This is a genomic window from Rickettsiales endosymbiont of Peranema trichophorum (genome assembly GCF_004210275.1).
Taxonomy (GTDB): domain Bacteria; phylum Pseudomonadota; class Alphaproteobacteria; order Rickettsiales; family Midichloriaceae; genus RICK02.
Genome location: NZ_SCFA01000053.1, coordinates 1 through 53,289, shown reverse-complemented (window position 1 = coordinate 53,289; position 53,289 = coordinate 1). Strand labels below are relative to the sequence as shown.

The window sequence follows — 53,289 nt, the reverse complement described above, 5'->3', positions numbered from 1 at the left end:
AATGAACTTGGAGTAGATTGAAAATGACAAAGAGGACAGTAATCGTTGTTGGCGCTGGAATTGCAGGCTGTACCATTGCATATGAGCTTGCTTCGCGTGGATTTGATGTTACGGTGCTTGAAGCGTCTGCTGAAGTGGCTAGTGGTGCTTCTGGAAATGATGTAGGTATCATTTACCCAAGGCTTGAGGCGGCTTGGACAAAGGCGATGGACTTTTACATTCAGGGACTAGAGGCAACCTTAGCATTATTGAAGAGATTGAGCAGTGCGCACTGTATTTTTGAAAGGACTGGCATCATAAGATTTGCAAAAGACGACGAAGATGTGAGAAGGCTTCAAAAGATTATTGAGCTTTTGTCTCAAAAAGTACCAAATCTTGTAGAATTTTTGGACACTAATGTCATAAAAGATGTGGGCATCACATGTAGTACAAAAGGTGCTATTTTTATAAATCAGGTTGGTTATGTTAGACCTAAAATACTTTGCAGCACCTTAATACGGGATGTTTCAACGTTATATAACCACAAGGTTTACAAGGTTGAATATAGAGGTGGAGTGTGGGTGGTCCACTGTGACTTTTTAGGCTCACTAAGACAATTAGAATGTACTATCCTAGTATTTGCAAACGCCTATTACGCATCCCATATAGAGCAATTACAGTTTTTAGAGCCTATGTTGAGACGAGTGCGTGGGCAAATAAGTTTAATTCAAGCCACGGAGTGTAGTGCTGGATTAAAGACTGTATTATGTGGTTTAAATGGATACATCACGCCATCTGTGGAGGGCTGGCATTATGTGGGTGCAAACTACGACTATCACAATCTATCGACAGAGCCTGACATAGCGGGAGAGAATCATAACAGGCAGATATGGTGCAACTATTTTGGCAAGGAATCGTGCTTGAAACTGGCAGTGCTTCCTGGGAGAGCATCTATAAGATGTGTTAGCAAGAACCGCATGCCTATTATAGGTCCTCTGGAGCAATTTTCAAACCTTTACGTCAGCATTGGTCATGGTTCAAGAGGGATGATATCTGGTCCAATAGCAGCAAAGATGATAGCGGAGTATATTAGACCTCTTGCATAACTCATAAATGAGTGAGGAATTTTTAGGAAAAATGCAGATGAGCACCCCAGCATATCCTATATATGTGAGGAGCGCAGACAAATTTTGACGACAAAATAACCACTCAGAATGAGTTAGGCAAGAGGTCTATTGGAGATGTCTACAATATGTGATGGAGTTGGACGACGCTTATAAGTTTAGGGAGCATACATTATTATTCCGATGACGACCAGTAAAGCACCGCTACATGCGAAAGCATTTGCAACAATGAGTGGAATATCTTTAAGTATGATACCGTATATTAACCAGCTAGTGACTGAGATTAAACCGACGACAAACCCCAACAGTGATAGATCTTGAGCGGATTGTGATGCAAAGATCTTATATGCTTGAATGAAGTACAGGAGCTGACCAGCAATGGCTATAAAAAGCATGTAAATGGCGTAATATCTTCTAAAATTTGAGGGATGGTTGCAGGGTGTCATTGTTTGTTTTAGATAACGTTGGTATTGGGGCTATAGTACAGAATGCGTAGGAAGTGTCAATAATGAGGCTGGTGATTGAAGTCATAGTGGCGACACAAGAATTCACTTCGGAAGATCTTCGACTTCAGCTTCTGATAGCCCGGTTGCCTGACCTACCTTACTGACCTCGATGCCTAGGCTCAGCAAATTCCTAGCTATCGCAATCTTCCGTTTTGCTTTTTTGCCTTATTTTGTTACCGCTCCGTGTTGGTACGTAATGACATTATACATCATACCTCACTCCTTGCAATGGCTGTGGTTGAGCTTGTATTGAAATACTTAACAAGTAATTTGCCTATCCAGCATCTTCAGTTATACTAAGTAGAGGAACACGTCGCAAAATATCTGGGGGAATTTTCGTGCATTCTAGCATACACAAAAGCCTTTACTGCATTCTGTCATTGTCACTACTAATAGTCTCTTGGTTTGCCTATACGCACCTCAGAGCTGAGCCCCAAAACGTCATCACAGTATACGGAAACGTTGATACAAAAGACGTTGTAGTCGGCTTCAGAGTACCCGGTAGAGTTGCAAAAATGATGTATACAGAAGGAGAACAGGTCAGTGTTGGACAGATCATGGCAGAACTCGATAAAGATCGTTTTGAAGCAGAGTATGTCGCCGCAGAAGCACTACTAGCTTCTGCACATGTCGAGTACTCAAATGCACTCGTGAAATATAATAGAGCTAAAAAGCTTCTAGAAACACGTAACATATCACAAGAAGAATATGACAACGCATCAACCCAAAAAGATGCTAAAGAAACCGGCATTAAAACAGCTGAGGCCGCTCTAAAACTTGCTCAGATTAACCTAGATGATACAGCCCTCAAAGCTCCAGTCAATGGCATCATCACCTCCCGAATACACGAACCTGGCACAATAGTGTCATCAGGCCTCCCAATATACACGATTATGCCTATCATTCCCGTCTCGATACGCACATACGTAGATGAAGCTAACCTAAGCCGTATCCATGTAGGTCAAACAGTCAAGATATCAACTGATGGCGGATATACTTGCAGTGGTGTAATCGGCTTTATCTCACCACAAGCAGAATTTACTCCCAAAAGCGTCGAGACACTCCAATTGCGTACAGACCTGGTCTACAGAATCAAAGTAATAGTTGAACAACCAGCTACACACTTACATCAAGGCATGCCTGTAACTTTACAAATTGGCCTCGAGGAATTTGATGGAACAAACAAATAAGAAGCCAATCCTTGTGATAGAGGAGGTTACTAAGCAGTTCCCCAAAATGCAAAAACCAGCATTAAACTCAGTTTCAGCATGCGTATATCCCGGAGAAATTACAGGGTTAATCGGTCCAGATGGCGCTGGTAAAACAACACTAATACGCGTGATTATAGGATTACTAACACAGGACCGGGGTAAAGTAATCGTATACCCAGGCCTTCGTGATACCCAGTACGACAGTCTCCAAGACACCATCGCAATCCAAAAAATTACAGGATATATGCCTCAAAAATTTGGATTATATGAAAATCTGACTGTAATTGAAAATTTGCATCTCTACGGAGAACTACGCGACCTAAAGGAGAACGAGCGCCTTGAAAAATTTGACCATCTTCTGTCTCTAACAGAGTTGAAACAATTTGAAACTCGTATGGTCAAAAACCTATCAGGTGGCATGAAGCAAAAACTTGCAATAGCCTGCGCTACAATTGGTAATCCAAAGTTGGTTCTGTTAGACGAACCAGGTGTTGGAGTAGATCCAATATCCCGTAACGCTATATGGCGACTCGCAGAGTCGCTGGTATCTAAAGGAGCTGCAGTTCTCTGGTCCACATCTTACCTGGATGAAGCAGAACGCTGTGCAAACGTCATTCTTTTAAACGAGGGCGTCAAAGTATACGCCGGCCCTCCAGCAGCCTTGTTTGAGCGAGTTACCGATAGAGTATTTGATATACGCGGTCTTGAGACCATTAATAAACGATCGCTACTCATCAATACCTTAAAAAAAGAATGCGTTATAGACAGCGTTGTCCAGAACGACGGTGTTCATCTAGTCTTATCAAAAGATGCAACCTCTGACAGTATCAACATCGGTACACTGCAAAAAAGCAAGCCTCGTTTTGAAGATGCCTTCATGGATATCCTTGGTGGAGTACAGTGCAGATCATCAAGACTAGCAGAGCAGCTGTACAAAAAATCGCTTGATCACAAGCCGATCATAGAAGCGAAAGGCCTGATGAAGCGATTCGGTGATTTCATCGCCGTACGTGATAATACCTTTACCGTACATCAAGGCCAAATTTTCGGCCTCCTAGGACCAAACGGCGCCGGGAAATCTACGACATTTAAAATGATGTGTGGCCTTCTTCAGCCATCTCAAGGTGAAGCGTATATTAAAGGAATTAGTCTCAAAAATTTCACCTCAGAAGCAAGAGGCCAAATCGGCTACATGGCGCAAAACTTCTCTTTATACGGGAACTTGAGCGTAATGCAAAACTTGAAGTTGTTCTCAGGCTTATACGGCCTTCAAGGTAAAAAGCAAAAAGCTCAAATTGAAATGATGGTTGAAATATTTGGCCTATCCCCTTATCTCGATCATAACGCTTGTGAAATTCCATTGGGATTTAAACAAAGGTTGGCCCTATCCTGTGCATTGATGCACGAGCCAGATGCACTGTTTTTAGATGAACCAACCTCAGGCGTAGATCCAATCGCACGCCGTGAGTTTTGGCTTCATATAAACGCTATGGTTGAAAAGGGATTGACAATAATGGTTACAACTCATTTCATTGAAGAAGCGGAATATTGTGACCGTGTATCACTTATCTATGGCGGCAAAAGCATTGCCACCGGTACTCCAGAAGAGCTGAAAAAATTAGCATCCCACAAAAAAGATTCCCTCTGTACTCTTGAAGACGCTTTCATCCAGCTGATTACAGACAGTCAGCGAGAGGCAATGTGACCTGTGTAATCAGCAGATACGTAAAGGCACTGATCATCAAAGAATTCATTCAAGTAATACGTGATCCTAGCTCAATTATTATCGCCTTCGTCCTACCAATCCTTTTGTTGTTTATTTTTGGTTATGGAGTCAATCTAGACAACAATAACATCAAGATCGGAATAGTAGCGGAAAGGCAAGACGAAGAAATTATCGATCTAGTACAGGCGTTCAAAGGCTCCAGGTCTTTTGATGTCGTCGTTGCCAGTACCAGAGCAAAGTTAAAACATGAGCTTGTACTAGGCAATATACGCGGAATAATCATCATTCCAGAGTACTTTGGTCGTTTATCAAGAAATATACAGCTGATTACAGACGGCACCGAACCCAACGTAGCAAATTTCCTGAGATATTATGTTTATACCGTAGTATCCGCTCAAAATATGAAAAGTAATGGAGGGATCGCTCCAAACATAGCGGTACTCTCCCGTGTTTGGTATAACGAGGAATTGAAAAGCCGTAATTTTCTTGTCCCAGGTTCTATCGCTATTATAATGTCCCTGATCAGTACATTGCTTACTGCACTGGTGATAGCCCGCGAGTGGGAGCAAGGTACTATGGAATCCATTATAGCCACTCCAATATCAATAACACAAGTCCTACTTGGCAAGTTGTTGCCATATTTCCTTCTCGGTATCGGTTCTATGGTAATTTGCCTGATCGTTGCAATATTTTTATATAACGTCCCATTCCGTGGTTCAATAGCGATATTGGTATGTGCCTCTGGAATCTTTTTGATAGCAGGGTTGGGCCAGGGCCTCTTTATATCGTCCATTGCCAAAGATCAGTTTGTCGCTTCACAAATCGCATTAATGTCCTCATTTTTACCATCACTCATGTTGTCGGGATTTCTTTTTGAAATCTCTGCAATGCCTCCAGTACTTCAAGTGCTCACCCATATTTTTGCAGTCAAATATTTTGTAACTATTTTACAAACTATTTTTCTGACTGGTAATGTACTGCCATTAATCATCAAATGCATATTACCAATGGGACTCATTGCACTTTTATTCCTAGTGGGCACTTTTTACAAAACTAAAAGAAGTTTGGACGTATGAACCTAATATGTAGAAGAACAGGATGGTTGATATATAAGGAACTACTGATTTTGCTACGCGACCCAAAAGCACGCATAGTTCTAATAGTACCACCACTTCTACAGCTCATTCTTTTTGCTTTTGCTGCCACCTTGGAAGTAAAGAACGCTAGCATTTTGATATATAATCAAGATGTAGGAGCTCATAGCCGAGAAATTATTAATAGGTTAAGCGCTACACCAGTGTTCACTCATCTAAAATTTGCAGACAGCAGCACGGAGTTTAAAGCTGCAATAGACCTGCAGGAGGTGATAGCAGCAATACATATTCCACAAGACTTTTCCCGCAAAATAGAATTTGACTTGACCACAAATGTTCAAGTTATTCTAGACGGTAGAAGATCAAATGCATCACAGATAGTAAACGGATATATCAATCAAATTATATCTCGTTATGCAAATGAGCTTTCTACTAACTTTAACAACAAGGAAAGTCAGATCTCTATTGTTGAGCGACACTTTTTTAATAATAACTTAATATACATGTGGTTTACAGTACCCTCACTAATAGGGGTGTTATCAATGTTGGTAGCATTGATGGTAACGGCCCTATCTGTCGCAAGAGAAAAAGAACTGGGTACTTTTGATCAGCTTTTAGTTTCTCCGCTAATGCCTTATGAAGTTATTATAGGCAAAACCGTACCTGCAGTATTAGTAGGCCTTGCAGAAGGTATAGCGATACTACTAGCGGCAATACACATATTTCATATACCTTTCCAAGGGTCTATTGTACTGCTGATTGTTGCACTACTGATATTTGTGATTTCGATAGTTGGCATAGGTTTACTAATATCATCGGTGTCGCAAACGCAACAACAAGCAGTTGTCTTGGCTTTTGTTTTTATGGTGCCAGCTGTCTCCCTGTCTGGTTACGCTACTCCTATCGAAAATATGCCGCATTGGCTACAAGTTGTAATGTCCATCAACCCCTTAAAGTATTTTTTAATTACGGTCAAAGGCATCTTTTTAAAGGGGATGACATTTGCTGACGTCATACACACCACATGGCCTCTCCTGTTAATAGGATTTGCAACACTTGGGCTCTCCACCCGTCTGTTCATTAAAAGACTGGAGCTGTAATACCAGATTTCAGATTAAATCAGGCAAATGGATGCCAGTTTTTGCGGAAATGACAAAAAAGGGGAGCGACAAATGGAGATACCGGAATGACACAGGAGAGGTGAGGAAAGGACAAAAGATTCTTAAACTTTAAGGATGTTTGGTAGTCGGCTTATTCCACGCATCAAGCTCCATATCCGATACTACATATCCTGCAGCCCCCAACATATATAATGCTAAAGCCCCTAATCCTTGCTCTAAGTTCTCGGTGTCTTGAAGCTCACAACCCACCACCTGGTATTTAATACTGCTGCCTTCAAAAGCATGATCAAAAGTCCTCCTGTGGTATGTGACATAAGGTTGGCTTGATACAAAAATTATACTTTGTATCTCATCATTATGTTTCAACCATTTAGCGAAATCTTCAAGAGTATAAATCGTTGCTCTTGGTATGTGATCATTGCTATATAGCAGAGACCTATTGTAAAGTTCAGTAACCAACTCGCGTTCTTTCAGTGCGGTCCAATCTCTTAAATTGAACCTGTGAGCTATTTGTGTCAGCTCCTCTTCCGATCCATCAAGACCTACTTTAACCCGACGCTCACTTGCTAGTACAATGATCTTTTTTGTCTTTAATCCTGATTCAATTAGAGCATTTGCATACTTCATTACATTAACAACACGTGGAGCTTCTCCCAATATGCAAAGTACGTCTATGCTCTCTTCCGTCGGTTTAACTTGGTCAACAAAACCCAAATCTCTTAAGTCTGACAAATTTAAATCATGATCCCGATTCATCCACTCTAATGATTCGGCATTTGAAGGGCTCGATATAGGATCATCAACTAAAAAATTTTTTGCCATTTTATTTATCATCTTTGAAATATCGGCTGATAGCTCCCGCTTTGTAGCCCGAGGAGGGAAAGCTTGCTCTAATGTCTTATCCGCAGGAATAACAGATGACCGCTGCAACAAATTTTGTATAGCATTCTTTTGCCTGTTGGAACCAAATCCATAATAATTTAATGCGTTACTGACCGAATATTGGTAATGCGTCGCAGGGTTATAGCAATGGTCCACCAGTATGCTCATCGCAACTGTCACAAATGTTATGAGGCCAATTCTGGAGTGACGTCTTATCATCTAGACAATGCACTAAATCTTAGATGGCTAGGTCTATACATCCATCACCACAAGATATCAAACTGATTCTTTTATGTGCCTTATATACTCGATATGATCACATAGTTCAAAGCGTGATAATTCATGGTTGTCATAATATGTATCGCATCCCCATTCCTTCTAGCCGTACCAAGTACTATCCCAGGTTCAAATATTCCACCAACCCCAGAGCTCACCGCTTCCTCAAATTCTATTACCTTCGATGAGTCCCGAGTATATAATGTATCTAATTTACCATCTATGTGACCAGTACCAGATGCAATAGAGATCTCCCCAGACCTTTTAAACACTATCGGAATTCTCGATTTTGGATCAGCAATCGTCATAATCCTTGCAGAGTTCTCAAAAACATCTGTAACCTTTCCTATCAAGCCATCCTCAGAAAATACAAGCATGTTCTCCTCTATACCATTCATCGCACCAACATTTACAACCAAACTCACATCGTATGCGTTAAAAATTTTGAGGACTACCTTCGCCGTGTAAAATTTTTGCTTCTGAGATTTGACAACGTTCAGTAGCTTCTCTAATGAAGATGCATGAGAAGCTTGCAAATCAGAAATACGAAGCTGCTGTCTCAACACTAAGTTCTCTTGCTCAAGTCGATTATTGTCCTCAATCAGCTGTACATACTTGTTCATCACATTGATTCCATTGTGTATAGATTCAATCGGTTGATGAACTGCACTATAAAAACTCCAAGCCAGATTTCTAACTCTAGGATTAACAGTGGTGGCAATGATATTATCAGTGTTTAACACAATTAGCGCAAATAATACCACAACAACGAAACAAAAATTCTGCAATTCATTAAAAATTGATAGAAATGCACCAAATCTAGTTTGGCTGTCAAATCCAGGTTTCGTCATACCCTTGCAGCGGCCTCTTTAAGCTTCAGGAAATCATCACCAGCATGGTACGAAGAACGAGTTAAAGGACTTGCAGATACCATCAAAAAGCCTTTGATCCTCGCAATCTTTTCATAGTACTGAAATGCCTCTGGAGTAATAAACTCATGTAATGGATAGTGAGAAGGTGTAGGCTGTAGATACTGACCTATCGTTATAAAATCAACCTCTGCAGCTCTCAAATCATCCATAACTTGAAGCACCTCTTCCCTAGTCTCACCCAATCCCACCATCAGTCCAGACTTCGTGAAAATCTTTGAATTAAGCTTTTTGACGTTGTGCAACAAACTTAAAGAATGATAATACCTCGCACCCGGCCTTACTTTAGCATACAAAGATGGCACAGTCTCTAAGTTATGGTTGTACACGTCCGGCATAGCATTCACAACCACCTCTAAGGCCCCTGCTTTTCTTAAAAAATCTGGAGTTAGCACCTCTATTGTCGTACCTGGTGAAGATATGCGTATTTTGTTGATACAACTTGCAAAATGCCCAGCTCCTCCATCTGGTAAGTCGTCTCTGTCAACAGATGTAATCACAATATGCGTCAGACCCAGTGCCCCAACAGCAGAGGCTATTCTTTCAGGCTCATGTGGATCCAACTTGTCTGGAATACCGGTAGCCACGTTGCAAAACTTACACGCTCTAGTGCAGACACTCCCCAGTATCATAACTGTCACGTGCTTCTTATTCCAACATTCCCCGATATTTGGACAACTAGCTTCTTCACAAACAGTGTTTAATTTTAGCGCTCTTATTAGCTCTTCCGTCTCCTTGTACTCTTTTGAGCCAGGCCCCCTAACCTTCAACCAAGAGGGCTTAGAGTATTGTACTGCTTCGTTTGTGGTATCCTTGTCCTCCTTCTGTAGCATCCTACCCTCCTTATTCAATTTATAATAAAAGTTATACTCATTCACTCTTGCTCTATCATGATCAATGTGTCCCCAGCAGACACTATGTCACCTTCAGCACACTTCAGCTCTTGGACCTTCCCATCTACATTACTAACCAAAATGTTTTCCATCTTCATGGCTTCTATCACTACAATAGGCTGTCCCTTCACAATCTTGTCGTTCACCTCCACCTTGATGTCTCTTACTAATCCAGAAATGTTTGCTAAAATGTGCGGCTCCTTTTCCTTGGTGGAAGGTGGCGGCATGTACTTGACCAATTCAGCAGCTCTTGGAGTATATAACCTCGCCTTGACAGTGGAACCCATGTATGTGATGTAAAACAAACCGCTGACGTGCTCTACCTGCACATTGTAATACTCTCCATTGATTTTACATGACAGCAACTTACTTCCAAGCACCCACTTGCTGGTAATATAAAATCTTCTATTTTCAAAAGATATCTTGTACCCATCTTCAATAGGTCTGACGGTAATTGTATAATTCTTTTCGTCCAAACTGGCAACCCACCTGGTACCTACCGCCCTAGACCTCCCCCGTAGCTGCCCTGAAATAGAGGTCGCCCTCGTAATGTGGGTTAGCGCTACAAAAACAGACGTACAAAGTATAATGGCGCTCTGCTCGTCATTTAAGACAGCTCCCGTGAACCCTCCCTTATACTCTTGCTCTATAAAGTTGGTCGAGATATCACCAAGCATGAACCTGTCTGAGTTGTATATAGACTGCAAAAAACTGATATTGTGGGATATACCACGAATTACAAACTGACCAAGGGCATCCTTCATTTTTGCTATCGCTTCACTCCTTGTTGGTGCGTGAACACACAGCTTTGCGATCATCGCGTCATAAAACATGCTTACTTCACCACCTTCATATATTCCAGTGTCTATTCTCATGCCTTCTATCATGCGTGGTTCTTTGTACACATGTACACGGCCCGTAGATGGTAAAAAGCCACAAGTTGGATCCTCAGCGTATATTCTGGATTCCATCGCCCATCCATTTAATACAATATCCTGCTGCTTGATTTGTAGCTTTTCTCCTGCAGCTACCTTAATCATTTCAGACACAATATCAACACCAGAAATAAGTTCAGTCACCGGGTGCTCAACCTGAAGCCTCGTATTCATCTCTAAAAAGTAAAAGTTCTTCTTGCTATCCACGATGTACTCAATTGTACCTGCAGAGCAATATTTTACCTCCTTTGCAAGAGATATGGCTTGTTTGTACATCTTCTTTCTGGTTTTATCGTCAATAAAGATGCTAGGAGCCTCTTCTATCACTTTCTGGTGGTGACGTTGTATTGAGCACTCCCTTTCACCTATGCATATGTAATTGCCGTATTTATCACCAATAAGCTGTATCTCAATATGTCGGGGGTCTTCTATAAATTTCTCAATAAAAGTTCTACCATCCGCAAAGTTGTTTTTTGCTTCGTTCGTTGTAGAACGAAACGCCTGTTTCATTTCTTCTGGACCCCTTACAACACGTATACCCTTACCTCCACCACCTGCAGCAGCCTTTAACATTATCGGGTATCCAATCTTGTAAGCTATCTTTAAGGCCTCTTTCTCGCTTTTAATTGCACCTATATATCCTGGTACAATGCTTACTCCAGCATTTTTGGCAATTTTCTTAGCTTCAATTTTATCCCCCATCATTTTAATGGAATATGCGGATGGTCCTATAAAATGAATCTTCAGTTTTTCAAGACGCTCAACAAATTCGGAGTTCTCTGAGAGAAAACCATATCCAGGATGGACACAATCCGCCCCCGATATCTTGATGGCATCTAAAATGTGGTGCTGGTTGAGATAGCTTTGAGGAGAAGGCGAGGACCCAATGTACACAGCAGTATCCGCCAGCTTGACATGTAATGCGTTGGTATCAGCTTCTGAATAAACAGCCACAGTTTCTATAGACATCTCTTTTGCTGTTCTAATGATTCTACATGCGATCTCTCCACGATTTGCAATCAGCATACGTTTGAACATTACTACAACATTACCCGCGATATTTGTTCATGTTATAATGGTATACATGAAGTGGATTGCATTTACAACGCAAGAGAGCTACAACTTCTTTCTAATTAACATTTGTATATCGTCCTCTTTATGTCACGTCTGGAAACGTATCAGTATGGAAAGTTGGGAGAGGAAATAGCATCTACATACCTAGAAAACAATGGGTATTCAGTGTTGCAAAACAGGTATAGAAGCATTTATGGCGAAATCGATCTCATTGCACTTGAGCTGTCAAAAACAGACGATCTGATACCGATATGCATAGTGTTCATAGAGGTCAAAAGTACGAGACTTCAGACGAATGAGTGTCGAATATCCCACAAGCAATTTCAAAGAATATCAAACTCCGCCCTGCATTTTCTAACGTCATATCCACAATTTCGAGGTTTAGATGCAAGGTTCGACCACCTCATCGTCCAGAACGAGGAGGTGATTGACCATATTAAAAATGCATGGGAGTATACCTTGTTTTAAGACATAGCTCGTACCCAATCAACATTAGTACTAAAAACTTGTGGTTTCAATTTTAATGCACTATATGTTGACTATGGTCAAGCCAATGGAGCAAAAATGTAGACTCTACTTGTAAATTGGCCAAACTCTAATTTTAGTTCAACATCAAAGCATTAGTAGGTTTTAGTTTTATGGCAGTATTAGTAGGAAAACCTGTACCAAATTTCAAAGCACAAGCAGTACTCCCTGGAAACGAGATACAAACAATACACTCCCAAGAATATCTGAAGAACAAATACGGCATCATATTTTTCTATCCACTCAACTTTACCTTCGTCTGTCCTTCTGAAATTCTTGCATTTAACGATGCAATTCCCGAGTTCAAAAAGAAAGAAGCAGAGGTAATTGGAATCAGCGTCGATTCGCCATACTCACACATTGCATATAAAGCAATGGCGGTCAACGAAGGAGGTATAGGTAACGTAGCCTTTCCTTTGATCTCAGATTTGGGTGGTAAGATTGCAGAGTCATTTGATGTGTTAAGTGAGGAGTCTGTGGCGTTTAGAGCTACCTTCCTTGTAGATAAACAAGGTATAATAAGACATCAGGTCGTCAATGACCTACCACTAGGAAGAAGTATCTCCGAAACCATCAGAATGTTAGACGCACTACAACACACAGAGATGCACGGTGAAGTATGCCCTGCAAACTGGTCGCATGGTAAAGAAGCTATGAAGCCAACACAAGAAGGAGTAGTAGCATATCTTAAAAAACACCCTAATATTTCATAACCTATACGACGAGGTTGATATGCCTGCTTCCATACATTCTTCCACAACACACACCGATGTTTTAATAATGGGGGCGGGCCCTGCTGGTTATACTGCAGCCATATATGCTGCCAGAGCTTCCTTGAACCCTATTCTTATCACAGGTATGCAGCCAGGAGGGCAGTTGATGATTACCACTGACGTTGAAAACTATCCTGGGTTTGCAACAGCTATACAGGGACCTTGGTTAATGGAACAAATGGAGTCACAGGCTAAACATGTCGGAACTAAGGTTATCAAGGATCATATTACCAGCGTCGATTTTTCAAATAGACCGTTTAAATCGTTTGGAGCATCTGGTAACGTCTATACTTCTTCTACCGTTATAATATGTACGGGAGCTCAAGCGAAATGGCTTCATATCAAGGGCGAAGAGAAATTTAGAGGCGCAGGAGTTTCAGGTTGCGCAACCTGCGATGGCTTTTTTTATAAAGACAGGGAAGTACTAGTAGTTGGCGGAGGCAACGCAGCCGTAGAAGAAGCAATCTACTTGTCCAAAATCGCGTCAAAAGTTTTGTTGGTCCATAGACGGGACAAGTTGAGAGCTGAAAAAGTACTTCAAGATCGGCTTTTTAAAAATAGCAAAATATCCTGCATTTGGAATACAGTTGTGGATGAAATCGTAGGTCAGGAAACGCCACTAGGAGTCACGGGCGTTGTGATCAGGGATCTGCTTACAAATAACACTCAAACTCTTAATGTCGATGGAGTATTTGTAGCGATCGGACACACCCCTAATACCGCACTATTTAAAGATGCTCTAGACTTAGACAGTGAAGGCTATATCATCACTAGACCCGGCAGAACCCTGACCAATATCGATGGAATATTTGCAGCAGGAGATGTACAAGACAAGAGATATAGACAGGCTGTTACTGCAGCAGGGACTGGGTGTATGGCTGCACTAGAAGCAACCGCTTACATTGACACAATGGGAGAATAGTAATGAGTAGACCAGAAGGTTCCAGATCTTTTGACTCTATAGAAGGAAAACTTTTGATAGCTACCAAGAGTCTACGTGGCACATGCTTTGAGAAGGCTGTGGTATACGTATGTACTCACGATGTAAAAGGTGCTATCGGAGTGATAGTGAACTCTAAAATCGCCACTTTAAGTTTAAAAGACTACATTGACGAAAAAACAATCAAAAAATCTCTCAGCAAGCTTCAAATACCAATACTGTTTGGAGGTCCTGTAGAACCTGATAGATTTTTGGTATTGGTAATATCCAATGAACAAATTAAAAATTTTACGGGCCCACAGTGCATCACTTTCTATACAGAAATTAATAAATTTCTGAAGGACTGTGCTGCAGGAAAAATCAACGGCAAATTTATTGTAGCCAGAGGTCTATCAGTATGGAACACACAGCAGCTTGACAAAGAGATTATGGATAACTCATGGCTTGTAGCACCAGCAACCTTAGACATGATCTTCTCACAAACAATCAAAGATAAGTGGAAAAAAATCACAAGTACTATAGGCCTCAAAGATATCTCGAATCTCGTCAGTTATACGGGTAGTGCCTAATCAACTTTTATCATCTTTGAATTTCAATGCAAATTACAGAAAAAGTTTATACAGCACTTTGCGTCTTGTTTTCCTCCTTGATAGTGTTTGGAAATCTCACGTATCAAAAGATTGTGATCATAGAAGTCTTCTCTTTATTTCAATTTCAACTGTCTGTCGGAGCCATTCTCTACCCATGGACATTTCTCATTACAGACTTGATCACAGAATTTTACTCCAAAGATAAAGCAATGTTTTGCGTACGTAGCGCAATCGCTACAAGTTTCATTGTTGCAATATTGCTTGCTGTGATGGATGCATTACCCGCCACATCATGGTCTAAACTTGATGATGCACTGTTTCATAAAGTTTTTGGAGGATATGTTCCTTGTTTTATAAGCTCTGTAATCGCATGTTATACCTCACAAGCAATAGACATACGTCTCTACCTCTTGATACGTCAAATAACAGGTGGAAAGTACCTATGGCTTCGCAACAATTGTAGCACCTGTATTTCTTTGTTTATTGACACCTCTGTCATCATTGTTTTATTAGGTGCGTTTGGCATAGTACCATTTGAACAAGTGCCTGTACTGATTTACAACAGCTATTCCTGGAAGTTGTTTTTCACAATATCAAGCACGCCAATCTTCTATGTTGGTGTGTATGCTATAAGATATATGTTTAACAAACGCTCTGAACAACAGACAATCTCGTAGCGCGCATATTTCTCAAGAAGTGCCGCACAAGTTTTCGTCCAGTTACTCCCCTTTTGTCATGCCCGTACTTTTTTCTGTGTCATGCCAATCCCTTCTTTGTCATGCCCGTGAAAACGGGCATCCATCTGCCTGATTTAATCTGAAATTTGGTATAACTCATTCTGAGTGGTTATTTTGTCGTCAAAATTTGTCTGCGCTCCTCACGTATATAGAATATGCTGCGGTGCTCACCTGCATTTTTCCTAAAAATTCCTCACTCATTTATGAGTTATGCAAGAGGTCTAATCTGAAATTTGGTGTTACACTTTAGCCGTTGTCGCTTTTTGCTCAAGATATACACCAAATCTTTGACAGTGCTCCAAAAACTCATCTACGTTAAACGGTTTATACATGACGGCGTTGAAGATAGTCGCCACCATCCCAGTATGAGTAATATCTATGTCAGACGTCAAGAGTATCATGGGTATATCAGCATTGTATTTTCTACGCAATATCGAACAAAATTCTATGCCGTCCATATACACATTTCTATAATCAGTTACCACCAGGTCAATACTGGACTGATTCTCCTCAAAACTGTCAATTCCGGCCATAGTATCGTTTGCCGCAATAACCTCAAAACCCATACTTCTCATTATGTAAGAAGCGGATGCTATACATATAGGCTCATTATCCACCAATAATACTGTACACTTCATTTGAAAAATAACCAATTAAGTCTAAATTGAAAAATTACCAAGGCCGGAGGCTATAAGCAAAATTTTTGAGTGTCAACACATTTTCAAAGCCCTACAGAGCCAGCTTTAGAGCCACTTTGTCTCTCTGCATCCCTAAATAAATTTTTTGCTTCTCTCTGCTACCACCTACTCCTCATTATGACTCTTTTCAAAGCGCTCATGTTGCTCTTGTGCTTCAATCGACAAAGTAGCAACAGGCCTGGCTTCCAGCCTTTTTAATCCTATCGGTTCACCTGTCTCATCACAGTACCCATAACTTTTCTTCTCGATACGCATTAAAGCAGCGTCAATTTTATCAATTAATTTACGATATCTATCTCGTGTACGTAACTCAAGGTGAGTTTCTGTCTCTGTACTCGCCCTATCGTTCAAATCCGGTTCATTCCAATTTTCTTCTTGAAGGTGCTTAACCGTCTCCATAGACTCACTCAACAAGTCTTTCTTCCAATTTAGCAGCTTCCTTTTGAAATATTCAAGCTGCTTATCGTTCATGTACTCTTCTTGATCTGACGGCATGTACCCCGCCTCTAGATGTGTATTTTGCATGTGTATATTAATTTTGATCAATTGGCATAAGAATTATTCTATATCCTAATTAGTACCGGGATCAATATTATTTTATCTGCGAAGGCAGTAAGGACATAAAGGCCCAGTGAAGCATGATATATGGTGATAACCTTGTACCACCCTTAAAAGCCTTTTCAAGTTCCAGCAGTTCCTTGATATAACAATCCAGCTCATACACAGTAAGTTTTTTTGCTCCAGCACTTATATTGTCTCTTGCTTTAAAAAATGGAGGAGGAGTTAAGCCGCTTATCGCTTTTTCTAAACTTGCGCCATTTTGCACAGAATCCTGAACCTTTAGTACCCGTACAAAAAAATTGTATAGAGATCTAACAATTAACATAAAGTTAATGTCATTGCTCTCCAAAATATTTAAGCATTTTTGTGTCATCTGCTTATTCTTCTCAACTAAAGCTTGGCATAAGTCGTCCAATGAGAGTTCAGGCGAATTTGATAAAATCTCAAGAACATCTTGTCTTGTAACAAATGTTCGCGGAGCTATGTAAAGGAGCAGTTTCTCCAACTCCCTACTAACCAACAAACGATTGGCAGGTAGTAGTTCAACGAGGAGGTTTATACAATCTTCCTCACATTTGATACCAATCTTGCTGAAGAAACTTTTGACCAGCTCTTTAATTTGCAACTGAGGAGGCTTATAACACGCTATCGCCATCCAATCTTTTGACTCCTCAAAAAACTTACGCACCGCAGATGCTTTAGAAATGTCATGGCATACTAATACCACTCTGGTCTTCATCTTCACAGCTTGAAGTGTATCTAAAATATTTTTGGTGGGAGTAGCTTGCATGTGATGCAATACCACCATCTTCTCATCGTTAAACATAGAAAGAGATGTCAAGTTCTCCCTTAAAATCTCTGGTCTGTCCTTTAACATCTCATAATCGATACGTATCAGGTCAACATTCACACTTCCATCACATGTCTTATTTAGTATGTCCTGTAAGGTGGCCATGATCTCAGCCTCATCTTGCCCAAAAAGCAGTACGACCGATGGAAAAGTATCGACATTCTTCAATAGCACAGCAATTTTAGAAGAATAAACTTTCATTGCGAAACTATAAGCCCTTGACGTTGTTAAGTTGGTTATTTACAAAAAGCCTTTAAACGACTAAATTTACAGTATTTCCATCCGTATAACAATACAATATTTTGTTAGTAATTGATGTTGAAAATCCTAAAAAATGCGCTATCATAAATGACGTTATCCGTGTTATTATAACTAATAATAATTTGTGTCTTTTGTGAGGTAACAAATATGGACTATACCAAATTTACACCACGTTACGATTACTACTCCGACACCACCTCTTATGATGTTGGATTGCGAAATTACATGATAGCCGTATACAGATATATGGGGATTGCCCTCTCTGTAACCGGTCTTGTTGCTTATCTTATTTCTACGTCCGCTGGGCTTTTGAACTTCCTTTTCAACTCTCCGTTTCTTTGGATTGTGATGTTCTCGCCATTTATTCTTGTAATGTTCATGAGCTCAAGGTTTAACTCTATGAGCCTCCAAACCGCGCAGACATACTTTTGGCTCTATGCTGTTTTGGTTGGAGTGTCTTTTTCCACGATCTTTGCGTACTACACTATCGAAAGCATTACGAGGGTCTTCTTTATTACATCCTCTTTGTTTGCTGCAATGAGTTTGTACGGTTATACGACTAAAAGAGATCTCACAGGAGTTGGTGCCTTTCTAATGATGGGACTCATCGGTATGATACTGCTGTCTCTCGTTAACATGTTCTTGGGTAGCAGCATGTTGTACTTCGTATATTCAACTATCGCGTTGTTTATATTCATAGGCCTTACAGCTTATGATGTACAGCGGATCAAGCAGTCCTACTATCATGTATCTTCATCAAATACTGGAGAGCTTGTTTCAAAGATAGCTGTATTTGGAGCCTTGAGCCTGTACATGGATTTTATTAACATGTTCATATACATGCTACAGTTCCTGGGGAATAGAAGGTAACTGGAGGCCAAAGGCCAAAAGATAAAAAAAGAGAAAAGGGAAGAAAAAGAATGCATAAAAAACTATTGCCAGGTTTATCCCACTGCTGCCATCTGTTTCGTCATTCTGTGAGTTGAAGATGAGCATATATCAGAAGATTTTGGGAGATGGTACCAGAACTTTGCGTATCAGGAGGGTTTTGCATTTAGAGTATTGGCTCAACTTTCTGAAGTCTGTACTTTATGCGGTAGTACTTGCAGTCATTTTTCGTTCCTTCTGCTATGAGCCCTATCAGATACCTACCGGTTCCATGAAACCTACTTTACTGGTAGGCGATTATCTTTTCCTTGCAAAATACAGTTACGGCTACAGCAGGTATTCCTTACCCTTTGGCTTACCTGTTATAAATCAACGCGTATTCTTTAAGCAGCCAAAACGTGGTGACGTAGTGGTATTTGCTCTTCCGACAGATACAAGTCAAAAGTACATCAAACGCCTCATAGGTTTGCCTGGTGACTCTGTTCAGATAATACGAGGTGTTCTCCACATCAATGGAGTTCCAGTTGAGCGTACTATCATCGGCTCATTCAAAGATGTGGACACCGGAGCTGTCTCAAATGTATATCAAGAAAAGCTTGATAACGGAGTCGCGTATAGAACACTTTGGACTGGAATCAATCTTGATGCCTTCCCTGCTACTACACCAGTTTATAAAGTCCCTAAACGCCATTATCTCTGCCTAGGGGATAATAGAGGTGACTCGGTCGATAGTCGTTTTAGCGACAAGGTAGGTTTCATTCCCGAGGAAAATCTTGTTGGTAGAGTCGTGTTCATGTTTATGACAAAAGACTTTTCCTTAATAGACTTTATCAAAAATCTGGACGCTGGTAGAGCGCTTCGAAGGTTCCAATATTCATCTCAGCCAGATTAGAAATGCTTTTGGAGTATAACTTTCGTGACCCAAGCTTGCTCAAGCAGGCATTGTCTCATCCTAGTTTAGCAAGCAGAGGCTTACACCGTTCTGAAACTTATGAAAGACTGGAGTTTCTAGGTAACAGTATTTTAGGACTTGTAATCGCCGATCTTCTTTTTAAGACACATCAAAATGTCAATGAAGGCATGCTGTCCATCATGCATTCTAATCTTGTATCTACCAAGATAGTGGCTCAAGTGGCAATGGACATCAAGCTTGATGAATCTCTGCTGCTAGACATCGGTGAAGAGAAAAATGGCGGGCGCACTAATTTACGTAACCTAGAAAACGCCATGGAAGCTTTGGTGGCTGCTATTTATCTAGACAGCTCTTTTGACACAGCAAAGGGGCTCATCACACAGTTGTGGTCCAAATATCTCTCCTTATCTGCGGAAATTAGCAAAAAAAATTACAAAAGTCTGCTACAGGAACATGTACAAAAAAGGTTTGGCATTTTACCACAGTATAATATCGTTGAAACCAAAGGTGCGGATCATGCACCAATCTTTAAGGTAATGGTTACTGTAGCAAACATAGGCAGTGTAATAGGAGAAGGCAAATCAAAAAAGGAAGCAGAAATCAATGCCGCACAAACTATATTATCGGAGTATTTCCAAGGGGTTTAAACTGAACAAATAATGGAAAAAGTAAACAGTAGATGCGGAGTTATCGCACTGGTTGGTGAACCAAATGTAGGTAAATCGACTTTGTTAAATCAGGTGGTTGGAAAAAAGATTTCGATAGTCACACCAAAAGTACAAACCACGAGAGATGTGATCAGAGGAATTACGCACTTTGATAGTACTCAGCTCATCTTCGTGGACACACCCGGTATCTCAGAATCTTTACGTACTTCAAAGAATGACATATTACGAAATGCTCAACGAGGTATATCGGAGTGCGACGTTGTGGTTTTGCTGATCAGTGCAAACCGCCCGATCACAAAACAACTTGAGTATGTCATTTCGTGTGTCACAAAGAGGCAATGCGTTCTCGTGATCAACAAGGTCGATCTTGTTCAAAAGGAGAAATTGCTAATTTTGATAGAGCAACTCCATAAAACATATCATTTTAATGAAATATTTATGATTTCAGCCTTAAAAAATGATGGCATTACTACTCTGATTGATTATTTGTGCAAGTTAGCTCCTACCAGAGACTGGTTATACTCCAACGACATTTATACAGATACACCATGTAAAACGATCGCGGAGGAAATGACGAGAGAAGAGCTTATGATGCAATTGCAACAAGAGATACCATACAGCTTACAAGTTGAGACTATATCTTGGAATGAGAATGAGCGCAGTGTGGTATTACATCAGTCTATACTTTTGGCAAAACAGTCTCATAAAGCTATCGTTCTTGGACAAAATGGTCAAAAAATTAAGGAAATCGGCACAAGAGCAAGAGAAAAAATACAAAGATTCATGGAAAAAAGAGTACACTTATTTTTGCACGTCAAGGTTCAAGAGACGTGTAGTCGCTCTTAATACCACCCGCATCTTCCCCTATCATACCCGCTCCCTTTTTTTTGTCATGCGCGTGAAAACGGGCATCCATCTCCCTTTGCTAACAATTTTGCGCACATCCTTTTCATTCCAATTAATTTGTGGACAGTCTCTTAGTACGTTGATCCCACGAAAATTGGTATCATTTCACAAAACAACGAGCTTTGAGCTCATGCAACAACAAATCAACCTCAAGGTCCTTTGGTGCATCCTCGCTTCTCTTTTTTAACTGACATACATTCTGTTGGGCCCTTGTACTACCCACTATAATTTGCCACGGTAGTCCCAATAAATCAAATTTGGCAAATTTCGCACCAGGAGAATCCTTTGTATCATCGTACAAAACAGAATATCCAGATGAAATCAACATGTCATATATCTGTGTGCACACCCGATCACAATCAGAATCACCAACCTTCAAGTTTAATAACCCAAACCCAAACGGCGCAACACTCTCCGGCCATATTATACCATTCTCATCGTGCGAAGCTTCAATAATAGCCGCAACAACCCTAGAAACACCTATACCATACGTCCCCATATAAGGGTTGATGAACTTGTTGCTTTGATCTTGTACTCGAATGTTCATGCTAAGACTATACTTCTGGCCTAAGTAAAATGTATGCCCCACCTCTATGCCTTTCTTGACCTGTAGTTGAGATACAGGAATAGGACAGGTCTCATTTGAGTGCCTTTCTTTTTCAACAGCGTAAAACTTGGAAAATGCATTGATGTCAAGGCGATCTTGACGCAAATACTCTTCCAACCCTTTATCGTAAAAAATATCACTCTCCCCAGTGTCAGCCAATACGTGAAATTCATGGTTGTAATCCCCACCAATCGCACCACTGTCGGCTGCAACTGGTATAGCACTCAGTCCCAATCGTCTGAAAATCCTGTGATATACGTTCAACATCATACAGTATGTCTCCATAGCATGCTCGTGATCAGCATCAAAGGAATAACTATCCTTCATCAGAAACTCCCTGCCCCTCATCACACCAAACCTTGGACGTATCTCATCACGAAATTTTGTTCCTATCTGATACAAGTGACAAGGCAAATCCTTATAAGAAAAGAAATTCTGAGCAGCGATGTCACACACAACCTCTTCAGCAGTAGGTGCAACAATCAAGAGATTTTCATGTTTATCCTGAAACTTCAGCAGCTCAACGCTTAAGGCATTCCCCTCCAATCTACCAGACTTCCTCCACAACTCAGCAGGTTGTACATAAGGCATTGCGATCTCCAATGCTCCAGCAGCATTCATTTCATCTCTTATGATGTTGCTGACGTTCTGAAGCACCTTATAGCCAATAGGTAGCCAGTTATAAATGCCTCCAGCAACCTGTCTGATCATCCCAGTACGTAACATAAGTCTGTGTGATATAGACAGTACATCAGAAGTTGTGTCTTTCAAAAAAGGAATAAAGTATCGACTTAGACGCATAACAAACCCTCTAGCTCATAGGAAGTTTTGGAAGTAATGACGTCAAAAAGCCGGACTCTGTAGCAATATCTCAGCACTTCAACCTAGTTATTTCCGAAGTACACTATAACAATGTTGCTGAAGACTTTCAAGCTTCTCCATCGGCTTCTCACTTATAAGACTAGATTGCCGCAATAATGACGTGAAAACTTCATCGCACTATCAGGACGATTTGTTCGTCGCCTGAGATCTTCTGAAGATCATAAGCTTCAGTCTCTCCGCCATCCCGTGCTCTCGTACTGCACTCCAACCATTTTGAGTAGCGCTGTCCTTAACGTCTTGAACGCTATACTTGAACTTTTTGAGAACCGGCGAAAAGTTGCTTTCCATATCCTCAACAAAGGTCACAGCCAATACAGCGTCATCTTCTGCAATACCACTACAACCTTTAAAGAAGTGCTGAAGATCCAGTGTGGTTCCAAGAAAGTTAAAAGCTATCAGCATGTTAAATTTGTGTAAACTTGAAAACTCTTGAAAGTACTGATATACGTCCATCACCCTAGCTTGATCGTATACCGCTACTTTTCCGTGGCCCGCAACATACAAGGATAACCCTGCAGCTATCGCAATCATTCCTTCCGATAAATCAACACCAGTCACTGTATTTGCTATGTCATAAGTTCTACACAACTCCCCAACAGTACCTATACCACACCCTATGTCTAATACCTCATGCCCCTGAGGTTGGTCTATTTCTTTCAAGTATTGGCGTAAAAGCATAAACGATTCTACGCATTTCACTATTTCAAATTCCGGCCCCTTCTCCTCACCATCACCTACCCTCTTTGTATAAATAGCAGCTAGCCGTCTTCCGCTAATCTTGATAAAAGTGTGAGGTATAGCCGTAATCTGGCCCACCGCTCCTGTAATAACAGCTAGCATAAACTGAGCCTCAGTGACAAATACACCATGTGAGCTTTCCAGATATCTATCTAAATAAACCTTGGCTTTTGTATATTTGGAAGACTCATAATAACATCTGCCCAAGTAATAATTGATCTCTGGATACTGAGTGGGCTCAAAAAACATCACCATTTTCAGGCGACAAATCGCATCCCAAATGTTGTTGTTAAGATAGTGATATTTTGCTAAATCCAAATTAGTTTGTGGCAGATTCATCGCTTTTGACGCTAGTAGACGGAGTGAGGCTACAGACTCGTTCCATCCTTTAACAAGGATACCCTTCACACCTACCGTAGCGATCATCTCCATACAGTAAAGACGAGCATTCCTAATCATCTCCAAAAGCTTCATGCTGAACTCTTCGTACCCTTTTTAACACCTTCAAAAATCGTCAGCGCCTGCGTAATCAAACCGCTAACATCGTTGGTGTTAGCAGGAATAATGATTGCGTTACCTTGCTCACCCAAACGTTGAAACGCTTGCACATACTGTTCAGCAACTCTTAAAATAACAGCATTGTGCCCGTGTCCCTGCTCAATCGCTTTGCCTATCTCTTCTATGCTTTTCGCTGTTGCATCTGCTGACAATAAGGCCGCTTCCGCTTCCCCCTTCGCGCTATTCAGCTGTCGAGCAAGCTCTCCCTCAGATGCCAGTATTACAGATGCTTTTTCGGCTTCCGCAATGTTTATAATAGACTGCTTTTTGCCCTCAGATTCAAGTATATCAGCACGCTTTTGTCTTTCCGCAGCTACTTGCATCTCCATTGCCTTTAAAACGGTTGCTGGAGGTTTTATATCTTTGATCTCATAACGCATGCACTGTATTCCCCAAGTAGCAGCGGCTTCATTAATAGCCTGTACAATATGGGCGTTTAGACTCTCCCGTTCCTCAAATGCCCTGTCCATCTGCATTTTACCTATAGCAGACCGCATCGATGTTTGAGCTAGCTGTATCACTGCGTAGTAGGGATTGTCGACACCGTAAGAAGCATCTACAGGATTCAAAATTCTCAAGTAGATAACTCCATCAAGGGTTATCGTTACGTTGTCCTGAGTAATCGCGGTTTGCTCATGTACATCAAATGCTCTTTCTTTTAAGGAGTGCTTGTAAGCTACTCTGTCTATAAAAGGTACTATAAATGTCAATCCAGGCTCCAATGTCTGCTGAAACTTACCAAGTCGTTCCACTATCCATGCCTGCTGTTGCGGTACTATCTTAACACCCACAAGTATACTGAGCACAGGAACAAAAAGCAGCGCTAATACAACAAACTCCATACACGATCTTGCAGTTGATATTTATATTCCTCTTACAATAAGTACATTTTGCCTGAGTGCAACTATTTTTACATCAGAATTTACAGGAATCTCGTGCAAGTATGAGTCCTCAACAATCTCAGCTCTAAATATGCTGCCAGACCACCTCACATACCCACACTTACCGTATTTCAAGTTACTTTCATGAACTTGAGCTATCGATCCCACAATGTTTCTATAGCCAGGCGCATCCTGATTTTGATATAACCACCTTTGTAACGGCTTGTAAAAAAGCAGTGAACTACAAACGGTCAGTCCAAAAAAACAACACAACTGTGCTATAAAAGCATCCTGCGGGAGTATGTGTAAAGCAAGCAGCATACCGACCATAATACTGCCAGCACCTGCAAAAAGGAAAAATATGTTGTAGCCAACCAATACCTTCAGAGATAGAAGACTTATGCCAGATAACAACCATAAATTTTGTGCTGTGTAGTAGCTTATCATACTATTGTTGGGAACCGTACTTTAGTATTTTTTCACCGTGCAAAACAGAACCCTGACCCATCACTATAACTTTCTCCTCTTCTAACAGATCAGTCACAAATACGCAATCGTTGGTTTCTTTAATAATGGTGGTTGGTTTAACCACAACTGTGTTATCTGCATCTATTGTTTTTACAGCCAATTCACCTGTATTACTCAATACCAACACCGATCTTGGAATACAATGGGCTAAAACAGTACCTGCCGATATGCTAACGTCAACAGTTTGACCGCTTAAAACCTGACCTTTGTTATTTATTTTAATTTCCATCATAAAAGACCGCACTTTCTCATCAGCTATGCTGCTTAGAAATTCTATGTTACCCTCAATCACATCGCCATTTGACAGTGTAACAGTTGCAGTTTTTATGCCTCTCACTTTCTGGACTGCATGCTCTGGCACTTCTACCACCACCTTCATGGGATCAAGAACTAATATTGATGATACGATACTAGAAGAACTAGGATTGAAAGTGCTAACGTAATCTCCTTCCTCTACTTCAATCGCATCAATAATTCCGTCAAAAGGTGCTTTTACAAAATACTTGTCATACTCCAACCTCCTATGTTTCAATTCCGCTTCAGCATCTTTAAGGGCAGTCTTTGCAGAGATCATGGCCAATTTGGAGGACAAACCACGATTGTATAACGCAAGTGCAGCGTCATATTTAACCTTAGTTTGCTCCAAAGCACTAGCGGCTTTTTGTAGCAGGACTCCACTGTTACCAGACTCTATATTCACTATAACGTCTCCTGCTTTCACTGATGCTCCTTGCCGTGCTAGTATCTTTGAGATCTTTCCATCGACCTCCGCTTGAATTTTCACAATCTTGGAAGCTTCCGTAACTCCGGTGTACAAGAGCTCGTCTTCGATCTTTTGACCTCTAGAGTCCTTCACCTGTATATTATACTCAACAGGAGGCTTGGTAGAATTGTTTGAGGTGTGAGTACCAGTAACACCTGAGTCACTGTATAAGCTCCACAATACAATTAGTGCAACAGTCGTCGTGGTAATAACGAGAATACGTCGATAACTTAACAACTCAAAAAATTGGGACATACAGGATTCGTAACTATTTGACACCAGGGCAATATATACCAGCTTTGGTAAAATTCAAAGTTTGATTTGACCACCAGGACTGGAACCAACCGCAATCAGCGTAGCGATACAGCAGACATCTATCAGAAAGTTCACTTTCTACGATTTTTAAGGTTTTTATCATCAAGTTGACGTAATTGACTATCTGGTACACTCTTTTTCCTTCCTGTATTACTTGACATCCCTTTATCCTTCTGAATCCCATACACGATCAACGGGGCAGTTTTGGATCTTATAGACTCAGCAGTGATGACAACCTCTTGTACTGCTTTATCCCCAGGCAAGTCATACATGACATCAAGAAGCACTTCCTCCATGATCGCTCTGAGACCACGTGCTCCGGTCTTTCTTTTGATTGCCTTTTTTGCAACTTCAACAAGAGCTTCATTCTCAAATTTCAAATCGATACCTTCCATTTTGAAAAGCCTTGTATATTGCTTCACAATAGCGTTTTTTGGTTCTGAAAGGATTTGAGTAAGTGTAGCTTCATCAAGATCGTCAATGATCGCAATTACAGGCAATCTACCAACAAACTCTGGAATCAAACCGTATTTCACCAGATCTTGTGGCTCGATCTTAGATAGCACCTCATCGATTTTCAGCTCATTCTTTTTTTTAACATTTGCTTCAAATCCTATGCTAGAACCCTTACCACGGGCTTCAATAATTCTTTCAAGACCATCAAACGCACCACTACAAATAAACAAAATGTTGGTCGTGTCTATTTGTAGAAACTCCTGCTGTGGATGCTTTCTACCACCTTGAGGAGGTATAGCTGCGATTGTACCTTCCAAAAGCTTCAAAAGTGCTTGCTGTACTCCTTCACCAGAAACATCCCGAGTGATAGATGGGCTTTCAGATTTTCTTGATATCTTGTCCACTTCGTCTATAAATATGATCCCCTTTTGAGCCTTTTCCAGATTAAAGTCAGCTGCTTGTAGTAAACGCAAAACTATGTTTTCAACATCCTCACCTACATACCCAGCTTCTGTTAACGTCGTCGCATCTGCAACAGCAAACGGAACATCAAGTATTCTAGCTAATGTTTGTGCTAAAAGGGTCTTGCCACAGCCAGTGGGACCGATCAACAGTATATTTGACTTATACAACTCAACATCCTTCGTAAGACCCAAATTTGCAAGTCTCTTATAGTGGTTGTATACTGCCACAGACAGAACCTTTTTTGCCTTATCTTGGCTGATGACATACTGATCTAAAATAGCTTTAATCTCCTTAGGTTTAGGTAAGGCATCGACTCCGGTCGCTTCCATATCCTTTTGCTCTTCACGCACTATGTCTACGCATACATCAATACATTCGTTACATATAAAAACAGTTGGTCCGGCTATCAACTTGCTTACTTCGTATTGACTCTTGCCACAGAAAGAACAATGTAACGCACTGTGCTTTTCAGAACTCATTTTTCCCCCCATCGCTTTTGTGTAGTCCTATCTCCTGACGCTTTGTAATAACTTCATCTATTATTCCGAATGACTTTGCAACTTCTGCAGACATGAAATTATCCCGCTCCATACTCTTAGCAATTTTTGCCAGAGATTGTCCAGTATGTTTTGCATATATTGCATGCATCTTACTTTTTACAGACATAATCTCCTTTGCATGAATTTCAAAGTCCGTAGCCTGCCCCTGAAAACCACCAAGCGGTTGGTGTATCATGATCCTGGAATTTGGTAAAGCACGCCTCATACCAGGTTCCCCAGCTGCCAACAGGACAGAACCCATGGAACACGCTTGACCCAGACAAAATGTGCCAACTTTAGGACGTACATACTGCATAGTATCATATATGGCAAGACCCGCGGATACCACACCACCTGGGGAATTGATGTATAAATGTATGTCCTGCTCTGGATTTTCAGACTCTAGGAATAACAGCTGTGCAACCACAAGAGATGCCATATGATCTTCTATCTGGCCTTGTATGAATATAATTCTCTCCTTTAATAGCCTAGAATATATATCATAAGCCCTTTCTCCTCTTGAAGTTTGTTCCACCACCATTGGTATCAAACTCAACGATTCTTTAAGAACGCTGCCACTCATTTAACAAACCTACATCAACACGTTAGCATTAAATCGCGTTGGACATCTCTCCACCAACAACCTTCATAAATTCTTCGCTTGTTAGTTTCTTCTGAACCAACTCAATTTTTGTAAAGATTAGATCCACTACCTTCTCCTCCAAAATTGGCCCCCTCAACCTTTCTATGTTCTCTTGGCGACTATAAAAATTTAAAATTTCTTTTTCGTACCAAGGCTTTTGCATCAACTCCTGACGTATTGCATTTTGCATATCTTCTACGCTTACAATAATGTTGTTTTGTTTGCCCAACTCAGCCACCAATATACCCAATTTCACCCTTCTTCGAGCTATACCTTTGTATTCGGACTCTAATTCCTCCAATGTTTTCTTAAAAGCTTGTGGATTTGATTCATACTGTTGTTTTACTTCCCTCCACATCGCCTCAAAATCTCCATTGACCATGCTTTCAGGCACATCAAATGAATATTTGGAATCTATAATGTCAAACAGCTCCCTTTTCGCTCTTAATCTGGCTACACCCTGAAAATCAATCGATATCTTCATCTTAATTAACTCATCTAGCTTTTCTAGATTTTCTACACCAAGACTCTTTGCAAAATCATCGTCTATATTTGTAGCAGTTTGAATGTTTAACACCTCTTTAACATTGACGTCAAATATGGCCACTTTACCTGCAAGCTCTTTAACAGCATAATCAGATGGAAAAGTGACCGTAACAATTTTTGCATCACCACTTTTAGCTCCTACTAATTGCTCCTCAAAACCAGGTATAAAAGTGTTTGAGCCCAGTTCCACTCTTACATCATTCCCTTTGTTGCCATTGAAATCTTTGTCATCTACCTTACCAACAAAATCAATGACAATGGCGTCACCCGTCACTGCTTCATACCCAGCTTGAGTTTTGGTATAGTTCTTGAAGTTCTTGATAATATCAGCATGAGCCTTCTCTATGTCGCTTTGATCAAGTTCTACTTCCAACATCTCAATCTTAATATCGCTCCATTTAATGTCTGGCAGTTCTGGCATCAACTCGACTTTTGCTTCAAAGATTAATCTTGAAGTCTCATCAAAAGACTGAATCTCCAAAATCGGAGAAGCGACGCTTTTCAGATTATGCTTACCTAGATACTCGGATAACGCTTTGTTAGCAGCCTCTTGTATAGTGCTTGTCAAAACTTGTGCCCCTATACGCTTCTTGACCATTGCCAAAGGCACTTTACCGTCACGAAATCCGGCCATTTTAAAAGTTTTAGCCTCTTCCGCAATTTGATGCTCAGCCTTTTCCATTATAGAACTCGCAGGGAGAGAAAAGTGATATTTTCTACTTAAACCGTTACTTTCTAAAGTTTCAACTTTCATGACTTGAGCCTCATAAAATTATTATCATAACTATTTATTTTTTTGTGTCGACTGTATTAACCTATCCGTTAAATACAACCCTCGCAGAAATCCAGAAACGTATATACTATTCTTTATATAACACACAAAACTCTCATGTCATGCACCGTTTACTTCATAGTATCAACAAATGCTTAATACAAAGTTAATACACACGTTTTTCAATCCCACGTCACGTTATAGCAGAGCTACACTTATACTACAATAGCCTATTTTGGGGCGGCTTTATTGACTGCACTGTTGTCCTTGAGGTGAAACACTGACCCACCTCCTTCTACCAAATTTAAGGAGGCATGCAACCTTCCTCACATAACATTCTGACGTTCTGCTTTCAACAAATTGTCCAATCAGATGGGAAGTATGTCCCCCTACTTTACAGGACGTGGATGGGCAGCATCTCCAGGGGGTGCTATGCGACGCGGATCTGTCACAAAGATAACATGGCTTACCACTTTCTTTACACCCTTTGTTCTACGTGCGATCTCCAACACAGTATCTAACTCACTGTTACTTTGTGCAATACCCAACAAGTAGACAACACCATTGTTAACGTCAACTGTATAGTTAAGTGAGCGAACGTCTTTTTGCATCAGTAGCTTCGACTTGATCGAGGTCATGATGAAGGAGTCTAGAGCTTTTGCTTTAAAGTCTTTCTGTCCAACTTCTATTTCGTTTATCACTTCCTTGACACCGCGTATAGACCATACGATCTTGGCGGCTTCCAAAGAGTCATGCTTTGTCAGTACGTTACCCGTCAACAAAACCCTACCTTCGTATACATGTACACTCACCTTAGTAAACAAATCACCAAAGTGCTTTTGTGCAAATGCATTTTTTATCTTCAATAATATTCCTTTGTCATCCATTATGTTTCCGAAACTCCGCTCTTCAGCAAGGGAGGTTCCGATCTCTCCAGTAGTAACTATTGCAAGAGGCAGACAGCCCGATACAAGGTAGGAAAGCAAGATAACGATGGGTAAGACGCGCTTTATCATTTTAACAACAAAGTATAAGGACGTGTTAAAAACAACTGGTTGCGGGGGCTGGATTTGAACCAACGACCTTCAGGTTATGAGCCTGACGAGCTACCAGACTGCTCCACCCCGCGTCATAGTGTAGATGTATATAACATTACACAAGATATAGCAACAAAATAAATGTTTTTACTAACATCATCACTCTAAAGCTTCAAACCATGGTAATTTTAGCTTATATTTTATTTTTACCTTTTGTTAACGTTTAAGATGTATAAATAAAAGATAAGATGTTAAAATTGCTCCGAATTTGAAATAGGAGACTGTCTTTGTTCGTCAACATAATGGAGGAAATGATGGATAGTGAATTCATTAACTATGGAAGACTAGTAGATGCATCGATGCATAGTATAGTCTTTAAAGTATTGAAACTTGTAGAGCTTGAAGGATTGAGGGGTGAGCACCACTTCTTGATTTCATTTATGACACAGTATGAAGGTGTCATAGTACCTGAGGTAGTCATCGAAAAATACCCTGAGGAAATTACAGTAGTAATACAGCACCAATATCAAAATCTCAGGGTTGGCTCTCAAGGCTTCGGAGTCACATTGAGCTTTGCTGGAAAGAAAGGAGATATCTATGTACCATATGCGGCCATTACATCATTTGCTGACCCTAGCGTCCAATTTGGCCTACAATTTAGGGGCTCTCAATATCATCCTGGGTTCACATCTATTGTTGCAGAACATAATGGCAACAACAACACGGGGCACAAAAAAGTTCGCAGCTCTATCGGCCAAACGATCAGTAAAACGCACAAAAGATCAGAATGTGCAGAGGACCATAACGTTGTTCCATTTACACGATTTCAAAAAAAGCTGAGATAGACAAAGGTATTGGTACACACTACTCAGTCTACAACTAGAGCCTTCACATCAGACTCTGATAACCCGGTGGCCTCACTGACCTTCCTGTGGTCCAATCCAATACTTAGCAGATGTTTTGCTATCGACAATGCCTTCTCCCGCTCGCCTTCAGCCCTTCCCTCCTCTTTACCTACGGCTTTACCCATTGCTATCCCTTCTTCCTTGCCTATTGCTAACCCTTCTTCCTTCCCTTGTGCTATGCCTTCTGCTTTGCCTTCTGCTTTGCCTATCGCTATTCCCTGCTCCATACCTTCCGCTATGCCTTCCTCTCTTCCCTGTTCCATAGCATCCTGACGCTTCTTTTCAAATGCTGAGTCCTCAAATCTCCAAAATGCTAAGTGCGACTCATATATCTCCCTCTCTACATTCGTCATCTGCAGTTCCTTCATCACTTGTAACGCTTTCTTCATCTCCGGTAGCGATAGCGCCTTCGGTAACCTCTTGGGATCCAGTAACGCATATTTCGTCAATATCGCCACCCATTTGTCCAGCATCTCCTTCGCCTTCCCTACTACCTCGTATATGTCTTCTACATCCCTCTCTGCGTACTTGCTTAGCTCTATCGTATGTATTTCTATATCCTTAAATCCTCCTACATGCGTATCCTTATCCAGCAACACAAATCTATGATGATATTTGTTCGGTGCATGCACACTCCACCCCTTCTCCTTCTCATAGTCTATTGCCGTAAAGTTCAATATATGTATCGCTATCGTTCTCTTCAGATCTCTATACTTCCCTCTTGCTCCTATCTGATTAGAGTACACTCTTGCCCAACCATACAACCCTCTCTTGTGATAGTCCAGCTCATCTGCCAGCTGCATCTCTACCAAAAAGTACGTCCCAGTATGCTTGTTCCTTGCCTTAACATCTAAAATAGATAGCTTGTCTTTCTTAAAGTTTCTTTCGTTGTACGGATTCAATATCTCTATTTCGCTTATCTGATCTTCCTCAGATACTATAGAGTTTAGCAATGATATCAGTATGTCAGAATTGGCCTCAACCCCAAAAATCTTCTTAAAGGCGACGTCAATGAGAGGATTGATCATGTACACGTCGTCGTACTTGATCCGCTTTGTTTTGCTTGCTTTTTGCTTCATCTTGTCATCACTGTGTGTTTCTATGTAATGACATTATACATCATACATCACTCCTTGCAATGGCTGTGCTTGTGTTGAATCCAAATTCTCTTTTCTCGACTCTTATACCAAGTTTCAGATTAAATCAGGCGAATGGATTTGAGGATGAGGCTGCGTAAGCGTATTGAAATACGTGCGCAGAGCCGAGTTTCACAAAATCCGTTTTGAATCATTTAAAAATGAGATTTGGTATTATTCCGATAGTGACACGCAATATAAACCAGATACTACTACAGCGAGTCTCTGCAGTACCTTGCTACACATGGTGACTTTAAACGCTCTACAAACACAGCTTTCTTACAATTCAAACACCGTGAAAGGCTGCTTGAAATAGCTAAGGACATTTAAGACAATTACATGACAAAGAGAGGTGCCAAGGCTTGCTTCTAAACGGACGACAAGTACACGAGAAGATGACAAGAGAACCAAGAGCTTTGCAAAAAAAAGCGAAAGTAACGAATCAACGTTTGGAGAACTGGAAGCTCTTACGTGACTTCTTATGCCCGTATATCTTACGTTCTACTTTTCTCATATCTCGCGTTAAAAGCTTATGGTGCTTCAAAACCTGATGCATCTCAGGAACGGAAAGATTGAGTGCTTTGCTAATACCTAACCTTATAGCACCAGCCTGACCTGAAAGACCACTACCACGAACTGTACAAGAGACGTCATACTGGCTTACAGTATCTGTAATTACAAAAGGTTGGCTGATAGCCATTCTCAAAGCAGCTCTTGCGAAATAACGTACAACATCAACACCATTCACAGTAATTTTGCCAGTACCTCTAGATATCCAAACCCTAGCAACAGCTTCTTTTCTCCTACCGGTAGCGTAGACCCTAGAATCAAGCTTGCTAGAGGAAACTTCTCCTACCATACCATGCCTCTCATTCATATTCCTTAACCTTTTATTGCATTTTTCCGATTACGGACTTTCAAATTCCACTCAACAGGATTTTGACCGCTATGAGGATGCTCACCTCCTGAGTAAAGGTGGAGGGCCTTCATTTGCTTGTCTGCTAGTGGGCTATCTTTTGGCATCATCCTCTCTATAGCCTTCAACAAGAGCCTGTGTGGATACCTGCCTTTTAAAATTTGACCTTTTGTCCTTTCTTTGATACCGCCAGGATAATTTGTATGCCAATAGAACTTGTCTTGCTCAAGCTTTTTTCCGGTAAGCCTGATTTTATCAGCATTTATAACAACGACGTGATCCCCATTATCTATATGTGGAGTGTAAGCAGCTTTGTGCTTACCACGTAAAACCTTGGCAATCTCAGCAGCGACACGGCCTAAAACCAAACCAGAAGCATCAACGAGATGCCAGTTCTTAGAAACTTGAGGTAGTGTAGTACGGCTACTAGCTAACAAATTCATAATGTATATACCAAAAATAAAGTAAAGAGCACTATATCTACTGTATTCAATAGATAAGCCATTATGTTATCACTGTAAAAGCATGTCAACATAAAACTAATATGCTTAAGATATTATTTGTCATCATCTTCATCCTGCATGAACATGTCGTCCATGTCTTGCTTTGATACCGTGTAATTGCTTAGCTCCTCCAAAATTTCTGCATCTCCTGCACTATCTTCAGCGTCTAATTCCGTAATATCCTCGCTTCTTCCACTGTTTCTATAGCTTTCAATTACAGATTTACGCAGCTTTGGTACTTCAATGCGAAGAGTAGCTATCTCCTTGAGCGCTTTCACTGTCTCCTTATCCTTTGTATCGCTCAGCTCTGATTGCGCTCCTGACAACATTTCTTTGGCTCTGTGCGCAGCTAATACAACAAGTTCGAACCTATTGGATACAAGTTTTATACAATCTTCAATAGTTAGACGTGCCATAAGATCCCATTAAATTTGATAAGCAATTTATAACATTTAGGCAGCATATTACTTTTTTCTGAAACTTGCAACTCCAGAAAAATCTGTATATATAGGTATTTGTAGACCCACGTGCACGTAATTCGCTATACCTTGCTAACTTGCGAACAGCGAACTGATATGTGCTTTTTGACCGTGCTTGTAATAACTCTTCTTAATCGAAACCATGGACACTCAACTTTCCCATCAATACAGAACTCATCATTGCGGACAACTTCGAATCTCGGACGTAGGACGTACAGTCAAATTATCCGGTTGGGTACATAGAAAGCGAGATCATGGAGGTGTACACTTTATAGATCTCAGGGATCACTATGGAATCACACAGATAGTTTCGTCATACCAGGATTTGGATATAGCAAAGCTCTCTGGTGAGCAATATGAGGTTCTAAGAACTTTAAGCTATGAAAGCGTCATAACAGTAGTTGGTCAAGTTGTACAAAGATCAAAAGATACAGTAAACGCAGATATACCAACAGGTGAGATTGAGGTAGTCATATCAAATTTCACAGTAGAGTCTGAGGCTGAACAGTTGCCGCTTAGCGTTAACAGCAATCACCCATTTCCAGAAGACATTAGGCTAAGGTATAGGTTCTTGGATTTGCGTAGGGAAAGGCTACATAATAACATCATGTTACGCAGCCAAGTGATTTCATTTATTCGTCAGCAAATGAATGCCCTGGGGTTTATGGAATTTCAGACACCGATACTTACTGCCAGTTCTCCGGAAGGAGCGAGGGATTTCTTGGTCCCAAGCAGGCTACATCCCGGCAAATTCTACGCATTACCTCAGGCTCCACAACAATTTAAGCAGCTGATCATAGCGTCCGGCTTTGACAAATACTTTCAAATTGCACCATGTTTTAGAGATGAGGATGCCAGAGCGGATCGTGCTCCAGGTGAGTTTTATCAATTGGATCTCGAGATGTCATTTGTCACTCAGGAGGATGTCTTCGTTACCGTTGAACATATGCTTTGTAATCTGTTCAAAACATTTTCAAATCTTCCCATTGTCGAGCCGTTTCCAAGAATAGCATATCATGAGGCTTTGCTGAGGTATGGAACCGATAAACCTGATCTGCGCAACCCTATAGAGATCGTGGATGTCACGTCTATTTTTGCTCAGTCTAACTTTGCTCTGTTCAAAGGCAATATCCTTGAAGGAATGGTCGTCAGAGGAATACCAGCACCATCTACAGCAAGTAAATCTAGAAGCTTTTTTGACAAAATCGTGGATTTTGCTCAGACCGAATTAGGTGCACAAGGTCTTGGATACATAACATTTACAGAAGATGACGTCGCTAAGGGCCCTATAGCAAAGTTTCTATCTACCGAGGAATTGAAAATGCTCAAAAACACAGCTGAAATATCCAGTGGAGATTCGATATTTTTTGTGTGTAATCACAAAAACATCGCAGCTAAAATCGCGGGTCAGGTAAGAACAAAACTTGCAGAAGAGCTAAATATCATACAGTCAAATGTCTACAGATTTTGTTGGATTACAGATTTTCCTTTTTATGAGTGGAATGAATCTGAAAATAAAGTGGATTTTTGCCATAATCCATTTTCAATGCCACAGGGAGGATTGGAGGCACTGACAAACGCCAAAACTATTGAGGATAAACTCAACATTAAAGCCTTTCAATACGACATCGTATGCAATGGAATAGAATTATCGAGTGGCGCAATTAGAAATCATAAACTGGAGATTATGTATAAAGCATTTGAAATTGCAGGCTACGATAAAGAATCTGTAGATAGCAAATTTGGAGGTTTGCTGAAGGCTTTTCAATTTGGCGTACCTCCACATGGGGGTATAGCTCCAGGAATAGATAGAATAGTGATGCTGCTCGCTAACGAAGCAAATATCAGAGAAGTGATCTGCTTTCCCCTTAACCAAAATGGAAAAGATCTGCTGATGGATGCGCCTAACGTCGTTTCCGCAAAACAACTCCAAGATCTCCACATTACACTGACACCGAGTGCAAAACTTTGCTTAAAAACGGACAAGTAAGCTTCAAGTCATGATAAAAGGTATAGGATGCGATATAATTGCCATATCCCGTGTTGATAAAGTCCTTCGGAGATTCCAAGACAAGTTTCTCACTAGAGTCTTTACTAAGGAAGAAATAGCGCTGGGCTCTGCTTTACCGATGCCGAAACGTATCGCACACTTTGCAAAGCGCTTTGCAGCTAAAGAAGCTATTGCAAAAGCATTAGGCTATGGTATTGGCAGTTCATTTGGTTTTAAAGATTGTATGATTCTCAACGCTCAATCCGGAGCGCCGTACGTAGTGTTCGATCCTATCCGTGATTTATACCAAGTGCATTTGTCAATCTCCGATGAGAAAGATTACGCCATCGCTTATGTAGTCATTGAAGAATAACATAAATTGATGTTATATGAAGCTTGAAACTGGCAGAATACTAATCTCTCTTGGTGTCGCACTTCCTCCAAATTGCTTCAATCAAATCGATAGAGGTAGAGGTGCTGTCGCATGTAAAATGTGAAACAAAAACCTATGACAGCTCCACTGTGAAGGGGATATGCTACGGCTCTACATAAGAAGAAACTATTGCCTTGTCGATTTATTTGTTCAATTATTAAAATATTTGTGATTAGATATAACCATATGGAGTAGAAATAAGCCGTTGTTATTCACTATATAAGATATAGATATACAAAACTGCATTTTATTTACGGACAAATCTTTATGAAGCAATTGAACAATAACAGTATTTGGAAAAACTTTTTTTGGTGGATTACAATCGTTACGCTGGTACTATTTTTGTATGGTATGCTTGGCAGTTTCAATGTTATGACAACAAAAATCACATTTTCTGATTTTTTAGATAATATACAAACCAATAACATTAAAGAAGTAACGATTAAGGGCGACACTGTAGAGGGAGTTTTAGAAGACGGTAAAGGGTTTCACACATTGGTGCCAGCAAACTACCCAGAACTTATTACTGAGCTAAGAAGTAAAAACGTCAAAATTAACGTGGTGCCCCTAGAAACATCTATGTCTCTCCTATTTGGAGTATTGATCAGCTGGTTGCCTATAGTATTATCGATAGCGCTCTGGGCTTATTTTATGCGCAATCTATATGGCGGTGGAAATAAAGCAATGGGTTTCGGTAAATCTAAAGCGAAGCTGATCCTCGACGACAAAAATAAGATTACATTTCTCAATGTGGCAGGTGTTGATGAGGCAAAGGAGGAGTTATGCGAGATAGTGGAATTTCTAAAGGCGCCCTCAAAATTTCAAAAGCTTGGTGGTAAAATTCCAAAAGGATGCCTTCTAATAGGAGCCCCTGGTACTGGAAAAACTCTTCTTGCTAAAGCTATTGCAGGAGAAGCTAGCGTCCCATTTTTCACGATATCAGGTTCTGATTTCGTTGAAATGTTTGTAGGAGTAGGTGCAAGCCGAGTTAGGGACATGTTTAATCAGGCCAAGAAAAGCTCTCCATGCATTGTGTTTATCGACGAAATAGACAGCGTCGGTCGTCGTCGCGGTGCTGGGGGCAACTTTGGAGGTGGTCATGACGAACGAGAGCAAACCTTGAACCAACTTCTAGTTGAAATGGATGGATTTAACGATAATGACGGAGTTATCATTATCGCTGCTACTAACCGTCCCGATGTTTTGGATCCTGCTTTGTTAAGACCAGGACGTTTTGATAGACAAATTCATGTACCAATACCAGACATCAATGGTCGCGAACAGATTTTGAAAGTTCATGTTACGGGCGTACCAGTTGCTCCAAACGTGACCTTGCGGACTATTGCTAGAGGAACTCCAGGATTTGCAGGCGCAGATCTCAAGAACGTGATCAACGAAGCAGCATTACTTGCGGCTCGCAGAAACATGAAGGTGGTCACAATGCGGGAATTGGAGGAAGCTAGAGATAAAGTGATGATGGGTATGGAACGCAGATCCTTGATTATGAGCGAAGAGGAAAAGAAACTCACGGCATATCACGAAGGAGGTCACGCCATAGTAAGTATTTACACAACAGGCTCAGATCCAATTCATAAAGTCACTATCATACCAAGAGGTAGAGCCCTAGGAATGGTGATGCACTTACCGGAAGATGATAGGTTCTCATGGACTAAAGAAAGGATGTTAGCATCTATCACGGTAAATATGGGGGGAAGGATTGCGGAAGAATTGATCTTTGGTTTAGATAAAGTGACAAGTGGCGCAACCAGTGACATAAAAAACGCCACCGCATTAGCTCGTAAAATGGTAACGGAATGGGGGTTAAGTGAAAAAATAGGGCCAATTTTGATTCATAACGAAAAAGATGAAGGCAACATGTTTGCTCAAAACCACATATCAGAAGATTTGGCATGTACAATAGATGCCGAGATCAAAGAAATAGTCATGAATTGCTATGAAAGAGCTCATCAAATATTGACTACTCACATGAAAGATCTGCATCTGCTTGCAGGCAAATTGCTAGAATATGAAACTTTGACTGGTGAGGAGATTAAAGATTTATTATCTGGTAAAGAGATAATAAGAGTCACTGACGACAGTACGAACTCAACCCAATCTAGATCGACTAGGTCCTCTTCTGTCCCTATCACTAGTACGGATGCAGTACTTAGCACAATTGTAGAGACTAAAACGTCACACTAGTTGCTAAAACTAGAAGAAATCAGTCTCTACTAAGTACTTACTGGTTGTCTCCTCCTGCTTTCCTCATACATCAAACCCTTTTTTGTCTTAGTATCGTGTATTGTTGACTTTCCAGTTCAGCTAGTGTAGCCTTGGCTCATATGCTGAGGGATACCAACTTCAAAAAGTACATTCGTTAAAAGATATGCATCACCCTCTCCTATTCCTAGACTTCTCCGTGTTTGTTTCTTGCACAAGTAAGTATGGATCCGTAGGAGCGTCGGAGCAATTCAACACAATTGTCTCGGAATTTTGGTATAAATCAAATATAACTTAATACTGGATATATGAGACATGAATAAGAGATTTTATTATTTGATCCTTGCGGTTGTCGTTGTTGCGTCGATGTTTGCCGCATATCACAATCACCCAAGTCATAAGCTTCCTACTATAGCTATCGCCAATTATGGGCCACATGCTTCTCTGGACGCGGTAATTGTTGGTTTGAAAGAGCAAATGCGGGCGGATGGTTTCATCGAGAATCAAAACGTGCGCTACGAGATGGCGGACGTAGGGTTTGATCATGCCCTTATACCTCAAACAGTGGCAACGCTTAAAGCACATAATCCAAAAGCGATGGTGGTGATGTCCACGCCTATTGCTCAATTTGCAAAAGGTAAAATTAAAAATATACCCCTGATCTATGCGGCGGTTACAGATCCAGTAGATGTTGGCTTACTTCAAAATCCTCAACAAGCAGATGGTAACATGACTGGAAGTTCTGATATGCAAGATCTTGAAAGTCTACTTAAATTTGCGAAATCTCTGTTACCTAACGCCAAAAGGGTCGGATTATTGTATGCCACATCTGATAGCAACGATACATCCTTGGTTAAGATGATGAAGTTAGCGGCATCTAAGCTTGATATGTCCGTTGTTGCTATACCTGTTGAACAAGCAAGGGATGTGCCTGTCAGAGCACAGGGGTTTAAAAATGAAGTGGATTTAATATACGTTGGAACAAGCGGTCCAATTCAACCTACCTTACCAGCAATCTCAGCAGAAGCGCGTAAAATGCGGATACCTGTGTTTAATGTACAGTCTGCTGCAGTTCGGGATGGATTGGCACTGGCAAGCTTTGGAGTGGATTATATAGCTGTTGGTAGAAATGCTGGAAAGCTTGCATCCGCAGTATTGAAAGGAGACGATATTAGTAACCTTACTCCGCTATATCCAACTGCTGCAGATCATAGTGGCCTGATCAACGAAAAGCTTGCAATCGAGTTTGGTATAGAGATTCCTCCAGGGTTTGAGATTGTCAAGTAACTGATATGATTGACATCGTAAGTGTTACAAAATCCTTTCCTGGGCTTTCAAAGCCTGTACTGGATGGTCTCACCCTTTCATTAGCGGAAGGTGACTTTTGTATTTTAATTGGCGCCAATGGTTGTGGTAAATCAACATTGGCAAAGCTAATCAACGGTGAATACAAACCAGATCTAGGTGAAATCAAACGTAGCGGCAACGTTGCTCAGGTTGTACAGGACGTAAATCTTGGAACTATACCTGATATGTCCCTACTTGAAAACATTGCTTTGAGTGAGATGAAAACGCCAAAGCTTCTTTTTTACAGGAGATACAAACAATCAGTAGTTCAAAAATTATCTGCATTAGGAGCTGGACTAGAAGAGTATGTCGATCAACCTCTTAATAGGCTGTCGGGAGGTCAGAGGCAAATGGTTGCAACACTGATGGCGATCAATTCTGGTAGTCCAATCTTGGTGTTAGATGAGCACACTTCGGCACTTGACCCAAAATCACAATCTTCTTTGATGCAATATGCGGCTCAAGAGATTGCTACAAAAAAGCTGACAACTATAATGATTACACACAAGATGGATGATGCGATCAAGTATGGCAATCGTTTAATCATGCTGCATCAAGGTAGGATAGTTGTAGATATGGGGACATCACAGAAACGAAGTATATCTGTCCAAGATTTGCTTGGGATGTTTCATAAATATGAGGATCAGCTTTTAGTATCAGGGGAAGGCAATGACAATTGATGTATTGTACATGGGCTTATTGCATGGCTTGGTGCTTTCCATTATTGCTTTTGGTATTATGATTCCATTTCGCTTTTTAAATTTTCCAGATTTAACAGCAGAAGGTGCTTATCCACTTGGTGGTGCAATATGCGCAAGTTTGTTGATTGCAGGTGTACCGCAAGTGTTAGCAATAATGTGCTCGATGATTACATGTGGTGTTATGGGCATATGTACGTCACAGATTAGTCTCCGTCTTAAGGTTAATAGTCTACTTGCCGGTATCATATTAAGTACAATGGCATACAGTATAAATCTGAGGATCATGGGCAAACCTAATATTGCCTTATTTGGAATGGACGGCATCAGTTTTGAGGTCATACCTCTAATAGTACTAATCCTATTATGTGTCATACCTTTTGGTATGTTTTTACATACCGATTTCGGTCTGAGATTTCGCACGATAGGCAACAACCCGAAATTTGCAGTTTATCATGGCATCAATATCAACCAATATACAAGCTTAGGCTTATTTACAGGTGGATGTGCATTTGGTCTTGCTGGGAGTTTGACAGTACAAATTCAGCAATTCATGGATGTTGGTATGGGTGTGGGGATCGTCATCCATGGTTTAGCTAGCCTCATGATAGGAGAATCAATCGTTGGAAATAGCACAATACGAAAACAACTTGTAGCTCCGATTGTTGGGGCACTTGTCTATCAACAGATTCAGGGGTTGGCACTGTCATTCGGCCTTGCACCATCAGATCTAAAGTTTTTTACGGGCAGTGTAGTATTGATTGTATTAGCAATACAACAGCCTACTAAAAGCACTAAGGATGCTTAGCTTTCTTGAAGGCATCACTGATATTTAATGTTTCTGTTATAATAATCAGGTTAGAAGCTATAGTGGATGATCGAATATCTGTCTTTTGACACAGAGTTGACCTATGTTACCCGATTTTCATCTGAAGTGTAGAACGCAGTATGATTTTAACAATGGCGAAATTGCAAAATGCTTTATTGTAGTGGTGATCCCGACGCGATTCGAACGCGTGACCTACTGATTAAAAGTCAGTTGCTCTACCGACTGAGCTACGGGATCATGACGTACGTAGGAGGAAAAACGTTATATTGTTTTTTTCATACGCGATGTACTTTTGATGATACGTGTTTTGATCAAAGAAGTACAACACATCTTATACACGATTCGACATAGCTAGCACAAGTAATTTTTGCATTTATTGGGTGAATTATAGCGACTGGTGAAATATTTAGGCTATAACCAGGGGAGTGAAGAGGCTATTTTTTCTCTGCTGTGGACTTATGATAGGGTGTACACCATTGATTTATTTAGCACTTTATCAATTATAAACGATAATTGTTAAGAAACTGCAAAAATGGTGTATGATCTCACTCTAACACTACTGACCGCATGGGGGATTTGTGACACGCAAAAGTACAGGATTGTCAACGCCCTCTTCCTGCTCGACTGGTTATAGACGGACTAGGAGCAGGAATGTTCGGTCTGCTTTCCGCTATTGCGATGTTTGCTGCATTGGTCAGTTCTAACTCTGCGATCTTTCCAACTGCCTCTACAGCAGGATCTTTCTCCTGAAATAACTTTGCCTTATTATATGCTATCTTACCACTGTTCACAGTTATTTCAGCTTCTGTCTTTATCCCGTCACCTATATTGGAAAATACAGAATTCATCCTCTCTTTCCCAACATCAACTTGTCGATCATCGATGGAACTTATAGCATGCGCTCCAGCATTCAATAGAAGACCCGCGTTTTCAACAATAGCACCAATAACTCTGGTAGGAGCTCCGCATACACTTCCCAATACGTCGGTACTAGCATATTTTATCTGAGCACCAGACTCTTTTATAACATCACCACACAGGTGCGTGATCCCAGACACGTTATTTACAACAGAATTCTTAAATTCATTCAACGATTCCCTTAGAGGCGATTCTCCTTCAACTCTTGTCTTTTTCCACGAGCGGACGCAAGATTCTAGAGCACCACCTACTATACCTATAGTTGCTGCTGCCAATTCACCTCCATTGTTAATACACTGCGCGGTGTTCTCCAATGCAGTACCTGCAACCTGAGATACTCCCCCTAGTATACGAAATGGGACACAAAGAGCAGTAGCAATCCCCCAGCCTATTTTTCCTAATGTGCTCTCTGATGCTTTGAACTTCTCCTTCAGTCCATTGAAGCCACTCTTTATTGTATCCCCAATGTTCTTGAGCACTTTCCCTATACCTTGTACTATATCACCAACTATGGACGCTATGTACTTCACCAGCCTTCCTAGCCCCATGATTCCTTCGCTCACCAGATTATATGGCTTTTTCTCTTCTTCCTTTTTTTTCTGGGATTGTAATCCAGCGTCTTTAGATATCTCTGTGGAAGGCTGTTGGAAATTCTTAACTGACTCGATCAGTGCATTAATCTTATTTCCATATTGCTCCGTATTATTCTTGTACGATTCAAACTCCGCCTTAGTCCTTTCAAATTTCGTAATTGTTTTTTGGAGCTTCGTTTGTAAACGTTGTAAACGTTTTAACTCCTTTAACTCCTCTTTATCTTTATCTTTATCTTTATCTTTATCTTTTTCTAATTCTGTTGTATCCTGAGCCCCACCCTTAGAACTGGGATCCAATTGCTTATTTACTGCATCCAATTGAGTCTTACAGTATTCTATGAATCTATCAACAGTTATTGGCTCTTGAGGTTCATTTTGAGTCTTCTTTTGGACTACAGGCTCTTGCCCAATCATTTTATCAAGCTCAGTAGCCCTTGCGCCTATATTCCTAAACCAATTATCCTTACGTTGCTTAATGCCATCTAGTGCCTTTTTCTCCCGCTCACTCAGTGTACCCCATTCATTATCTGCTTGAGCAACTTTCCTTTGAGCTATGTCAACAGCCGGACCCCATGCTGCACGATTTGTTAGGATGTCACTTCTATATTGACGAAAAGTAGTTAAAAAGCTTCCTAACTGTTGATTGTATTCTTGAATCTCCTCGTTGATCTTGTTGATATCAAGTTTTGTCGTAGGATTGTTCGTATCTCCTTGCTGCTCATCCGGCATCTCCACACCTCGCTCTATGATCTCATATAGCAAGTGTAAAGCAGAATGGTTAACAAATCGTAAAAACTGATAAAAAGCTTATTTCTTTGATGCAACTTTAACGTCGGCGAAATCAAAAATGCTTTTTGAGGAAGGAGTGCTCTTTTTCTCTTTTTGAACCTTGGTTCTGCCCTGAGGCTTCTCCTTTGCCTGCTTGTGGAGTTTTACGGGGTCAGGGATTCTGGTCTTTGAATGATGGGATGCTTGAACGGCCTTTTTATAGCTGGTATTTTTGCTTTTTTTGCCGGACGAGGATTTGTTGGCCTTGATGTTGTTGTATATCGCTCTGTTTTGATTTGCAAAAACCACACCACCAGAGTTTTGTGGAGGCATCTTCACAGGAGATGGATCGGACCTCACCAAAGGCACATCCTTCAAGGTTATAGGGCGAGCTATATATTCGTATGAATAGTAATAGACGCTAAAAAATACAAGGGCTGCGGCGCACAAGAGTCCGTAGGGGAACCAAAACGCCAGCTTTTTCTTTTTCATTTTTCTTCCGACTTTGAAAACAACACGAAAACTAAAGGCGCTTGATTTATGACTTTTTGGCAGTTAAAAAGTCCAAACCGCTATATCTCTGCTGAAACTTTGACACCTCACTAGCGCGTGAGTTGATGTAATTTGTTTCTTTGGTCCATGCGGGATGTGTTTTTATATCGACGTCTAGCTTAATAACATTTTGATGATACGTAGAGTAGATATCAAAAACGCTACCATCCGTCATCTCTACAGCGATTCTTCTGTAGTTAGGGTGCAAAGTCTTCTTTTTTGATATTCTTCTACCATTGTGTGAGGTAGGGGAATCCTCATTGCCTACAGATGGCTGCGCTTTAGATTTTTTTGTCACCATATTTCATTTACCGTTTAGAAGTTTTGAGCACAAGTTTGATAACATTTAGCAGCCTTATGATAAATCCTTTTGATGAGTATGTCTATACTTAACTAGACATTTAGACGAATTATGCTGCTATTCTTTTGAAGCCACGCTTGTGTACATATCAAATTCGCTGGACGTATTTACCTTAGCAATGTACCGCCTTTAGGTTTCAATCCGTCACTTTTTAGGCGTGCTAGAAATGTTCCCCTATTGGATTCCATTGCATTGACATCAGATTGTTTGATGTTTTTTGCATATTCCATACCTTCGTATTTCATCGCTTCCTTGATTCCGCGGGCTTGTACATTGTGAATAAAGTTATCTAGTTTCGTTTCGCCGGCTAATCTACGTGGATTCATGATTTTGTAAATCTGATATACCAATATTCTATATCTTCTCTCTTTTTCTTCGTTAGATAGCTCTTTTTCTTCCTGTTCTTGTTCTTCTTGTTCTTTTTGGGCATCTTTTTTGATCTTTCCTATGCCCAACACATTTTCCAGGAAAATAATTAAACCGGCATCCACCTTAAGAGAGTGAGCGTGTACTATCAGATATTCCAAGATCGCGACCAACAGTTCTTTATTAGCCTCTAGCTTCGCGCTATTGACTTGTCCATGTTCGTCAAACATCCCTTTAAAGTCGTACACCACTTCTAGTAATTTTAGCAGCGTTTTAGGCTTTAGATCTCTAATAGCTCTAAGTTTTTGATCTAGCTTTACTTCCTTAGTCATAAGAACAAATTATTGACATTCCCAGATACCATTATGATAGTATAAGTTGGTAACTGTAGGTAGTATTTTTCTTAGTAGGCGGTATGTTTATCTCGTTTCTAAAGTGCCAAAACAACAACGTCTTAAGCTTTCTGTGTTGTATTTTTGGGATAGTCTCAAATGCATATGCAACCGATGTGACCACAAATAACAGGCAAACCTTTATCACAAGTTGTTGGACAACACCTGAGATATGGGACACTGACCCCCCTATGAGCATTCAAAAGCATAATGATCTAAGGCGTCAACCTGGTTCTGCAGAGTTTGCCCAAGGTCAGTTTATAGATATTGAGGGTAAGGTATTGGATGCCAACTGTGTGCCGGTTAGCCAGGCCATAGTAGAGATATGGCAGAAGGATAGCCTTGGTAATGGTCAAGATGAGTCGAAGGACTTACGCTTTGGATATTCTGGTACTGCGGTTACAGATAACCTTGGTAACTTTCGTTTTTTGACAGTCTACCCTGGTGTTCATTTAGCTGCAAAGCAAGAGGTGGCACCGCATATCAACTTTAGAGTGAGACATGTGGACTTTCCATTGTTTGAGACGAAGATGTACTTTCCGGATCACAGTGCCAATAATTTTGACGTGTACTTAAAGAATTTTATAGACAAAAACAGGTCTAATCTTCTAGTATCAAGCAATATTGGATCGCATGATCCGGTTACTTTCAGGTTTAACATTACTCTTGAAGGGTCAAATAAGTATAAATATTATTAATAATATGGAGAGATCTATGAAGTTTATACAGGCAGTTGTTTTATCTACTTTATTGTTTACAGCAAGCTATGCGTTTGCTGCGGATCAAGCAGCGAATCAACCAGCAGCGGCTACTGAAAAAGCGGCACAAGGTGTTCCTCAAGCTGTAACAGAAGATGCAAAAGCTAAAAAAACAGAGGAAGCTGTTAAAACGGAAGAAGCGACTGGCAAAAACAGCAAGTAAATACTGCTTTAGTATTTACAAAGCTTTAATCTCTTTTTGGAGCCCTTGGCATTGTTACATGTCGGGGCTTTTTTTTATTTTCAGAGGGTTTGGGTCCCAATCTCTGGAAATAACACCAAATTTCAGATTAAATCAGGCAAATGGATTTGAGGTCGAGGCTTTTTTTTGTCATCAACTATGTTTTAATACATTTGCAATTCCCGCTTTCCTCCTGTCTCATGCCCGTGAAAACGGCCATCCATTTGCCTTCGCGAACAACTTCACAGACAACTTTTGCCCGAATTCCTTTCATTCCAATTAATTTTGCACACAAGCTCTAATGTCAAACTCGGGAGTTTTTTGACGGGGGAATTGCTGAAGAATTTTGGTACTATTTTGCAGCGGATTGGAAGATTTCAAGACCTTCGGTGGTCAGAGGGTGGCGCATCGCCTGCTCTAGCACATTTGGGGGTACGGTTACTATGTCAGCACCGAGTTTTGCGGACTCAGCGATATGGAAAGGTGTTCTGACGGACGCCACTAAGATCTCAGTTTCAATATCTGGATAAGATGAGTAAGCGGTGTGTATATCATGAATCAATGATATACCGTCAGAGCCGATATCATCTAATCTACCAACAAATGGAGAAACGTATGCTGCGCCTGCTTTTGCAATTAACAAGGCCTGGGTTGTTGAAAAGCAAAGGGTGACGTTGACAGGAACGCCGTTGCTGCTAAGTTTTTTGCAAACTTTTAAGCCGTCCCAAGTAGCGGGGACTTTAATCACTATTTGGTTCCCCAAGGCTACAAGAGTTTCTGCTTCTTTGAGCATATCGTAGACATTTGAGCTGTTAACTTGTGCGCTGATGGGGCACTTGATGAGCTCGCACATCTCTTTTAACACCTCAAGCTGTTGTCTTCCAGATTTTGCGATCAAAGAGGGGTTGGTGGTGACGCCGTCTACTAAACCAATTTCGTAAAACTGCAAAATCTTTTGAATATCGCAGCTATCGATAAAAAACTGCATTTTAAGAACCAAAGATACGTTCTAGTGTACTTTTCTCTGTTTTTTTGCTTGGGTCAACGTGATTGATCTGCTTCCCGGCTTTTTTATTATCCTCGATCCGCTGTTGTTCTTCATCGGGTTTGAGGACACCCTTTTGACCACCAAAGAAGGGAATGCCTTGTGGTTTAGAGGTAGTAGTGTACTCAGTAATGCTCTTTGTATCCATGTTAGAAGAAATCTGATCCATCAGATTTTTCTCTTCCTGAGTGTAGGCAGTCTTACCAGCAGGAACATGCCCTGAAGCATCTAGAGCGCTGTTTTGCTGTGTGGATGGGTCAACGAGATCAAAGTTGGGTGGTACACTAAGATGTGGATACGAGATTACTGTAAACTCATCTGGGACTGGCTTTTTTAAACCTAAGGCGGACTTTACTCCGCTACACCCGGATACTAAAAGGCTGCACAAGACAACAATGGCGACTCTTTGCATATTGCTATATTTTTTATTGCTTTGTATACATTAGGTATTATATCTTTTTCTTGTAAACTGCAAGAAATTTTGGCGCATTATTACTAAGATGAACCGATAACGATTGTACAAAGCTTCAACTTTAATAACAACCAATGAGCAAAGTAGTAGAAGTTGGGTTGCTACAGAACCCTTTAAGGGTGGTTGCAGACTGTATCATAAGTGAAGCGGAGCATTGGCGACAGAAGAAGCGAATCGTAGTGGTACCGTCTGCGCATGCTGTCTTTCAGTTAAGGCGGATGCTGTCAAAAAGTGGAATATCAAGCGTCATAATCTCGTTTGGGGATATCGCAGACAATCTTGAGTTATTTTGCGACGTCAGCAGCATACAACGGGCGCCTTTACCTTCAGCTATCGATCATGTTCGCATGGAGCTCCTATTAACTGAGCTTATCGAAGGTTTACCTCACTCATTTAGGAATGTGGGGTTGTATAGAGAGCGGACGCGTGAGCACCTTGAAAAGCTTATTGGAGATTTTTTTGCTTACAATGACGAGGTACCAAGTGTGCTAAGGGAAGATCCTCAGTACGAATTGACTAACCTCATTCTTAGCAAATTGCGCTTGATGTTAGAAGGTGCGGGGCTTGTCACAAAACAACAGAGAGATAGGTTGGCTATTATGCGTCTGGAGGAGTCGCGATTGTGTGACCACATGTGGGACCACAGAATATACGCACTATCTCCATACTGGTCTCGGCCTTATATAGAGCAGTTTCTTGATGTATTGAAATCGCTTGAGACTGCCACATTGTTTGTACCACAAAAGGTTGTTCACCCTAGTCCTTTGGATTTACAAAAGCAGTATGAGCATCTTGGATTTTCGATCATTGAAACTGAGACCGAAGTTGATGAAGCAGAGCAGATTACATTCTGTGTACTGCGACATTTGAAGGATAACATTGAAAATACTGGTGTAGTTACAAGTAACAGCAAGATTAAGGCGCTGGTGAGTCAAAACTTAAGGCTGTTTGGTATTAAGGTTGCTGTCTCCGTAGCTGCCATATCATTGCCGGAAATCAAGTGGTTTATGGAGTTAGTGACGTTGCTTACACAAACGAGACTTGATAGCGAGCTTATGCTTGGTTTTTTAAAACACAGCCTCTTTGACTCTTTAGAGTTGGTTGAGGAGCTGCATTATCTGGAAACTAGTTACTTGCAAGTGCACAGAGATTTTCAAACACTTGAGAATCTGACGAATATACTAGCTAGGGATAGCAAATTAAACAATTCCAGATTATTTTTGATACTTGTGAACATTTTGGAGGTTAAAAGATCGTATCGAGCATCTGACAAGATAAAGTGCTTGGTGACTCGACAGCTTGAATGTGCCTTAAAAATTACGGACGGAGGGTTTTGCAGCACTAATGGGTATCAAGCGCTCAGAGGTATGTGTGAGAGCATCACTGATGCTGCGGGCATTCGGTGCATATCTCTGGAGATATACCATAGTGTGCTGCGAAATTTGTTACAGCGGACACAGTATACACAGGAGGAGCAGAACAGTGCAACTAATGTACAGATCATGGGGCCATTAGAAGCAAGCTGCTGTTATTTTGATTTAATTGTGATCGGAGGTCTAAATAGCAGTGATTGTATAGTGCCTTCAGAATACAATCCGCTGGTAGACAGGACTCTATCAAATTATTTAGACTTTCCGGAGCGTGAGGATATTGAGGAAATGGAAGCGCATGTTTTTTATGCTCTTATCAGTCACGCTAAGGTGGTGTTTTCTCGAACGAAGATAGCGAAAACAATAGAATCAAAATGGCTGTATAGGTTGAGACGCGCTGTTCCGGTGGTACCATTAGGAGATCAAAGATGCTATAAGGTGAGACAAGTATGCGAACACAGCAACATACAACCACGACCTGTTCTTCCAGTGGACATGAGAAAAACGGAATTTTCGATTAGCGCTATTGAAAGGCTAATGCTTGATCCATATGTGTATTATGTGAAAGACATATTAGGACTTGCGCCGCTTTCAAGTACAGCTGAGAATTCACTGAAAAAGGAGTGGGGTGTGTACGTACATGCCACAATTACAAAGACGATATCTGGTATGATTCAAAAGCAGGGCAGGATAAACACAAGCGACATATCGCTACAATATTTTACTTCTGCGATGCTTGAAAATTTTTACGGGCTTATTCAAGAGAAAAGGGAAGAATATCAGCATATTTTGCCATTTTGGAGTAAAAGGATAAGAAGCCTAGCGAGTTGGCTATATCAGTATGAAATTGCGATAATGCCACGGACCAGGCATAATATGATGAATCACTACTGTTCTATGGATGTACTGATGGGTGCACAACGGGTAAAAATTTTTGGTATCATAGATAGGGTGATATTTTTAAGGGATGGTTGTATTAAAATCATAGATTATAAGACTGGTACAATACCATCACAAAAAGATGTGAGCCTTGGAACGTCACCGCAATTACCGCTGGAAGTGTTGCTGCTTACTAATGATGTGTGTGACGTGTCAGATGGAAAAGAGCCTACGATCCCTTTTTGTAATACTTCCAATGTGACTCAGTGTTACATTAAATTGGATGGTAAAAGGGAGCAGTGTTCTGAACACGAAATTGCTGTGGTACCAAGTGTAGCTTTTGAAGGTTTGACGGAGCTGATTGCAAAATTTTCAAGTGTGGAACAACCTTATTTTGCAATGCCGGTTCTTGGGAAGCATCAAAAGCATAAGTGGTATCGGCATATTATTAGACAAGAGCAGTGGCTCGACGACATGTTATGAATGGTATAGCTGTCTTATTGGCATGAAAATGTTAAAAAACTTGATGGACGTGACCTTATGATATACAATTGTGTGCTAGAATATGGTGCGTAGTTACAATCAAGTTTTAATATGCCACAAGCTCCTTCTACAAAGTTTTTTGCTTTGAATCCGCAGCTTGCAGATTTGCATGTCCATGTTGGCAGTATATCTGATCCTGCGCTGTTATGGGATATCTCTCACTATTTAGGCTTTAAGCTACCTGCGGAGGATTATTGGTCTTTTGCACAGATGATGGTTGCAAAGGACATAGAAGGGGAGGACGCCGCTGCAAGACTAAACAGGTATTTGAAATTTTTTCATCTGACGGAAAGAATACAATCTAGTCCTTATGCGATGGAAAGGGTGATTTACGATGCAGTTAGTAGAGCGTATCGGAACTATAACATCACGAAACTGGAGTTGCGATTTTGCCCTATGTGGAGAAACAGACAGGGCGAGCATGATTTAGACTATATCATGATCGCATCTCTACATGCATTGGATAAGGCCAGCATTGCCTTTCCGGAGGTGAAAACTGGTATTATACTGGAGTTTGACAGAAGGCTGACGAAAGAACAAAATACTGTAATTTTGGAAAAAGCCATAAAGTACAAGGGGAGGGGGGTTGTAGGCATAGACATTGCTGGACCTAGAGTTCCACACTTTAGCTATATGGACTACGTTGAACTATATCAGGAAGCGATAATGCAAGGTCTCAGTACGACAATACATGCAGGTGAGGAGGGTTCTGCTGATGAGATGAAGTCGATAGTTGCAAATATTCCGCTTCACAGAGTGGGGCATGGAGTAAAGGCTTATACAGATTTGGAATTAATGAAGATGCTTGTGGACCGAGACATTACACTTGAGATATGTCCTACTTCTAATCTTACTTTGGGTATAGTTGATGGTTTAAGGGAGTTTAAGGAAATTATCAGGACATTTATCAAGAATGATGTGAAGTTTACAATTAACACGGATGGTCCTATACTTTTGAATACGGATATTAAGAAGGAGATTAGTCTTTTATTGGATCATCAAGTTGTTTCGTTGGAGGAGATGTTGGTGATTAACAACAGGGCGCACGAAGCAAGCTTTATAGTGAAGCGTTAGGGGGGAGAGGTATAGGCGCTTCTGACAATGACGGTTGTCTGGTGTGGTAATACCAAATTTCAGATTAAATCAGGCAAATGGATTTGAGGATGAGGCTGCGTAAGCGTATTGAAATACGTGCGCAGAGCCGACTTTCACAAAATCCGTTTTGAATCATTTAAAAATGAGAGTTGGTATAAGAGCCTGTCCGCAAATAGGAGATACGTTGGTGGGTCTGGATGGGGTATGTCATAGTAAGTGTGTAAGTGAGGGTTATTTTGACATACTCATACTCTCAGATACCAATTCCATCTGCTTCCCGCAAAACGCCAACCCTATCGCCAGTACCTCATTCACACCGTTTTGCTTAAAAAGCTCAAGGTATTGTTTGTCCTTAACTTGTTTTAGGCCTTCTTTTGCCTTTGCCTTCAGCTTCTTTGGGTCATCCGTTGCCTTGAACTCCAGTAGTATCCCAGCTCTTTCACTCTGCTTTGGCAACATCACTACATCAAACCTTCCAAGCCCCGATTCTTGATTCGATCGTATGTAGTATTCTCCTCTCAATCCCACTACCAGACCCAATATAAACACATGAAATACTTGGTCAGGTGTATTCTTATTAAAGTCAAAGTAACTTCCGCTTTGCATTATATAGCTTGTGATGTACATCTCAAACTTCTCCATATCTCCATCCATCAAGCTCTTCACAAAGCTATCGTATGACTCTATGCTTATTGCCTCGCTAAACCAATCATCTACTATGTCATCGTACACAAAGCTCACTTCTTTGTT

53 protein-coding genes and 2 tRNA genes are annotated in these 53,289 nt (G+C 40.7%); 25 read left to right on the top strand and 30 right to left on the bottom strand.

What is annotated here, in order from left to right; all coding sequences use genetic code 11:
• Positions 1-23: 23 nt before the first annotated feature.
• Entirely contained in the window at positions 24-1,085 is a 1,062-nt protein-coding gene (mnmC, locus tag EDM53_RS02670; RefSeq protein WP_130122146.1) for an FAD-dependent 5-carboxymethylaminomethyl-2-thiouridine(34) oxidoreductase MnmC, read from the top strand.
• Positions 1,086-1,261: 176 nt separating this feature from the next.
• Here the strand turns inward: mnmC and EDM53_RS02665 are convergent, their stop codons facing one another.
• Complete coding sequence (locus EDM53_RS02665) at positions 1,262-1,549, bottom strand: SemiSWEET family sugar transporter (protein WP_130122145.1); 288 nt, start codon at positions 1,547-1,549, stop codon at positions 1,262-1,264.
• A gap of 398 nt (positions 1,550-1,947) precedes the next feature.
• Between EDM53_RS02665 and EDM53_RS02660 the strand changes: the two genes are divergently transcribed.
• The 4 genes from EDM53_RS02660 to EDM53_RS02645 are packed head-to-tail and all read left to right on the top strand — an operon-like array spanning position 1,948 to position 6,740.
• Positions 1,948-2,799, top strand: a complete 852-nt coding sequence (locus tag EDM53_RS02660) for an efflux RND transporter periplasmic adaptor subunit (protein ID WP_207215434.1) — start codon at positions 1,948-1,950, stop codon at positions 2,797-2,799.
• The gene (locus EDM53_RS02655; protein ID WP_130122143.1) at positions 2,783-4,525 is read left to right on the top strand and encodes an ATP-binding cassette domain-containing protein; all 1,743 of its coding nucleotides are present in this window, start codon (positions 2,783-2,785) and stop codon (positions 4,523-4,525) included. Before EDM53_RS02660 ends, EDM53_RS02655 begins: the two co-directional genes overlap by 17 nt.
• Entirely contained in the window at positions 4,522-5,622 is a 1,101-nt protein-coding gene (locus tag EDM53_RS02650) for an ABC transporter permease (protein WP_130122142.1), read from the top strand. The genes EDM53_RS02655 and EDM53_RS02650 overlap by 4 nt, the downstream gene beginning before the upstream one ends.
• Positions 5,619-6,740 carry an ABC transporter permease gene (locus EDM53_RS02645; RefSeq protein WP_130122141.1) on the top strand — a complete coding sequence of 374 codons (1,122 nt, stop codon included), beginning with the start codon at positions 5,619-5,621 and terminating at the stop codon, positions 6,738-6,740. The genes EDM53_RS02650 and EDM53_RS02645 overlap by 4 nt, the downstream gene beginning before the upstream one ends.
• 129 nt (positions 6,741-6,869) lie before the next feature.
• Here EDM53_RS02645 and EDM53_RS02640 read toward each other — a convergent pair whose 3' ends face one another.
• From EDM53_RS02640 to EDM53_RS02625, 4 genes are all read right to left on the bottom strand, one after another.
• Entirely contained in the window at positions 6,870-7,862 is a 993-nt protein-coding gene (locus EDM53_RS02640) for a hypothetical protein (protein ID WP_130122140.1), read from the bottom strand.
• Positions 7,863-7,942: 80 nt separating this feature from the next.
• Positions 7,943-8,770 carry a rod shape-determining protein MreC gene (mreC, locus tag EDM53_RS02635; RefSeq protein WP_130122139.1) on the bottom strand — a complete coding sequence of 276 codons (828 nt, stop codon included), beginning with the start codon at positions 8,768-8,770 and terminating at the stop codon, positions 7,943-7,945.
• Positions 8,767-9,681 carry a lipoyl synthase gene (gene lipA, locus EDM53_RS02630; protein WP_130122147.1) on the bottom strand — a complete coding sequence of 305 codons (915 nt, stop codon included), beginning with the start codon at positions 9,679-9,681 and terminating at the stop codon, positions 8,767-8,769. The genes mreC and lipA overlap by 4 nt, the downstream gene beginning before the upstream one ends.
• A gap of 41 nt (positions 9,682-9,722) precedes the next feature.
• Positions 9,723-11,714 (bottom strand): acetyl-CoA carboxylase biotin carboxylase subunit, encoded by a 1,992-nt coding sequence (locus EDM53_RS02625; RefSeq protein WP_130122138.1) that lies wholly within the window; start codon positions 11,712-11,714, stop codon positions 9,723-9,725.
• A 120-nt stretch (positions 11,715-11,834) separates the two neighbouring features.
• Here EDM53_RS02625 and EDM53_RS02620 point away from each other — a divergent pair, with 120 nt between their 5' ends.
• The 5 genes from EDM53_RS02620 (at position 11,835) to EDM53_RS02600 (ending at position 15,255) form a co-directional block, all read left to right on the top strand.
• On the top strand, positions 11,835-12,218 hold the full coding sequence (locus tag EDM53_RS02620) for a YraN family protein (protein WP_130122137.1): 384 nt from the start codon (positions 11,835-11,837) through the stop codon (positions 12,216-12,218).
• A 170-nt stretch (positions 12,219-12,388) separates the two neighbouring features.
• Positions 12,389-12,988, top strand: coding sequence for a peroxiredoxin (locus EDM53_RS02615; protein ID WP_130122136.1), 600 nt, complete (start codon positions 12,389-12,391; stop codon positions 12,986-12,988).
• Between the two features lie 19 nt (positions 12,989-13,007).
• Positions 13,008-13,970 (top strand): thioredoxin-disulfide reductase, encoded by a 963-nt coding sequence (gene trxB, locus EDM53_RS02610; RefSeq protein ID WP_130122135.1) that lies wholly within the window; start codon positions 13,008-13,010, stop codon positions 13,968-13,970.
• Between the two features lie 2 nt (positions 13,971-13,972).
• Positions 13,973-14,557: a YqgE/AlgH family protein gene (locus EDM53_RS02605; protein ID WP_130122134.1), complete on the top strand. Its 585-nt coding sequence runs from the start codon at positions 13,973-13,975 to the stop codon at positions 14,555-14,557.
• A 26-nt stretch (positions 14,558-14,583) separates the two neighbouring features.
• Complete coding sequence (locus EDM53_RS02600) at positions 14,584-15,255, top strand: queuosine precursor transporter (protein WP_130122133.1); 672 nt, start codon at positions 14,584-14,586, stop codon at positions 15,253-15,255.
• A gap of 299 nt (positions 15,256-15,554) precedes the next feature.
• Here the strand turns inward: EDM53_RS02600 and EDM53_RS02595 are convergent, their stop codons facing one another.
• From EDM53_RS02595 to holA, 3 genes are all read right to left on the bottom strand, one after another.
• Positions 15,555-15,953 carry a response regulator gene (locus EDM53_RS02595; RefSeq protein ID WP_130122132.1) on the bottom strand — a complete coding sequence of 133 codons (399 nt, stop codon included), beginning with the start codon at positions 15,951-15,953 and terminating at the stop codon, positions 15,555-15,557.
• A 165-nt stretch (positions 15,954-16,118) separates the two neighbouring features.
• Positions 16,119-16,538, bottom strand: coding sequence for an RNA polymerase-binding protein DksA (gene dksA, locus EDM53_RS02590; protein WP_130122131.1), 420 nt, complete (start codon positions 16,536-16,538; stop codon positions 16,119-16,121).
• Between the two features lie 67 nt (positions 16,539-16,605).
• Positions 16,606-17,625, bottom strand: a complete 1,020-nt coding sequence (holA, locus tag EDM53_RS02585; protein ID WP_130122130.1) for a DNA polymerase III subunit delta — start codon at positions 17,623-17,625, stop codon at positions 16,606-16,608.
• A gap of 207 nt (positions 17,626-17,832) precedes the next feature.
• Here holA and EDM53_RS02580 point away from each other — a divergent pair, with 207 nt between their 5' ends.
• The 4 genes from EDM53_RS02580 to era all read left to right on the top strand — a co-directional run bounded on the left by EDM53_RS02580 (position 17,833) and on the right by era (position 21,000).
• Complete coding sequence (locus EDM53_RS02580; protein ID WP_130122129.1) at positions 17,833-18,555, top strand: Bax inhibitor-1/YccA family protein; 723 nt, start codon at positions 17,833-17,835, stop codon at positions 18,553-18,555.
• A 118-nt stretch (positions 18,556-18,673) separates the two neighbouring features.
• Entirely contained in the window at positions 18,674-19,465 is a 792-nt protein-coding gene (gene lepB, locus EDM53_RS02575; RefSeq protein WP_130122127.1) for a signal peptidase I, read from the top strand.
• An 8-nt stretch (positions 19,466-19,473) separates the two neighbouring features.
• Positions 19,474-20,133 carry a ribonuclease III gene (gene rnc / locus EDM53_RS02570; RefSeq protein WP_207215432.1) on the top strand — a complete coding sequence of 220 codons (660 nt, stop codon included), beginning with the start codon at positions 19,474-19,476 and terminating at the stop codon, positions 20,131-20,133.
• 12 nt (positions 20,134-20,145) lie between these two features.
• Complete coding sequence (gene era, locus EDM53_RS02565; RefSeq protein WP_130122123.1) at positions 20,146-21,000, top strand: GTPase Era; 855 nt, start codon at positions 20,146-20,148, stop codon at positions 20,998-21,000.
• Between the two features lie 160 nt (positions 21,001-21,160).
• On the opposite strand, the gene proS is transcribed toward era, so the two are convergent.
• The 10 genes from proS to EDM53_RS02515 all read right to left on the bottom strand — a co-directional run bounded on the left by proS (position 21,161) and on the right by EDM53_RS02515 (position 30,882).
• Entirely contained in the window at positions 21,161-22,468 is a 1,308-nt protein-coding gene (gene proS / locus EDM53_RS02560; RefSeq protein WP_130122121.1) for a proline--tRNA ligase, read from the bottom strand.
• A 201-nt stretch (positions 22,469-22,669) separates the two neighbouring features.
• Positions 22,670-23,761, bottom strand: a complete 1,092-nt coding sequence (locus EDM53_RS02555) for a methyltransferase domain-containing protein (RefSeq protein WP_130122119.1) — start codon at positions 23,759-23,761, stop codon at positions 22,670-22,672.
• A complete protein-coding gene (locus EDM53_RS02550) occupies positions 23,758-24,687 on the bottom strand; it encodes an SPFH domain-containing protein (protein WP_130122117.1) in 930 nt (309 codons plus the stop codon). Before EDM53_RS02550 ends, EDM53_RS02555 begins: the two co-directional genes overlap by 4 nt.
• Before the next feature lie 21 nt (positions 24,688-24,708).
• The gene (locus tag EDM53_RS02545; RefSeq protein WP_130122115.1) at positions 24,709-25,173 is read right to left on the bottom strand and encodes an NfeD family protein; all 465 of its coding nucleotides are present in this window, start codon (positions 25,171-25,173) and stop codon (positions 24,709-24,711) included.
• A 1-nt stretch (position 25,174) separates the two neighbouring features.
• Complete coding sequence (locus EDM53_RS02540; RefSeq protein WP_130122113.1) at positions 25,175-26,272, bottom strand: efflux RND transporter periplasmic adaptor subunit; 1,098 nt, start codon at positions 26,270-26,272, stop codon at positions 25,175-25,177.
• Positions 26,273-26,403: 131 nt separating this feature from the next.
• A complete protein-coding gene (gene clpX / locus EDM53_RS02535) occupies positions 26,404-27,732 on the bottom strand; it encodes an ATP-dependent Clp protease ATP-binding subunit ClpX (protein WP_207215430.1) in 1,329 nt (442 codons plus the stop codon).
• A complete protein-coding gene (clpP, locus tag EDM53_RS02530; protein ID WP_207215436.1) occupies positions 27,722-28,348 on the bottom strand; it encodes an ATP-dependent Clp endopeptidase proteolytic subunit ClpP in 627 nt (208 codons plus the stop codon). Before clpP ends, clpX begins: the two co-directional genes overlap by 11 nt.
• 55 nt (positions 28,349-28,403) lie before the next feature.
• Positions 28,404-29,735, bottom strand: coding sequence for a trigger factor (gene tig / locus EDM53_RS02525; protein WP_130122107.1), 1,332 nt, complete (start codon positions 29,733-29,735; stop codon positions 28,404-28,406).
• A 407-nt stretch (positions 29,736-30,142) separates the two neighbouring features.
• On the bottom strand, positions 30,143-30,769 hold the full coding sequence (locus EDM53_RS02520; protein WP_130122105.1) for a BON domain-containing protein: 627 nt from the start codon (positions 30,767-30,769) through the stop codon (positions 30,143-30,145).
• A 36-nt stretch (positions 30,770-30,805) separates the two neighbouring features.
• A tRNA-Met gene (locus tag EDM53_RS02515) sits at positions 30,806-30,882 on the bottom strand.
• A gap of 219 nt (positions 30,883-31,101) precedes the next feature.
• Here EDM53_RS02515 and EDM53_RS02510 point away from each other — a divergent pair.
• A complete protein-coding gene (locus EDM53_RS02510; RefSeq protein WP_207215428.1) occupies positions 31,102-31,635 on the top strand; it encodes a ClpXP protease specificity-enhancing factor SspB in 534 nt (177 codons plus the stop codon).
• 23 nt (positions 31,636-31,658) lie between these two features.
• Here EDM53_RS02510 and EDM53_RS02505 read toward each other — a convergent pair whose 3' ends face one another.
• The 4 genes from EDM53_RS02505 to rpoZ all read right to left on the bottom strand — a co-directional run bounded on the left by EDM53_RS02505 (position 31,659) and on the right by rpoZ (position 34,666).
• Positions 31,659-32,774 carry an Rpn family recombination-promoting nuclease/putative transposase gene (locus EDM53_RS02505; protein ID WP_130122101.1) on the bottom strand — a complete coding sequence of 372 codons (1,116 nt, stop codon included), beginning with the start codon at positions 32,772-32,774 and terminating at the stop codon, positions 31,659-31,661.
• Between the two features lie 499 nt (positions 32,775-33,273).
• On the bottom strand, positions 33,274-33,690 hold the full coding sequence (gene rpsI / locus EDM53_RS02500) for a 30S ribosomal protein S9 (protein ID WP_242507838.1): 417 nt from the start codon (positions 33,688-33,690) through the stop codon (positions 33,274-33,276).
• 23 nt (positions 33,691-33,713) lie between these two features.
• Positions 33,714-34,190, bottom strand: a complete 477-nt coding sequence (gene rplM / locus EDM53_RS02495) for a 50S ribosomal protein L13 (protein WP_130122097.1) — start codon at positions 34,188-34,190, stop codon at positions 33,714-33,716.
• Between the two features lie 113 nt (positions 34,191-34,303).
• Positions 34,304-34,666 (bottom strand): DNA-directed RNA polymerase subunit omega, encoded by a 363-nt coding sequence (gene rpoZ / locus EDM53_RS02490; protein ID WP_130122095.1) that lies wholly within the window; start codon positions 34,664-34,666, stop codon positions 34,304-34,306.
• Positions 34,667-34,871: 205 nt separating this feature from the next.
• On the opposite strand from rpoZ, the gene aspS reads away from it, so the two are divergent.
• The 6 genes from aspS (at position 34,872) to EDM53_RS02460 (ending at position 42,225) form a co-directional block, all read left to right on the top strand.
• Positions 34,872-36,719: an aspartate--tRNA ligase gene (aspS, locus tag EDM53_RS02485; protein WP_130122093.1), complete on the top strand. Its 1,848-nt coding sequence runs from the start codon at positions 34,872-34,874 to the stop codon at positions 36,717-36,719.
• Positions 36,720-36,729: 10 nt separating this feature from the next.
• Positions 36,730-37,092, top strand: a complete 363-nt coding sequence (gene acpS / locus EDM53_RS02480; RefSeq protein ID WP_130122091.1) for a holo-ACP synthase — start codon at positions 36,730-36,732, stop codon at positions 37,090-37,092.
• 327 nt (positions 37,093-37,419) lie between these two features.
• Positions 37,420-39,354, top strand: coding sequence for an ATP-dependent zinc metalloprotease FtsH (ftsH, locus tag EDM53_RS02475; protein ID WP_130122089.1), 1,935 nt, complete (start codon positions 37,420-37,422; stop codon positions 39,352-39,354).
• A 333-nt stretch (positions 39,355-39,687) separates the two neighbouring features.
• The gene (locus EDM53_RS02470) at positions 39,688-40,659 is read left to right on the top strand and encodes an ABC transporter substrate-binding protein (RefSeq protein WP_130122087.1); all 972 of its coding nucleotides are present in this window, start codon (positions 39,688-39,690) and stop codon (positions 40,657-40,659) included.
• A gap of 5 nt (positions 40,660-40,664) precedes the next feature.
• Entirely contained in the window at positions 40,665-41,399 is a 735-nt protein-coding gene (locus tag EDM53_RS02465) for an ATP-binding cassette domain-containing protein (RefSeq protein ID WP_130122085.1), read from the top strand.
• The gene (locus EDM53_RS02460; protein ID WP_130122083.1) at positions 41,389-42,225 is read left to right on the top strand and encodes an ABC transporter permease; all 837 of its coding nucleotides are present in this window, start codon (positions 41,389-41,391) and stop codon (positions 42,223-42,225) included. Before EDM53_RS02465 ends, EDM53_RS02460 begins: the two co-directional genes overlap by 11 nt.
• Positions 42,226-42,407: 182 nt before the next feature.
• On the opposite strand, the gene EDM53_RS02455 is transcribed toward EDM53_RS02460, so the two are convergent.
• The 5 genes from EDM53_RS02455 to EDM53_RS02435 all read right to left on the bottom strand — a co-directional run bounded on the left by EDM53_RS02455 (position 42,408) and on the right by EDM53_RS02435 (position 46,034).
• A tRNA-Lys gene (locus EDM53_RS02455) sits at positions 42,408-42,483 on the bottom strand.
• 365 nt (positions 42,484-42,848) lie between these two features.
• The gene (locus tag EDM53_RS02450; protein WP_130122081.1) at positions 42,849-44,492 is read right to left on the bottom strand and encodes a hypothetical protein; all 1,644 of its coding nucleotides are present in this window, start codon (positions 44,490-44,492) and stop codon (positions 42,849-42,851) included.
• A 72-nt stretch (positions 44,493-44,564) separates the two neighbouring features.
• Positions 44,565-45,017, bottom strand: a complete 453-nt coding sequence (locus EDM53_RS02445) for a hypothetical protein (RefSeq protein WP_130122079.1) — start codon at positions 45,015-45,017, stop codon at positions 44,565-44,567.
• A gap of 46 nt (positions 45,018-45,063) precedes the next feature.
• A complete protein-coding gene (gene rpmE / locus EDM53_RS02440) occupies positions 45,064-45,378 on the bottom strand; it encodes a 50S ribosomal protein L31 (RefSeq protein WP_130122077.1) in 315 nt (104 codons plus the stop codon).
• A gap of 167 nt (positions 45,379-45,545) precedes the next feature.
• Entirely contained in the window at positions 45,546-46,034 is a 489-nt protein-coding gene (locus EDM53_RS02435; protein WP_410528553.1) for a DUF5394 family protein, read from the bottom strand.
• Between the two features lie 185 nt (positions 46,035-46,219).
• Here EDM53_RS02435 and EDM53_RS02430 point away from each other — a divergent pair, with 185 nt between their 5' ends.
• Complete coding sequence (locus EDM53_RS02430) at positions 46,220-46,894, top strand: dioxygenase family protein (protein ID WP_130122073.1); 675 nt, start codon at positions 46,220-46,222, stop codon at positions 46,892-46,894.
• Positions 46,895-46,910: 16 nt separating this feature from the next.
• Positions 46,911-47,117 carry a hypothetical protein gene (locus tag EDM53_RS02425; RefSeq protein WP_130122071.1) on the top strand — a complete coding sequence of 69 codons (207 nt, stop codon included), beginning with the start codon at positions 46,911-46,913 and terminating at the stop codon, positions 47,115-47,117.
• Between the two features lie 370 nt (positions 47,118-47,487).
• Here the strand turns inward: EDM53_RS02425 and fsa are convergent, their stop codons facing one another.
• Positions 47,488-48,123 (bottom strand): fructose-6-phosphate aldolase, encoded by a 636-nt coding sequence (fsa, locus tag EDM53_RS02420; RefSeq protein ID WP_130122069.1) that lies wholly within the window; start codon positions 48,121-48,123, stop codon positions 47,488-47,490.
• A gap of 1 nt (position 48,124) precedes the next feature.
• On the bottom strand, positions 48,125-48,592 hold the full coding sequence (locus tag EDM53_RS02415) for a DUF3035 domain-containing protein (protein WP_130122067.1): 468 nt from the start codon (positions 48,590-48,592) through the stop codon (positions 48,125-48,127).
• 134 nt (positions 48,593-48,726) lie between these two features.
• On the opposite strand from EDM53_RS02415, the gene EDM53_RS02410 reads away from it, so the two are divergent.
• On the top strand, positions 48,727-51,384 hold the full coding sequence (locus tag EDM53_RS02410; protein WP_130122065.1) for a PD-(D/E)XK nuclease family protein: 2,658 nt from the start codon (positions 48,727-48,729) through the stop codon (positions 51,382-51,384).
• 111 nt (positions 51,385-51,495) lie between these two features.
• The gene (locus EDM53_RS02405; RefSeq protein WP_130122063.1) at positions 51,496-52,518 is read left to right on the top strand and encodes an amidohydrolase family protein; all 1,023 of its coding nucleotides are present in this window, start codon (positions 51,496-51,498) and stop codon (positions 52,516-52,518) included.
• 252 nt (positions 52,519-52,770) lie between these two features.
• Here EDM53_RS02405 and EDM53_RS02400 read toward each other — a convergent pair.
• Positions 52,771-53,289, bottom strand: a 519-nt coding sequence (locus tag EDM53_RS02400) for a PD-(D/E)XK nuclease domain-containing protein (RefSeq protein WP_207215426.1), incomplete at its 5' end; no start/stop codon positions are given.

Excerpts from the sequence above, each read along its gene's own strand:
- mnmC (WP_130122146.1), top strand. The coding sequence starts at position 24 with ATGACAAAGAGGACAGTAATCGTTGTTGGCGCTGGAATTGCAGGCTGT.
- EDM53_RS02665 (WP_130122145.1), bottom strand. The coding sequence starts at position 1,549 with ATGACACCCTGCAACCATCCCTCAAATTTTAGAAGATATTACGCCATT.
- EDM53_RS02655 (WP_130122143.1), top strand. The coding sequence starts at position 2,783 with ATGGAACAAACAAATAAGAAGCCAATCCTTGTGATAGAGGAGGTTACT.
- EDM53_RS02645 (WP_130122141.1), top strand. The coding sequence starts at position 5,619 with ATGAACCTAATATGTAGAAGAACAGGATGGTTGATATATAAGGAACTA.
- EDM53_RS02640 (WP_130122140.1), bottom strand. The coding sequence starts at position 7,862 with ATGATAAGACGTCACTCCAGAATTGGCCTCATAACATTTGTGACAGTT.
- mreC (WP_130122139.1), bottom strand. The coding sequence starts at position 8,770 with ATGACGAAACCTGGATTTGACAGCCAAACTAGATTTGGTGCATTTCTA.
- lipA (WP_130122147.1), bottom strand. The coding sequence starts at position 9,681 with ATGCTACAGAAGGAGGACAAGGATACCACAAACGAAGCAGTACAATAC.
- EDM53_RS02625 (WP_130122138.1), bottom strand. The coding sequence starts at position 11,714 with ATGTTCAAACGTATGCTGATTGCAAATCGTGGAGAGATCGCATGTAGA.
- EDM53_RS02620 (WP_130122137.1), top strand. The coding sequence starts at position 11,835 with ATGTCACGTCTGGAAACGTATCAGTATGGAAAGTTGGGAGAGGAAATA.
- EDM53_RS02615 (WP_130122136.1), top strand. The coding sequence starts at position 12,389 with ATGGCAGTATTAGTAGGAAAACCTGTACCAAATTTCAAAGCACAAGCA.
- trxB (WP_130122135.1), top strand. The coding sequence starts at position 13,008 with ATGCCTGCTTCCATACATTCTTCCACAACACACACCGATGTTTTAATA.
- EDM53_RS02605 (WP_130122134.1), top strand. The coding sequence starts at position 13,973 with ATGAGTAGACCAGAAGGTTCCAGATCTTTTGACTCTATAGAAGGAAAA.
- EDM53_RS02600 (WP_130122133.1), top strand. The coding sequence starts at position 14,584 with ATGCAAATTACAGAAAAAGTTTATACAGCACTTTGCGTCTTGTTTTCC.
- EDM53_RS02595 (WP_130122132.1), bottom strand. The coding sequence starts at position 15,953 with ATGAAGTGTACAGTATTATTGGTGGATAATGAGCCTATATGTATAGCA.
- dksA (WP_130122131.1), bottom strand. The coding sequence starts at position 16,538 with ATGCAAAATACACATCTAGAGGCGGGGTACATGCCGTCAGATCAAGAA.
- holA (WP_130122130.1), bottom strand. The coding sequence starts at position 17,625 with ATGAAAGTTTATTCTTCTAAAATTGCTGTGCTATTGAAGAATGTCGAT.
- EDM53_RS02580 (WP_130122129.1), top strand. The coding sequence starts at position 17,833 with ATGGACTATACCAAATTTACACCACGTTACGATTACTACTCCGACACC.
- lepB (WP_130122127.1), top strand. The coding sequence starts at position 18,674 with ATGAGCATATATCAGAAGATTTTGGGAGATGGTACCAGAACTTTGCGT.
- era (WP_130122123.1), top strand. The coding sequence starts at position 20,146 with ATGGAAAAAGTAAACAGTAGATGCGGAGTTATCGCACTGGTTGGTGAA.
- proS (WP_130122121.1), bottom strand. The coding sequence starts at position 22,468 with ATGCGTCTAAGTCGATACTTTATTCCTTTTTTGAAAGACACAACTTCT.
- EDM53_RS02555 (WP_130122119.1), bottom strand. The coding sequence starts at position 23,761 with ATGAAGCTTTTGGAGATGATTAGGAATGCTCGTCTTTACTGTATGGAG.
- EDM53_RS02550 (WP_130122117.1), bottom strand. The coding sequence starts at position 24,687 with ATGGAGTTTGTTGTATTAGCGCTGCTTTTTGTTCCTGTGCTCAGTATA.
- EDM53_RS02545 (WP_130122115.1), bottom strand. The coding sequence starts at position 25,173 with ATGATAAGCTACTACACAGCACAAAATTTATGGTTGTTATCTGGCATA.
- EDM53_RS02540 (WP_130122113.1), bottom strand. The coding sequence starts at position 26,272 with ATGTCCCAATTTTTTGAGTTGTTAAGTTATCGACGTATTCTCGTTATT.
- clpX (WP_207215430.1), bottom strand. The coding sequence starts at position 27,732 with ATGAGTTCTGAAAAGCACAGTGCGTTACATTGTTCTTTCTGTGGCAAG.
- tig (WP_130122107.1), bottom strand. The coding sequence starts at position 29,735 with ATGAAAGTTGAAACTTTAGAAAGTAACGGTTTAAGTAGAAAATATCAC.
- EDM53_RS02520 (WP_130122105.1), bottom strand. The coding sequence starts at position 30,769 with ATGATAAAGCGCGTCTTACCCATCGTTATCTTGCTTTCCTACCTTGTA.
- EDM53_RS02510 (WP_207215428.1), top strand. The coding sequence starts at position 31,102 with ATGATGGATAGTGAATTCATTAACTATGGAAGACTAGTAGATGCATCG.
- EDM53_RS02505 (WP_130122101.1), bottom strand. The coding sequence starts at position 32,774 with ATGAAGCAAAAAGCAAGCAAAACAAAGCGGATCAAGTACGACGACGTG.
- rpsI (WP_242507838.1), bottom strand. The coding sequence starts at position 33,690 with ATGGTAGGAGAAGTTTCCTCTAGCAAGCTTGATTCTAGGGTCTACGCT.
- rplM (WP_130122097.1), bottom strand. The coding sequence starts at position 34,190 with ATGAATTTGTTAGCTAGTAGCCGTACTACACTACCTCAAGTTTCTAAG.
- rpoZ (WP_130122095.1), bottom strand. The coding sequence starts at position 34,666 with ATGGCACGTCTAACTATTGAAGATTGTATAAAACTTGTATCCAATAGG.
- aspS (WP_130122093.1), top strand. The coding sequence starts at position 34,872 with ATGGACACTCAACTTTCCCATCAATACAGAACTCATCATTGCGGACAA.
- acpS (WP_130122091.1), top strand. The coding sequence starts at position 36,730 with ATGATAAAAGGTATAGGATGCGATATAATTGCCATATCCCGTGTTGAT.
- ftsH (WP_130122089.1), top strand. The coding sequence starts at position 37,420 with ATGAAGCAATTGAACAATAACAGTATTTGGAAAAACTTTTTTTGGTGG.
- EDM53_RS02470 (WP_130122087.1), top strand. The coding sequence starts at position 39,688 with ATGAATAAGAGATTTTATTATTTGATCCTTGCGGTTGTCGTTGTTGCG.
- EDM53_RS02465 (WP_130122085.1), top strand. The coding sequence starts at position 40,665 with ATGATTGACATCGTAAGTGTTACAAAATCCTTTCCTGGGCTTTCAAAG.
- EDM53_RS02460 (WP_130122083.1), top strand. The coding sequence starts at position 41,389 with ATGACAATTGATGTATTGTACATGGGCTTATTGCATGGCTTGGTGCTT.
- EDM53_RS02445 (WP_130122079.1), bottom strand. The coding sequence starts at position 45,017 with ATGAAAAAGAAAAAGCTGGCGTTTTGGTTCCCCTACGGACTCTTGTGC.
- rpmE (WP_130122077.1), bottom strand. The coding sequence starts at position 45,378 with ATGGTGACAAAAAAATCTAAAGCGCAGCCATCTGTAGGCAATGAGGAT.
- EDM53_RS02435 (WP_410528553.1), bottom strand. The coding sequence starts at position 46,034 with ATGTTTGACGAACATGGACAAGTCAATAGCGCGAAGCTAGAGGCTAAT.
- EDM53_RS02430 (WP_130122073.1), top strand. The coding sequence starts at position 46,220 with ATGTTTATCTCGTTTCTAAAGTGCCAAAACAACAACGTCTTAAGCTTT.
- EDM53_RS02425 (WP_130122071.1), top strand. The coding sequence starts at position 46,911 with ATGAAGTTTATACAGGCAGTTGTTTTATCTACTTTATTGTTTACAGCA.
- fsa (WP_130122069.1), bottom strand. The coding sequence starts at position 48,123 with ATGCAGTTTTTTATCGATAGCTGCGATATTCAAAAGATTTTGCAGTTT.
- EDM53_RS02415 (WP_130122067.1), bottom strand. The coding sequence starts at position 48,592 with ATGCAAAGAGTCGCCATTGTTGTCTTGTGCAGCCTTTTAGTATCCGGG.
- EDM53_RS02410 (WP_130122065.1), top strand. The coding sequence starts at position 48,727 with ATGAGCAAAGTAGTAGAAGTTGGGTTGCTACAGAACCCTTTAAGGGTG.
- EDM53_RS02405 (WP_130122063.1), top strand. The coding sequence starts at position 51,496 with ATGCCACAAGCTCCTTCTACAAAGTTTTTTGCTTTGAATCCGCAGCTT.